We start from the raw sequence: 57,671 nt of genomic DNA, 5'->3' as shown, positions 1-57,671 counted from the left end.
CGGTCATGCCCGCCACCGGCTCGTCCACCAGCAGCAGCCGGGGCCGCTGCATCAGCAGCATGCCGATCTCCAGCCACTGTTTCTGGCCGTGGGAGAGGATGCCCGCCAGCTCGTGGGCGGCGGCCTTGAGGCCGATAAGCGCCACCACCTCGTGGATGCGATCCCGCTGCGCCGAACTCAGCCGGGCGGCCAGGGTCGGCAGCACCCGCTTGTCGGCGGCCATGGCCAGTTCCAGGTTTTCGATCACCGTCAGCTCTTCGAACACCGTCGGCTTCTGGAACTTGCGGCCGATGCCCAGGCTGGCGATCTCCGGCTCCGACAGCCGCAGCAGGTTGTGCCTGCTGCCGAACCACACCTGGCCCCGGTCGGGCCGGGTCTTGCCGGTGATGATGTCCATCATGGTGGTCTTGCCGGCGCCGTTGGGGCCGATGATGCAGCGCAGCTCGCCGTCGTCGATGGTGAGGTTGAGGTTGTTGATGGCCCTGAAGCCGTCGAAGCTCACGCTCACGTCCTCCAGGTAAAGGATGGGGCCGTGGCGCACGTCCACCGGCGACACCTCGGGTACCATAAAATCGAACACCTGATCCCGGCGGGCCAGGGATTTGAACATGTTCATGCGCTTGCCTCCTTGGGTGCAGCGGAAGAACGGCGGCGGGCCAGCAGGCCGGCGATGCCCCTGGGCAGCAGCACGGTGGCCACCACGAAGAGGCCGCCGAGGGCGAACAGCCAGGCGTCGGGCATGACCCCGGTGAACACCGTCTTGGCGTAGTTCACCAGCAGGGCCCCGATCACCGCGCCGTAAAGGGTGGCGCGGCCACCCAGGGCCACCCACACCACGATTTCGATGGAAAACAGCGGCGAGAACTCGCTGGGGTTGATAATGCCCACCTGGGGCACGTAGAGGGCCCCGGCCACCCCGGCCAGCATGGCGGACACCACGAACACGAACAGCTGCACCCGCTCCACCCGGTAACCGATAAAGCGGGTGCGGGCCTGGGCGTCACGCGAGGCCACACACACCCGACCCAGCTTGCTCAGCACTATGGCCCGGCACAACCAGTAGCCCAGCGCCAGGGCGATGCCGGAGGCGATAAAGAGCCCCACCCGGGTGGCGTCGGCACGCAGGTCGAAGCCCAGCAGCTCGCGGAAATCGGTGAGGCCGTTGTTGCCGCCAAAGCCCATCTCGTTGCGGAAAAACGCCAGCATCAGGGCGAAGGTCAGCGCCTGGGTGATGATCGACAGGTAGACTCCGGTCACCCGGGAGCGGAACGCCAGGAAGCCGAACACCAGCGCCAGCAGTCCCGGTGCCAGCAGCACCATCAGGAAGGCGAACCAGGCCATGTCGAAGCCGGCCCAGTACCAGGGCAGGCTGTCCCAGTTGAGGAACACCATAAAGTCCGGCAGCTGGGGGTGCCCGTACACGCCCCGGTCGCCGATCTGGCGCATCAGGTACATGCCCATGGCGTAGCCGCCCAGGGCGAAGAAGGCGCCATGGCCCAGGCTGAGGATGCCGAGGTAGCCCCACACCAGGTCCACCGCCACCGCCAGCAGGGCATAGCTCAGGTACTTGCCGAGCAGGGTGACGGTATAGGTGGAGACGTGCAGCGGGTGCCCCGCCGGCAGCAGCAGGTTGGCCAGGCTCACCAGCAGCAGGGCCGCCAGCAACACCGCCAGAAAAACCCGGGTCTGGCGTTCTTTAAGGGGTTGGGTCAACCACATGCGTTATGCCTCCGCCGCCCGGCCCTTCTGCGGGAAGAGCCCGCGCGGCCGTTTTTGAATAAACAGTATGATGAACACCAGCACCATGATCTTGGCCAGCACGGCCCCGGCCCAGGGCTCCAGGATCTGGTTGACGACCCCGAGCGAGAGCCCGGCCACCAGGGTGCCCCAGAGGTTGCCCACACCGCCGAACACCACCACCATAAAGGAATCGATGATGTAGTTCTGGCCCAGGTTGGGGCCCACGTTGGTCAGTTGAGACAGGGCCACCCCGGCCAGGCCCGCCACGCCGGAGCCCAGGCCGAAGGTGAGGATGTCCACCCGGGTGGCGCGGATACCCATGGCCCTGGCCATGGCGCGGTTCTGGGTCACGGCGCGCACCTCCAGCCCCAGCCGGGTGCCCTTCATCACCCATATCAGGCCGGCGAACACCAGCAGGGCGAAGCCCAGCACATAGAGCCGGTTGAGGGTGAGCGACAGGGCGTCGTTCACCACCAGGGAGCCGCTCATCCACTCGGGGGTGACCACGGTGCGGTTGAGCGGGGAGATCAGGGTGCGCACCAGCTGCTGCAGGATCAGGCTGACGCCGAAGGTGGCCAGCAGGGTTTCCAGCGGCCGTCCCTTGAGGAACCGGATGACGCCGCGCTCGATGGCGATGCCGGCCAGCGCCGCCACCAGGAAGCCGGCGGGAATGGACAGCAGCAGCGCCAGCCCCGGCTGGCCCGGCAGCAGCTGTTGCAGCATCCAGGTGGTGTAGGCGCCGAGCATGATCAACTCCCCGTGGGCCATGTTGATCACCCCCATGACCCCGAAGGTGATGGCCAGGCCGATGGCCGCCAGCACCAGCACCGAGCCCAGGCTGAGGCCGAAGTAGAGGGTCTCGGCGGCGCGGTTGAGCCTGAGGTTCTGCTCGATGCCGGCCAGCGCCTTGCGGGCCGCCTCGGCCAGCTCGTCGTCGCCCTGTGCCGCCCGATTGAGGGCGATGCGCGCCTGGTTGTGCAGGCTGCCGGCCAGCGCCTCGATGGCGCTGATGTCGCCCTGCTCCAGCCGGTGGATGGCCAGGGCCTGGGTCAATCGCCGCCGGGTCTGGCCGTCGGCCTCCTCCGGGATCAGCGCCGCCAGGGTGGGCGCCAGTTCGGCATCCACCTCGCCCAGCAGCCGCTCGGCCGAGGCCCGCCGCAGGGCCGGGTCGTCCGCGTGCAGATCCAGCACCGCCAGGGCGCTGCGCAACTGGTTGCGCAGGCTGTTGTTGATGCTGATCCGGCTCAGTTCCCGGCGGCCCAGGCTGCCCAGAGGCTCATGACTGAGCGCATCGACCACCGGCCACTGCCGGCCGCCGGTGCTCATCACCAGCACGAAGCGCCGGTCTTCCTTGCCGCGTTGCAGGCGGCCGTCGAGCAGCGCCGCCAGCCAGTCCCGCGCCCGCGGATCCCGGCTGGCGACAATGGCGTCGATGGCCTCGCTTTTGGCCGGGAAGGCGCGCGCATCCAGCGCCTCGAGCAAGGCCTGGCCGGCATCGACCTGGGCCGCCACCGGCAGCGCCGGGGCCAGCAGCCCCGCCACCAGCCACAGCCGGACCATCAGGCTCCTGAAAATATTCATGGTGCTGTCCTTTATTTCCCAAGGTTTCCGGGTCACAGAATGGAGCGCAGGCGGGCCGCCTGCATTCGCGCACGGCGCGAACCCTCGGATCAGCCCTCCACATCGCGGAGTTACAAGGGTTCGAGGCAGAACAGGCATCACGGGTTGCGCCGTGCCTTGCCCCACCCCGTGCCACCCTTATGCGGGCGGGCCGCCCGCGCCCCAAGGGGGCATGCCACCCCCAAGTCATGGCAGGGGTCCGCCTGAAAGCTTCCGGCTTCCCGCTCTCAGCTTCCGGCTTAATTCCCCAGCGCTGCCTGGGCTTCCGCCACGGCCTGGCTGCCGCCGCACTTGCCGGTGGTCACGTTGTAGTTGCCGCAACGCATGGGCGCGGTCCAGTCGGCCACCAGATCCCGGGAGCCGGGCAAGTAATCGGACCAGGCGTCGCCCATCACGGTACCCGCGGTCTGCCAGACCACCTCGAACTGGCCATCGTCCTGGATCTCTCCGATGAGGACCGGTTTGGTGATATGGTGGTTGGGCAACATGGTGGCGTAGCCGCCGCTCAGGTTGGGCACCGTCACCCCGATGATGGCGTCCTTTACCGCGTCCACCTCGGTGCTGCCGGCCTTGCGCACCGCCTCGGCCCACATGTTGAAACCGATAAAGTGGGCCTCCATGGGGTCGTTGGTCACGGCGTCGTCGTTCTTGGTAAAGGCGGTCCAGGCATCGATAAAGTCGCCGTTGGCGTCGCTATCCACGCTCATAAAGTAGTTCCAGGCCGCCAGGTGGCCGACCAGGGGTCCGGTGTCGATGCCGGACAGCTCCTGCTCGCCCACCGAGAAGGCCACCACCGGGATGTCGGCGGCGTCGATGCCCTGGTTGCCCAGCTCGCGGTAGAAGGGCACGTTGGCGTCGCCGTTGATGGTGGACACCACGGCAGTCTTCTTGCCGGCGCTGCCGAAGCGCTTGATCTCGGCCACGATGTTCTGCCAGTCGGAATGGCCGAAGGGGGTGTAGTTGATCATGATGTCGGCCTCGGCCACGCCATGATCCCTGAGGTAGGCCTCGAGGATGCGGTTGGTGGTGCGCGGGTACACATAGTCGGTGCCGGCCAGCACCCAGCGCTCCACGCCCAGTTCCTTCATCAGGTAGTCCACCGCCGGAATGGCCTGCTGGTTGGGCGCGGCACCGGTGTAGAACACGTTCTGGGAGGATTCCTCGCCCTCGTACTGCACCGGGTAGAACAGCAGGCCGTTCAGCTCTTCCACCACCGGCAGCACCGCCTTGCGCGACACCGAGGTCCAGTTGCCGAAGATCACGTCCACCTTCTCCTGGGCCAGCAGTTCCCGCGCCCGCTCGGCGAACAGCGGCCAGTTGGAGGCCGGATCCACCACCACCGGCTGCAGTTTCTTGCCCAGCAGGCCGCCGGCGGCGTTCTGCTGCTCGATCAGCATCAGTACGGTGTCTTTCAGGGTGGATTCGCTGATGGCCATGGTGCCGGACAGGGAGTGCAGCACCCCGACCTTGATCACGTCATCCTGGGCCTGAGCGGTAAAGGTGGCCAGGCCGGCGGCCAGCAGGGCGGTATAACAGAGGGATTTTTTCACGATAAGCTCCTTGTGCTGAAACACTTTTTTCGATTGCCTGCTTCGCTTGAAGCAAAGGCTGTGCCAGCACAGAAGCATCTACCAAAACAGTGATATACCCATTATTGGGTATCCTGTTTTCTCCCCTTCCCCTCCAAAAAGGTGCAATACCGGGAGGGCGAGGCAGGGCCCGCACCAAAGTTGGGCGCACCGGAAAAAATAAAAGCCCGGAATACCGGGCCTTTAGACGGGGTGGAGCGAACCGCTCGCTTACACCACGCCCTGCTCGATCATGGCGTCGGCCACCTTGCGGAAACCGGCGATATTGGCGCCCAGCACCAGGTTGTGGGGCTCGCCGAACTCGGCGGCGGTGGTGCTGGCGCTGAGGTAGATGTTCTTCATGATCACCTTCAGCTTCTCGTCCACCTCCTCGAAGCTCCAGCGCTGCATGCTGGCGTTCTGGGCCATTTCCAGCTGGCTGGTGGCCACGCCGCCGGCGTTGGCCGCCTTGCCCGGGCCGTAGCAGATTCTGGCGTCGAGGAAGACTTCCACCGCGTCCTGGGTGGAGGGCATGTTGGCGCCTTCGGACACGGCGATCACGCCGTTGGCCACCAGCGCCTGGGCGTCGGCCTCGGTCAGCTCATTCTGGGTGGCGCAGGGGAAGGCCAGCTGGGCCGGGATGCGCCATACCGCGTGGCCGTCGGCCGGGTAGTCGGTCACCGGGATGAACCTGGCGTCCGGATGGGCCACCAGGTACTCGCTCAGCCGCGCCTTGCGCACTTCCTTCAGCTCCTTCAGGGTGGCCAGGTCGATGCCGGCCTCATGGTAAAGGGTGCCGCTGGAGTCGGAGCAGGTCACCGGACGGGCGCCCAGCTCATACAGCTTCTCGATGGTGTAGATGGCCACGTTGCCGGCGCCGGACACCAGGCACTGCTTGCCCGCCAGGCTGTCGCCCTTGTCCGCCAGCATGTACTGGGCAAAGTAGACGCAGCCGTAGCCGGTGGCCTCCTTGCGCACCAGGGAGCCGCCCCACAGCAGGCTCTTGCCGGTGAAGACGCCGTCGTAGTTGCCGGTGAGGCGCTTGTACTGGCCGAACATATAGCCGATTTCCCGGGCACCCACGCCGATGTCGCCGGCGGGCACGTCGGTGGTGGGGCCGATGTGGCGGTACAGCTCGTTGATGAAGGACTGGCAGAAGCGCATGATCTCGCCGTCGGACTTGCCCTTGGGATCGAAGTTGGCGCCGCCCTTGCCGCCGCCGATGGGCAGGCCGGTGAGGGCGTTCTTGAAGATCTGCTCGAAGCCGAGGAACTTGATGATGCCGGCGTTCACGCTGGGGTGGAAACGCAGGCCGCCTTTATAGGGCCCCAGCGCCGAGTTGAACTCGATGCGGTAGCCCTTGTTGACCTGGACCTTGCCCTGGTCGTCCACCCAGGGCACCCGGAACATGATCTGGCGCTCGGGCTCGACCATGCGTTCGATAATGGAGTGCAGCTTGTACTTCTCGTTGGTTTCGAGGATGGGCTGGAGCGAATCCAGAACTTCCTCTACCGCCTGGTAGAACTCTGCTTGTGCCGGACTGGTTTTCTGGAGCTTGACGATGGTGTCGTGGATATACGTCACGATATCTTCCTTGTTGTTATCTTGTTGATCTTTTCATCTGGGATACATATTAAGACCCGCTGGTATTGATATATGGATACAGCCATCCGGTCAATGGTTGACGAGTAAATAATTATTGCTAAAAAAGCGAATATTTATTCCTTTTTGCGCGCCGCTTCCCCGCCCGCCCCACCAGCTCGTTGGTAAATCGGTCTATGCTTGATCCAGAAAACAGGGGAGCAAGTGTATGGATGCCAACGAAGTGATTTCGTCCCCCGACGACAGCCGCCTGGGCCAGGCCCTGATCGAGCAGGGCCACATCAGCGAAAGGGAATTGCAACGCCTGGAACGCATGCGCCAGGGCCAGGCCGACGGCGGCAGCCTCGCCACCCTGCTGCTCAACCTGGGCATGATCTCCGAGCGGGAACTGGCCCGCTGCCTGGCCGAGCTGACCCGGCTGCCGCTTACCACCGCCGAGGAATATCCCCTGTCCCCGCCACTGGACACGGCCCTGTCCTACCGTTTTTTGAAGGAACACCACCTGATGCCGCTGCGCCAGGAGCCGGACGCCCTGGTGCTGGCCATGGTCGATCCCCGGGACGACTTCGCCGCCCGGGCCATGGCCATGATGTGCCGCCAGCCGGTGCGGCTGCAGGTGGGGGTGAACTCGGAGCTCGCCGCCGCCATCGAGCGGCTCTACGGCGAGGGCCAGAGCAAGATGGGCGACATCCTCTCGGCGGTGCAGCAGGAAGAGGAAACGGAAGAAAGCATCGCCCAGCTCAAGGACATGGCCAGCGAGGCGCCGGTGATCCGCCTGGTCAACCTGATCATCCAGAAGGCGGTGGATCTGCGCGCCTCCGACATCCATGTGGAGCCTTTCGAGAACCGGCTCAAGATCCGCTACCGCATCGACGGCGTGCTGCAGGAAAGCGAGGCCCCGCCGGTGAACATGACCCCGGCCATCATCTCCCGCATCAAGATCATGGCCCGGCTCAACATCGCCGAACGCCGCCTGCCCCAGGACGGCCGCATCGAGCTGAAAATCCAGGGGATGGAGCTGGATATCCGGGTGTCCACCGTGCCCACCATGCACGGCGAAAGCCTGGTGATGCGGCTGCTCAACCGGGAAAGCGTGGTGCTGGACTTCGACGCCCTGGGCTTTGCCGAAGACACCAAGGCCCGGCTGCAACAGGTGCTGAGGATCCCCCACGGCATGCTGATGGTCACGGGCCCCACCGGCAGCGGCAAGACCACCACCCTCTACACCGCCCTCAACCAGCTCAACACCACGGAGCGCAAGCTGATCACGGTGGAAGACCCGGTGGAATACCAGCTGGAGGGGGTCAACCAGATCCACGTCAAGCCGAGTATCGGGCTCAGCTTCGCCAGCGCCCTGCGCTCCATCGTGCGCCAGGACCCGGACGTCATCATGGTGGGGGAAATGCGCGACCTGGAAACCGCCCGCATCTGCGTGCAGTCGGCCCTCACCGGCCACCTGGTGCTGTCCACCCTGCACACCAACGACGCCGCCAGCAGCGTGACCCGCTTGCTGGAAATGGGGGTGGAGGACTACCTGCTCACCTCCACCCTCAATGCGGTGATCGGACAGCGTTTGGTGCGGGTGCTCTGCCCCCACTGCAAGGAAAGCTACCAGCCGCTGCCGGAGCTGGTGCGGGAGCTGAAACTGGCGCCGCCGGCGGCGGGCGAGCCCCTCCGCCTGTTCCGGCCGGTGGGCTGCGCCCGCTGTGCCGGCACCGGCTACCACGGCCGGCTGGCGATCCAGGAACTGCTCACCATGAACGACGATATCCGCAAGCTGGTGCTGAGCCACGCCGACGCCGGCAAGATCCAGGAGGCCGCCATCCGCCACGGCATGAGGACCATGTACGGCGACGGCCTGCACAAGGCCCTGCAGGGGATCACCAACGTGGAAGAGGTGATCCGGGTTACCCAGGAGGCCTGAGATGGCGCTGTTCTACTTCAAGGCGGTCAGCCAGAGCGGCGAGGTACAGGAAGGCCGGCTCGAAGGCGCCGATCAGCAGGCCATAGTGCTGCAGCTGCAACAGCGGGGCCTGATCCCGCTCAGCGTGGAGCCGGCCGACGGCCGGAGCGCCGCCTCGTCCGGGCTGGGGCTGAGGCTGGGCCGCAAGCGGGTGGGCGAGCGCCAGATCCAGGCGCTCACCCAGGATCTGGCCGCCCTGCTCAAGGCCGGCGTTCCCCTGGAGCGGGCCTTCGGCATCATGATCCAGGTGCGCGACAAGGGTGACGACATCCGTCTGCTCGGCCAGATCCGCGAGGGCATACAGCGCGGCCAGACCCTGTCGGCGGTGCTGGCGGAGCAGGACGCGGCCTTCTCCCCCTTCTACCTGAACATGGTCAGGGCCGCCGAGGTCTCGGGCAACCTGGAGCAGGGCCTGTCCGACCTGGCGCTGTACCTGGAGCGCAGCCGCCTGCTCAGGGAGAAGGCGATGTCGGCACTGATCTACCCCATCATACTGCTGCTGGTATCGGCGGTGTCGCTGCTGATCATCCTCACCTACGTCATCCCCCAGTTCCAGCAGCTGTTCGCCGACATGGGCCAGGCCATGCCCCTGGCCACCCGGGTGGTGATTGGCGCCGCCGAGTTCCTGCGCGACATGGGGCCCTGGCTGCTGCTGCTGATCCTGCTGGGCCTGATCTACGGCCGGCGCCAGCTGGCCAAACCCGACCAGCGCCTGGCCTGGGACGGCCTGTTGCTGCGCCTGCCCCTGGCCGGGGAGCTGATCCGCCGGCTGGAGGTGGCCCGTTTCAGCCGCAGCCTGGGCACCCTGATGAAGGGCGGCGTGCCCCTGCTCAGCGCCCTGAACATCGCCCGCGACACCGTCGGCAACCAGTTGCTGGCCAATACCCTGATGGAAGCCGCCGGCAGCCTGAAGGAAGGTCGCCGCCTGGCCGAACCGTTGCAGGCTTCGGGCCAGTTCCCGCCCCTGGCGATACAGATGATCCGGGTGGGCGAGGAAACCGGCCAGCTGGAGGACATGCTGCTCAAGGTGGCCGACACCTACGACCGGGAAGTGGAAAACGCCATCCATCGTCTGTTGACCATACTGGAGCCGGTGCTGATCGTCGGCCTGGGCGTGGTCATCGCCGGCATCATCATCTCCATTCTGGTGGCCATTCTCGGCATCAGTGAACTGCCCATATAGGGAGGCAACAGTGCGTTACAACAAGACGAGAAAATCACGATTCGGCTTTACCCTGCTCGAACTGCTGGTAGTGCTGGTGATCCTGGGCCTGCTGGCCAGCCTGGTCGGGCCCCAGGTGCTGCGCCAGTTGGCCGGCTCCAAGACCAAGACGGCACAGTTGCAGATCAGGGAACTCGGCACGGCGCTGGATCTGTACCGGCTGGAGGTGGGCCGCTATCCCACCACCGCCGAGGGCCTGGACGCCCTGCTCAGCGCCCCCGCCAACGCCCGGGGCTGGAACGGCCCCTACCTGACCAAGAGGACCATTCCCAAGGATCCCTGGGGTTACGACTACCAGTACCGCTCGCCCGGCCAGCACGGGGAATTCGACCTGTTCAGCCTGGGCTCGGACAACCGGGAAGGAGGCACGGGTGAGGCGCAGGACGTGGTCAGTTGGGAATAGGGGCTTTACCCTGCTGGAGCTGCTGGTGGTGCTGACCATTTCCACCCTGGCGCTGGCGGTGGCCCTGCCCCGCTTCGCCGCCCTGCTGCCCGGGGCCGAACTGAAAAGCTACAGCCGGCAAACCGCCGCCCTGCTGCGGCTGGCCCGCAGCCAGGCCATCGCCACCGGCGAAGAGGTCGCCCTGGTGCTCGACCAGGAAGGCCGCCAGAGCCGGCTGTCCGGGCGGGAGGCGCCCTATCCCTGGCCGGAACAGGTTGAACTGCGGCTGGCGGAAACCACCGAGCCCGGGCAGCCGGGCATCGTCTTCTACCCGGACGGCACCAGCAGCGGCGGCACCCTGGTGGTGGCCGGATCCGGCCAGGATTACCGCATAGAGGTGCACTGGCTGACCGGCAAGGTGGCCTTCCATGACTAGGGGCAGGGCCCGCCCCGGCCAGGGGGGATTTTCCCTGCTGGAGGTGCTGGTCGCCTTTGCGGTGCTGACCGTCACCCTGGGGGTGCTGCTCAACATCTTTTCCCTGGCCATCCGCACCACCCAGAGTGCCCTGGAGCAGCAGAAGGCCATGCTGCTGGCGGAGTCGAAACTGACCGAACTGGACGCCGGCAGCCGCCTGCGGCCGGGCCGGGAGCAGGGCTGGTTTGACGACCACTACTGGTGGGAAACCCGGGTGGAGGAGTTCGACCTGCGGGGGCTGATGGAAAACGACTCCATGCTGATGCCCTACCGGATGGAAGTGGTGGTGGGCTGGGGCCGCGACCAGCAGTATCGGCTCAGCACCCTGCGGCTGGTGCGGCTGGAGGCCCGATGAAGCGACAAGGCGGCTTTACCCTGCTGGAGCTGGTGGTGGCGCTGACCCTGCTGACCCTGCTCTCGGGGCTGATGTTCGGCGGCTTCCGCCTCGCCGGCCGGGCCTGGGAGACGGTCGAGCGCCACAACGACCGGCTCGGCGAAGCGGTGCAGTTGCAGCTGTTCCTGCGCAACCTGCTGTCCCGGGCACAGCCCAGGGACATCTGGGACATACGCCAGACCCAGATGCTGTCGTTCCAGGGCGGCGAGGATTCGCTGCTGTTCCTGGCTCCCCTGCCCCACAAAGACGGCGGTCCGGCGCAGCCGGCCTGGTTCTACCTGGCGCTGGACCAAACCGATCCCGACCATCCCCTGCTGCTGCTGAAAACCCAGCCGTTCATTGCCGACGGCAACCCGGAGCAGCAACAGGAGCTCGAGCCCTTCGACTGGTACCGGCTGCTGGACGACTTCCGCCAGCCCGAGCTGCTGCCGCCCCTGCTGGCGCTGGAGGTGGGCGAACTGACGCTTCAGTACCTGCCCCGGGAAGAAGACAACCGCCTGCCCCACTGGCAAACGGACTGGCTGGAGCAGGCACAGCTGCCGGCCTTGATCCGGCTGCAGCTGGACTCGGACTGGCCCGCCCTGATCATCTCCCCCGGAGACCGCCGCTATGAGATCAAGGATGAATACTAGGCAACGGGGCATCGCCCTGGTCAGCGTGCTCTGGGTGCTGATCCTGCTGACCCTGATGGCGACCGGGCTTTCCCTCAACAGCCGCAGCCAGGCCCAGCAGAGCCGCTACCTCACCCATGCCGCCCAGGTTCGCCACGCCGCCGACGCCGGGGTGCAGCTGGTGCTGCTGGCGCTGGCCCAGCCCCAGGAGCACCAGCCCTGGCTGGCCGACGGCAGCCCCTACCTGATACGGCTGGACGACATCGATATCCGGGTGGCCCTGTTCAACGAAAGCGGGCGCATCGATCTCAACGCCGCCGGCCCCGAGCTGCTCGACGGCCTGCTGGCCACCGCGGATCTGGACGACGGCCTGCGCGCCCAACTGGTGGACGCCATCATGGACTGGCGCGACGGCGACGATCTGCGCCGGCTGCATGGGGCCGAATACGACGACTATCTCGCCGCCGGGCTGGACTACGGCCCCGCCAACGCCCCCTTCCCGTCGGTGGAGGAAGTGCTGCGGGTGCTGGGCATGACGCCGGAGATCTACCGCCGGATCCGGCACAGCCTGACCATCCGCAATCCGCGCAACGCCATCAATCCCCTCTATGCGCCGCGCCAGGTGCTGCTGGCCCTGCCCGGCGCCGACGAAACGACCGTCGATCAGTTTATCGAGGACAGGCGCCGGAGCCATGAGGACGGCCTGCCGCCCCCGGCGACCAACGTCTTCCCCCGCCAATTCCTCTCTGGCGGCGCCCCCGGGGTCAACTACACTATTCATACTGAAGCTCGTATGAATACGGTTTACCGCTACCACCTGACGGCCAGCCTGATCGACCGTCGCGGCCAGGCCATGGTGGAACAGGTCACCCAGGAATCCATCCCGCTGTTCACCGAGCCGGACGACTAACGGAGATTCCCTATGGACGGGGAGAACATAGTACAGAAGCTGAACCATTACGGCCGCCGGCTATGGCAATCCTGCTCCCTGTTCTGGCAATGGTGGAGCCGGCAGCTGCTTAGCCTGCTGCCTCCGCACCTGAGCCGGCGCCTGCTCGGCCAGAAACAGCGGCTCGCCATTTATCCCGGACAGGACGGCTACCGGCTGGCGCTGGAGCCCCAGGGCGAACAACTGACCCTGACCGGTGCGCCGGCCCAGGCCGACGCCCTGGACAGGCTGCTGAAGCAGGCGGACAGCACCCACCTCTGCCTGCCCGCCGGCGAGTTGCTATTCACCCGCATCTCCCTGCCGGCGGCCACCGCCGGCAACCTGGCCAATGTGCTGCGTTTCGAGATGGACAGGCACACCCCATTCAGTGCCGATCAGGTCTATTTTGGCTTCAAGGCCGCGCCCCGCGAGAAAGACAACCCCCAGCTCCAGGTCAGCCTGCTGCTGGCGCCCAAGTCCCAGGTGGACCCAATGCTGGCCGAGCTGGAAGAGTTGGGCCTGGCTCCCGCCACCCTCCATGACGCCGACCACCCGGAGGCGCCGGCCATACCGCTGCCGGTGACCCGAAGCGCGGCGGCACTCAAGGCCGGCCGGATGAAGAACCTGAACGGCGCCCTGGTGCTGGTGATGCTGTTCCTGCTGATAGCGGTTCCCCTCTATCAACGTCAGAATCGCATCGACTCGCTCGACGCCCAGTTGAATATTCCCAAACAACGAGCGGAGCAGGCTGCCGCCCTCAAGCAGCAGCTGGAAGAACTGCAGCAAAGCCGCCAGTTCCTGGCCCGGGAAAGGACGAGCCGGCCCGCCGTGCTGCCGCTGCTGGACGAACTGACCCGCCAGTTGCCCGACCACACCTGGCTCAGCCGCTTCGAACTGCTCGACGGCGCGGTGCAGATCCGCGGCGAGTCGGCCAATGCCTCCGAGCTTATCGGCCTGCTGGAAGCCTCCCCCCTGTTTTTTGATGTGCGCTTCAGCTCGCCGGTAACCAACAACCCGGCCACCAACAAGGACCGCTTCATGATCGACGCCCGCTTCGGCGAGGAGGCATCCTTATGAACCTGAACGCCCGCCAGCAGCAGGCGGCGGCCCTGGGGCTGCTGGTGCTGGTGCTGGTGCTGGCCTTCAGCCTGGTCATCAACCCCCTGCTCGGGCTCTTCCTGCAACAGGGCGCCACCATCGCCCAGCTGGAGGATCAGCTTAACCGCTACCAGCGGCTGTCCGCCGAGCTGGAGCAAACCGAGCAGGCGCTGCAGCAACTGCGGGCCGATACCCCAGACACCGGCCTCTACCTGCCGGAACGGCGCCCGGCGCTGGCCTCGGCCTGGCTGCAGCAACACCTGAACCGCCTGGTAAGCAACAGCGGCGGCCAGCTGGTGAGCGTGCAGAACGCGCCCCTCGGCAGCGAGGCCCCCCTGCCGGGGGTGATGCTGAGGGTACACCTGCGCGGCGAGCTGGACCAACTGGTGCCCCTGCTCCACGCCCTGGAGTCGGGCCGGCCCGCGCTCTTTATCCAGGGCCTGGTGATCACCGCCAATCCACGCCGCCCGGCCGTCCAGATCAACAGGAACATAGTGATACGCCGGCAGGATCCCCGATTGCGGCAGATCCCCTCGCTCGACGTTCGCTTCGATCTGATCGGCTACACCCAGAGGGAGGCGCTATGAAGCCCTGGTTGCTATTGCTGGCCCTGCCGGCGCTCTGGCTGCCGGCCAGCCGGGCCCAGGACGACGGCGCCCCGGCGCCGGGCTACCCCCCCCTGGAGCAGTTCGACGAGATCATCAACCGGCCGCTGTTCGACGAGAGCCGTCGGCCCCAGGCCGGTACCGACGACGAGGATCCCGTCAGCGAAAGCGCCGCCGCCATGCGGGAAAAGTGGCGCCTGACCGGGGTGGTGTGGGAAGGCGACCAGCAACTGGCGCTGTTCAGCGAACGCCAGGGAGAAGGGCGGGCCCGGCTCAAGGTGGGCATGTACCTGGATGGCGGCTGGCAGCTGGAGGAAATAGCGACGGACGCCGTGACCCTGAGCGATGGCGTCCAGAGCTTGCGCCTGGATTTGTGGGAGCCCCGGCTGCCCTCCAGCCGCCCCCTCGCCGACGAGCCGGCCGCCGAGGTTCCTGCCGGGCAGGAAGGCACCCCGGAAGCCGCGCCGGCCGAGCCCGGCGATGGCAATGGCGATACCGTCACCGAACCGGACAACAACAACGAACAGGGAAGTAGCGGGGAATCATCATGAGCAAGTTTCACCAGAGCAAATGGCTGTGCATCGGCTTCTCCTGCACCCTGCTGATCGCCTGCACCACCCCCACCGGGGACAGGGGCGCCCTCGACAAGCCCTGGGGCCAGGCCAGGGTGACCAGCAGCTATGACCCGGTGCGCCTCCCTCCCCGGGACGAAGAATTAATGCCCACCCCGGCAGACACCGCCACGGGGCCGGCCGCAAGCCCGGGTACCCGCAGCGAAATCTACCGCGGCTCGGGCAACTTCGTCCGGCTGGGGCAAACGGAAGAGGCCCCGCCTCCCGCGCCCGGCGACATCACCCTCAACTTCCAGGGCTCGGACATCGCCGAAGTGGTGAAGACCATACTGGGCGATATCCTGCAGCTCAACTACTCCCTCGACGAACGGGTGCGCGGCCAGGTGTACCTGCAGACCAACAGCCCCATCCGCGAAGAGGCCCTGCTGCCGACCCTGGAAAGCCTGCTGCAGACCCACGGCGCCGCCCTGGTGCACAGCCAGGGCCTGTTCAGCGTGGTGCCGGCCAGCGAGGTGCCGTCGTCCGCCCTCAACCCCCGGCTGGCGCCCACCGCCGAGCGGGGCTACCAGATGCTGATATTGCCGCTGCGCTACATCGGCGCGCGGGAAATGGAGAAGATACTGGAGCCGGTGAAGCCACGCCAGGGCGCCATGATGGTGGACGACAGGCGCAACATGATCACCCTGGTGGGCACCCGGGACGAGCTGCTCAACATCCGTGAAACGGTCAACCTGTTCGACGTGGACCAGCTGCGCGGCATGTCGGTGGGGCTGTTCCGGCTGCAGGCCAGCAGCGCCGACGTCATTGCCGGCGAGCTGCAGGCGATTTTCGGCGACGAGGCCGAAGGCCCGCTGGCCGGCATGGTGCGCTACCTGCCGATAGAACGGCTCAACGCCCTGCTGGTGATCACCCCCCAGGAGCGCTACCTGACCGATGCCCGGGTGTGGATAGAGCGGTTGGACAGGGCCGAGAACCCGCGCGGGCTGAACATGTACGTGTACCATGTGCAGAACGGCAAGGCCGATCACCTGGCCGAACTGCTCAACCAGCTGTTCGACAGCCAGCGCCGCAACCGGGGCGATTCCCCCCTGCCGCCGGCCAGCGCCCCCGGGGACGACGGCGCCCCGCTGCAAATCGCCACCGGCATCAACGCCGCCAACCTGGATGTGGGCGAGGTGAGCGTGATCGCCGACACCGAACGCAACGCCCTGGTGGTGATGGCCGCCGGCGCCGACTACGCCAAGGTGGAGCAGGCCATCAAGCGGCTGGATCAACTGCCGCTGCAGGTGCTGGTGGAAGCCACCATAGTGGAAGTAAGCCTGGAGGACGAACTGCGCTACGGCCTGCAGTGGTATTTCAAGAACAACCTGGGCGGCGGCCGCACCGGCGCCGGCGGCCTGGGCCCCATTCCCATCCCCACCGCCACCAGCCTGGCGGCCTCCAGCGCCAGCTACGAGGTGTTCAGCGCCAGCGGCACCCGCGCCCTGCTCACCGCCCTGGCCAGCGACTCCAAGGTGAACGTGATCTCCTCCCCCTCGCTGATGGTGCTGGACAACCAGAAGGCCCAGATCCGGGTGGGCGACCAGGTGCCGATCCGCACCTCGGAAACCACCAACCTCAACAGCGACGTGGGTAACGTCACCAGCACCATCCAGTACCGGGACACCGGCGTGCTGCTGGAGGTGACCCCGCGGGTGAACGCCGGCGGCATGGTGGTGCTGGAGCTTATCCAGGAGGTGAACGACGTGGCCGCCACCACCACTTCCAATATCCAGTCGCCCACCATCACCCAGCGCAAGATAGACACCCGGGTGGCGATACAGAGCGGCGAGACCCTGGTGCTGGGCGGCCTTATCCGCGAAAACAAGAACCAGGACAGCCAGGGCGTGCCCGGCATCCGCCACGTGCCGGTGCTGGGCTGGCTGTTCGGCAGCAGCGGCACCAACATCAAGCGCACCGAGCTGGTGGTGCTGATCACCCCCACCGCCGTGGCCAACCCGCAGGATGCCCGCGCCGTCACCCAGGAATACCGCCGCAAGCTGCAGGGGGTGGCGATGTAGCAAGGTGTGGAAGGCAGGCGGCCCGCCTGCCTTCCCACTCAGCGGGAAACAAAGGTAGCCGGCGCATTAGCCGCCGGCCGGGCGGCGCCAGGAGCACCAGATCCGGCTCGTGTCACACCATCGATACAGTGCCATTCTTTTCCTTTCCCTTAAAACTCAACCAGTTAGCCTTACCCCTCCGGCAGGCGTAACACCAGCCTAACACTTCCTTGCATTACCCCTCCTTGATAAACAGAAAAATCCTTACTTTTCAAAAACCTGAATAGCAGGCATGGAAAATGCTGTCTTGGGGTATCTCTCTTAAGCCGGAACATCCCCGGAGAGCCTCTGCCGTATGCAGGGTCCGGGCGGCCTTGTAGGGAGGGTACTAGAGAGCACGAAATAAGTGCCGACCCTTGCGGCAATCATGCCACAGAGCCGGAATGGTTATTTCAAGTCCTAGATCACTTCAGAGGAGAAAGGACATGAGCAGCTTACTATCCCGCTGCATAACGTCATTCAGGGGGCTGCTGCATCTGCTCGCCCTGCTGATGCTGACGTTGATCAGCTACCAGGCTTTTGCCATAGCGCCACAGCACGTCAACCTTACCTTCGAGGGTTGCAAAGGCAGCACCGCCAGCTATATCCCAACCCCGGGTGGCTTTATATGTAACGACAGCGAGTACACCACGGGTAACCTGGGCAAGGGCTGGAACGAACTGGATCTGGTGCCCCACCGGCTGACTACCTCATTGGGTAGCCAGACCGCGGCCACCACCACCTATGACCTGGCGGTTGCCGGCGATCATGAAAGGTCCGTCAGTGGCGGCACCGCCACCGGCTGGGATTTTATCTCGGTGCCGGTGGTCAACACCGCCCTGTCCCACGCCAGTTGCAGCATCGTCGTCGGAGCCATGCAGAAAACCGCCAGCGATGCCAGCATCTACCGCTCCATAAAGATCACCCAGAACAAGGGCACCACCTGCGTATTCGACTGGGTACAACGGCTGGCGCTGGGTTCCCACCTCTATCCGGGATCCTCGCTGCACTCCAACACCCTCAACGAGAACCTGGGTACCGCCGGTGTGGGTAACCGGGATATCTCCATTCCGGTAAAAGAGATACTGCCGCAGACCCTGGCTAAGAACATGTCCGCCACCAAGGACACCTTCTTTGCGTGGAACATCGTCAAGGACGCGAACCCGGCCAACCTGCACTTCTTCAATACCTGTGATGAAGCAAACGAGCTGAGCCAGGATACCTTTATTACCGTCACCTGGACCAAGATGGAAACCGAGGGCGGCAACGTCACCATTGTGACCAACATCACCGCCACCAACCCCTCGCACCGGGACATCATCATTCACCTGACCGATACCATCTACGGTACCCTCGGCGGTGTTGAACAGATCCTGGACACCAAGATCTTTGCCCCCACTACCATTCTGGCGGGCGAAAGCAAGACCCTGACTCATACCTTGGTACTGCCGGAGCATCAGGCCGGCGTCACCGGTTTGCGGGACAAGGCGGTCGCCACCTATGAGGATCCCATCTTCCCCGATGTGGTTATCTCCGGCGAGTTGACCGCGGAAGCCTCCACCGGCATCACTCCCAGCGGCAGCACCGTCAACGACAGCGCCGTTATTACCGATGTGGAAGCTATCACCGGTGCCGGCCTGAGCTTCTCCGTGGTGCAACACAGCGGCGCCTCCGGCAGCTTCAGTGGCCCGACCGCCAATGTGACCAGCTCGACCTGGATCTCGGATCCGCAATTCAATAGCGGCTTTGCCGTCTTCAGGAAAACGGTGCACCTGGATGAACCCAGGATCATCACCGACGGCGAGCTGTCCGATACCGCCACCCTGGTCGGCTCCGATGGTTTCGAAAAAGAGGCCAGCTTCAGCGTAGGCATCACCGCCGAGGCCGAAGTCGAGCTGACCATCGACAAGTCCATCGCCAACATACTGCAAGGAGCGGAAAGCGCCACCTTCTGGTTCGGTGTCTACAAGGTGGAAGGATTGACAGAAACCCTGGTCGACAGCGTCTCCATCACCTTCAACGCCGGCGAGACCAACAAGTCCGTCACCGTTTCCGGGCTGGAACCCGGCGACTACAAGGTGATCGAGCAGCCCGCCGCCGGTTTTGCCGTGCAGCAAAATAACCAGGAAGTGAGCATAGACCTGCCCGCCTGTTTCGGCATGGTCGAGTTCCTCAATAACGCCGTACCGGCCAAGGCGAAAGTGGTCAAGGTCACCCTTCCCGCCGGGTTCGAGGACGGCTGGGAGTTCACCCTGAGCGGTAACGGCGTGAATGAAACCAAAACAACAGCCGGAGGCATGATACTGTTCGACGCCCTGCTGGGCGAAGGCAACTACACCATAGTGGAAACCCCGCAGGATGGCTGGGATCTGACCAAGGTAACCAACCACGACGGCAGCCTGGGCAGTTGCAGCTTCAGCGTCAACCTGCCCGCCGATGCCGACAAGGTGTTTGCATGTACCTTTGAAAACACCGCCCGCAGCACCCTGATCGTGGAAAAAGTGGTGACAGGCAATCCGAACCTGGATCCTAACGGCACCTTCCACTTCACCGCCGACAGCGAAGCCCAGGAGCTGCTGCTGGACAGCCTGACCACCACCGCCTTCAATACCCCGGTATCGAAGAGCTACGAGGTCAAGCCCGGCTCCTATGATCTGAGCGAAGACGACCCCAGCGCCAACAACTTCAGCCTGGTGGCCATCGCCTGTAAGGACGAAAACGGTGTGGCCACCGGCCAGGTCAACGTTGGTCAACTCTCGGTATTCGATGTAGCGGTTGCACCGGGCGCCGTGGTCACCTGTACCTTCACCAACGAAAAACTGGCGGCCCCCGGCTTTATCGAGATCAGGAAAATCTCGATCGGCGGCGTCGATACCTTCGAGTATGCAGACAATGTCAACTCGGCCGACAGCACCGGCAGCTTCGACCTGACCACAGTGACCGAAGGCGTTTATGTGTCACGCTTCTTCGATAATGTGGAACCCGGCGTCTATGAGGTGACCGAACTGGATCCGACCCTGATCGGTTATGACCTGACCGACCTGGTGTGTGAGGATCCCAAGTCCGGCGTCAACAATGTCGGTACCTCGACCAACCTGACCAGCCGCACCGCCACCATCAGCGTGGACGACGGCGAAACCGTGGTCTGTACCTTTACCAACACCAAGCGGATCATGGTGGCTCTGTTGAAGCTGTTCAACGGCGTGGTCAACCCCGCCATGGACGTCAACTTCCGGCTGTATAAAGGCCCCGATGGCTTCGGCGGCACCCAGCTTGCCAGCGACAACACCCTGGGCAAACTGGATGGCCTGCTCACCTTCGGCGGCATCAAGCTGAAAGCCGACGGCACCTACACCCTGTGCGAACTGGGCATCCCCGCCGGCACCACCGCCAACTGGTACCTGGATACCGACGGCGACGGTGTGGGCGATATGGCGCTCAGCCCCTACAACCCGGATAATCCGGAAGACGAGGGCAACCGCTGCATCGACTTCGGCGCAGGCACCGATCTACTGGTGGAACCGGGCGACACCCTGCATCTGGTGGTGGACAACGTCAAACCGGAAGGCGATCGCCGAACCCCCGGCTACTGGAGCAACTGGAGCACCTGCACCAACGGCAACCAGGTGAAAACCGCCGAGAAAAACGGTGGCTCGGCCAATGGCTACTGGCTGCTGGACGATGTACTGCCGCTCAGCGCCGGCAATGTGGTGCTTAGCACCTGTGCCGATGCGGTGAATGTACTGCGCCACCGCAGCATCACTACCGGCAAGGTGATGGCCAGTTTCGCCGACTTCAAGCTGGCCCGCTCCCTGGTGGCCGCCAAGGCCAATATCGCGGCCGGCGCCAGCCAGTGCGCCAATACAGCCGCGACCATCGCCGCCGCCGACGCCCTGCTGAGCGCCGTGGGCTATGACGCCAAGTCCGGCAAGATCGGTAACAAGCATCCCCAACGCCAGGCAGCCACCAACCTGCATGGCATCCTGGATGCCTATAACAACAATATCTGCTTCTAAAGCGGCATAAGCAAAAACGGCGGGCCCTTGGGCCCGCCATTTTTTTTTGATGCCGCTATTTATTGCGACCGTTGCCCTTGCCAGTCGACCCGCTGCTTTCCTGGGCCTGCAGTTCTATATAAACGCTGGCGCTGGCACTGCCGCCCCGTCCATCGGAAATGGTATAGCCGAAGCTGTCCGTCGTCTTCAGGTTGTTCCTGGGGCTGTAGCTCAGGGTACCGTCGCCATTGAGGGTGACGGTACCACGGGCCCCCTGCGTCACCGATACCACCGCCAGCTTGTCTCCATCCGGATCATAATCGTTGGCCAGCACGGCTATCTTTACCGGCTCCAGGCTGGTCAGCACCTGGCTGTCGTCCACCGCCACCGGGGGGCTGTTTTTGACCTCCGGCTCCTGCACCGCATTGACTGTTACCGTCACGCTGGCGCTGGCGCTACCGCCCCGTCCATCGGAAATGCTGTAGTTGAAGCCGGCGGTGCCGCTGAAGCCACTGGCGGGAGTGAAGGTCACGGAGCCGTCGGCATTGAGCCTGGTGCTGCCATTCTTGACTCCGCTTATCGCACTCACGCCGATGGCATCGCCATCCGGATCGGAGTCGTTGGCCAGTACCTTGATGGTCACGGCGCTATCCTGCCGGGTACTGGCGCCGTCATTGACCGCGACCGGTGAGTTATTCACCGGCTCGGTGGGCCCAGGGGCTGGCTCGGTCATATCACCGTCCACCACGTAAGTGACGCGGGCCGACTGACCATGGGCACCGCTCTGTGCCGTCACCCGGATATCATAGAAGCCGGGGGCCGCACTGGTATCCGAAGTCACTCTCAGGCTGGTCGTCTGAGTTTCACCCGGCGCCAGGGTCAGGCTGCCACTCAGGGTGAAGGCGGACCAGCCATCGGGCCCCTGGGTGTGGAAGTTAAAGGTATTGTTGCCGCAACCACTGCTGTCGTTATTGGTCAGGCTGACGCTGTAGGTCACCCGGGTACCGGCTTCTACCCACTGGCTTTCTCCCGGGCTGATGCTCAGGGTAGGCGCAGAGGGCAGGCAAACACTGCCCTGGCCGCCGCCGTTCAGCCAGACGGAAACGCCGGCCCGGCTGCCGTCGACCCAATCGGTAGTGACACTGACCCCGGCCTTGTCGTCGGCAAACAGCAAACCCGCTTCCAGTGCCGGATCGCTAAAGTCGGAATTACCGCTGCGGCTGCCGGGCGTCATGTCCAGCAGGTAATTCGAGCCCCGCTGTCCCTGCACCCCTGTGCGTACCACCAGGCCGTTCTGGATATTGGCGTTGGAGGCCAGCACGGCGTCGAACCCGACGGGCTCGCGGAACTCCGCGTAATACCAGGACTGATTACCCTTGTCGTCCACACCGCGCGGTATCTTCAATACCCGGGGTCCAGGGCGATCGGAGGCATAGCCTTCCAGCGTGTACTGGCCGCTCTTGGTCACGGTGATCACCTCGCCGGCGTCGAACCAGTTCAGCCATTCTTTCTGGAAGGGGCTGTAGTGCCCCCTGCCGGCGCCCATGACGTCCACACCATCGCCGTACTCCACATGCTGGCAACTGCCACCGATTACCCCGGCGCCGCATTCCAGGCCATGGGCATGGCCCAGACCCAGGTTATGGCCAAACTCATGCGCCACCAGGTTCCAGTACATACGGCCGTTCAGCAACATGGACGAGGTGTAGCCCCCCACGGAGGCGGAGCCGGAAAACGCGCAGGCGGTCGTGTAGGGAAAAGCGTAAACAAAGCGATGGTAGGCGGTCAGATCCACACCGGCCGCCTCGGCCTGGTTCCGCGCCTCGCGAATGATATCGCCGGACACGCAGCTGCTCTTGCTTAGAGGCAGGGTGAACCAGCCTTTGACATCGCCGCTAAGCCAGGTCCGGCCATTGGAGTTTTCCTTAATGAAATTGTTAGTTTCATTAAACACCACCGAGCCGACCTGCTCCCGGGTCCAGGGCATGGCGGTGTCATCGGCAAAATTGACCAGCAGCACCAGGGTTTTTTGCTCTCCCATGGCCGCCGAGCTGGCAAGGGCATCACCTCCGTTGCTGCCTCCATCGGTTCCGCCACCCTGGGCCAGAAACAGCAGGTTCTGCCCGGCTTCGGTCACGAAGAGCTGATCCTCCGACTGCCCTTCACCACTGAGCAACAACCCGTTGGCCTGTACCCGCTTTCCCGTTTCCAGACCCGCTTGGGCAACATCCATATGCAGGCCTACCCGCTCACCCCGCTCGGTGATCAGGTGATATCGCAGTTGATGGCTACCGTCCTCAAAGTCCAGATAGCTCTGCTCTATGACCCCTTCGATAAGATGTTTCTGCTCGAGCTTCTCCCGTACCCGGGGAGGCATGCCCTTGACCTTGTCAGCCGGCAATAACACCGGAAACACCTCGGCCGGCGCCTGCTCGGCCAGTGCCAGCAACAGCTGCCGCCGTTCTTCAACCAGGGACAGCATCAGGTTGTCGTCCTGTCTTCCCGCCGCTTTCGCCATATTATTTAGCGACAGGGTGTACGCCATGGCCAAACGCTTGGGTTCACTCGAGGCTTCATTATGATGAGACGGATGTTGATGACCATGATGATCCGGCGCGGCGAGGGCGGGCAATGAGATGCTCAGCACAGCGGCAATACCGCCGGCCGCCAGAATACGGGCAATAGCAGGCCTGGAGAGGCGCATTGGTTTCTCCCAAAAATTAAGCACAAAAGTCCCTGCCCCTTAAATGGAGCCATTCAAATCTTTAGTAACGAATTGCTTACCAAGACGGCAGCCAAACTGCATTTGATTCAGGCCGGCAATAAGAAACTCAAATGGTTCTCTCTTGACCGGACGGCGGGCACTATAGCACGGGGATTTGGCGATTTTTTATTCCCTATTGGTATAAAAAAAGCCACTTTGACTAAATAAAACGCAAAAGGAGTCCATTGGAAATGATAACAAAATGTTAAGTTCCGGATATTAATGGCATTATTAAACTGTTTATTTTTTAATCACTTAGATTTCACCCACCACGGCTAACCTGGAGTTAAAGTCAGTTTTTGTCATACGCATTCTCAATTGAAACATATCCAGCCATAGCCTTTGGTGCCAACATGGACGACATGGCTGTTTGCCTCATTACCGGTTATCGACTAAAGAGGCCTCATTTAAAGCCATCACCGAGATCCCTTCTTTTATTTATGCCTTTCGGCAGTCTCTTATGGTTAACAGTTTTCAATATCCATAAATCCTTTATAAATCAATGGATATCGCCATCCCTTGCGGACAGGGTGTATCAAAATCGTAACAGTCAGTGTTTCCCCACACATCATAAAAACAATAAATACCTTAAAAATCAAAATCATATATTTATGGCACAGGTGTTGCTGAAAGTACCTTGTCTTGTCCGGTTAACGGTTTTTATACCGCGCTTTCCTTGGGAATCCCCCATGCCATTGGGAGCCTGCCTCGTCGGCAAGGTTGACACAGGGAGGTGTATTTTCTGGCTCCCCTCCCGATTCGGGTACCAGTAAAGCCGGACAGTGGTTTAGCTGTGCATAGCAACCTGGCCGTGGGCTTTTGGTAAATTTTCCGCTCTCCCCAGGCTGAATCCGACGCCGGGCCTTCGGAAGGATCGAATGTCCGGGACTCTTGTGCGCCGGGGCATAAGCCCCGGCTTGGAGGTGTAACATGCGAACACTTAGCCTGATAAGCAGGTTCCCGACCTGGATACTGGGGGCCTTGCTGTGTATGGGGTCGCTGCCGGCCTTGTCCAGCAATCATGTCGATCCCGTCGATCAACTCGGCTTATTTGAGCTGGATGGTAATGCCGTTCAGGACAATCTTGCCTCACCTTTCAACGGGGACGATTGGGAAACCCTTTACAACAACGGCCAAAATAATGGCGGCTCCCCCGGAGTCTTTACCGGTATCAATCCCGATCCGGCATCCCCCCATGTCATCTTCTCCGGGGGGGTGAAGGACATCCAGGATATCTCCACCGAACAAAAGGGGACAAAGGCCTGGTCCTGGACCACCGGCTCGGTGCCCGACAAAAACGACATCACCAACGCCTATGCGGCCTCCTATACCGATGGTGAAACCGGGGATCGCATCATCTACTTCGGTGCCGATCGCATCAGCAACAACGGCGACGCCTTTATGGGCTTCTGGTTCTTCCAGGACGAGGTCAAGCGGATCGACGGCGGCACGTTCAGCGGCAAACACCGCGACGACGACGTGCTGGTACTGGTCAACTTTCCCCAGGCCAGCAATGCCCAACCCCTGATCCAGGTGGTGAAATGGGACAGCAGCTGCGATGGCAAGGGCGCCAACAAAATCGTACAGAACAATCCGAAAAACGGCGACTGTGTGGCCAATAACCTCCGCCTGGTCGCCGGTACCTCCGGCGCCGGTGCCATCTGCGGCAACGGCGGCATCCCCGAGGCCTGCGCCATTACCAACCCCGGCACCATAGCATCCCCCTGGCCCTACACCTCCAAGGACGGCTTCGTCAATCAATTCCCCTACGAAACCTTCTTCGAGGGAGGCATCAACATTACCGCCTTGCTGCCGGAAAGCGACGGCTGCTTCGCCAGCTTTATGGCCGAAACCCGTTCCTCCAGCTCCTTTACCGCCGACCTGAAGGACTTTGTGCTGGATGAATTCCCGGTATGCGCTACCGATATCACCACCGAGATCCACTCGGGCAACAATCATGACATTGATATTCAGAACACCGCCATCGATGCCGGCACCGGTATCCACGACCTGGCCCTGATCACCTTCAGTGGCCCCAGTGGCCTGAACGTGCTGGGTACCGTCACCTTCGACACCTTTGCCGCCACCTGTAGCGAGCTGCTGGATGGCCAGGGTGAACCGAAAGTGCCCCTGCCGGACAGCCTGGCTTCCTACATCGTCAACGTGGATTACGACCTGGCAGGCAACAATACCCTGATGGTGGAAACCAACGGCTGGACCAACGGCAATACCGGCGGAGCCCTCCCCAGGGTCGATACCGATTTCCCGGCGCCGGGTCCCTTTGCCTATCTGGTTCGGTTCGAAAGTGCAACCAGTGGTATCCCCGACTCCGACTATCACTGCGAGCAGCTTAACGTGAACCAGCTGACGCCCACCGTGGTTACCCGTATCCACGAAGGTTCTGTCTCGGTTGTCAACCATCCGGACGTGGATATCCAGGGCGGCACCGTTCTGGTGGGCACCACCATCCACGACCTGGCCGAAGTCACCGGCGCCAGCGGCCTGCTGCCTACCGGCACCGTCAGCTTTGTCTTCTACGACAACCTGACCTGTAACGGCAACGTACTGGCCACCCACGGCAACAAAGCCCTCAGCGGGGCGGGAGTGGTGGCCACCGCCGAGTCCAACGACTTCAGCACCGTGGGCTATCTCTCCAACGCCGATACCCGGGGCCTGTCGATCAAGGCCAGTTATGGTGGAGACACCAACTATGCCCCGGCCCAGGCCGCCTGCGAACCGCTTACCGTCAGCAAGCGCAGCCCCAGCATCGAAACCCATGTAATACTGCTCGACCGGGCCAAGGTGGAAGGGGACGGCAATAGCATAGCGGGGGTAGGAGACCCTGGCGGTGTCGTCGACTTTGTTATCTATAACAGTAACAACTGCACCGGCACTCCGCTGAGAACCGTCAACAATGTGCCCCTGGCAGTGGTCAATGGCGATCTGATTGCCCGCCTGGCGGCAAACGACGAGGTGATCGTCAGCGCACCGGACACCACCAGCTACGTGTCCTACAAGGCAACCTATAAGGGAGACAATAACTACAAATCCGTGGAACACGCCTGCGAGGTGGTCGCGGTTACCCTGCCCGCTAAAACCACGGCCAATTGATAATACCTGGTGGCCAACAGCAAAGCGGTGGCAATATGCCACCGCTTTTATTTGGTTTACTTACCGCCCTTTCCCTTGCCGGCACCACCGCCACCGCTGTCGGTGGTGTTCAGGTTAATCCTGACCCTGGCCTGGGCCTGATGGCGCCCGTTGGAAATCTGGTAATCGAAGCTGTCACTGTTTTTGAAGCTGCGCGCCGGGGTGTAGCTCAGGCTGCCATCGTCATTGACCTGCACGCTGCCTTTGGCACCCTGGGTCACTCCCACCACCCGCAAGGGGGCATCGGCCGGATCCCAGTCGTTGTGCAATACAAAGATGGTGATGGGCGCCACCCTGTCCATGACCGCATCGTCATCCACCGCCACCGGCGGCAGCTCCCCGGCAACAACCTCATAAACCAGCCCAGCCTGGCGCTGGCCATCCTGATGCAAGGCGCTGAGCGTCAGCCCGTAAGCACCCGGATTGCTCCCTGTGGGGGAAGTTACCGCCAGGGTCGTTTCCATCACGTCACCCGGCGCCAGGGACATCAGGCTGTCGGCCAGTTGCAGCGACCAACCGGCCGGACCTTGTGCCTCAAGCGCAATATCCATGCTGCCACAGCTGGCATCATTGGGGTTGGTTACCCGCAACTGGTAGTTCAGGGTTGTTCCTGCCCCCCCTTGCTGACTGGCCGGAATGGGTTCCAGCACGGGCTCCTGCAAGGAGCAGGGCTGATCAAACAGCCGGATATCGACCATCGCCTCGTCGGCATCCACCCGCACCGGCGTGATTTCCAGCAAGCCTTCCGGATCGACAAAGGTTCTGCCCGCTTCCAGCGCCGGATCCCGGGTATAGAGATCGGCATTGGTTTCCGGCGTCATATCCAGCAGGTAAACCCCGTTGGAACCACCACCCTCGTAGTGCACCCGAACGTTGATGCCATTGACGATATTATGGGCATCCATCATGCCGCCCTTGATAAAACCATCGAAGCCGACAGGCTGGCGGTATTCCAGGTAGTACCAGGTCTTGCGACCATTCTCATTGATATTTTTCAGTACCCTAAGCGCCTTAACCCCGGCTCTGGAATCGGCCACCGGTATCAGACTGTACTGCCCGCTTCCGGTTACCGTTACCACTTCCTGCTCGTCCAGCCAGCCCAGCCGGCGCTTTTGCACCGCGTTGAAATGGCCGGAAGGGGCCCAGCCCATCACGTCCAGACCATCGCCGTATTCCAGGTTTTGGCAGTTTGGCCAGGGGGAGCTGCCCACGGACCCGCCACCAGGCCCCACACTGGTTCCGTCGGAACACACCAGTGAATGGGCGTGCACCGTGCCCAGGTTATGGCCAAACTCGTGGGCCATGGTAGTCAGGGTCAGGCTCTGGTTAATCCAGGCGTGGGAGCTGGTGCCTCCCACCGTGGCACTGCCGGAAAAACCGCAGGCATTACGAGGAAACACATAAACAAACCGCTGGTAGTTGGCCACCGCCACGCCGGCGGCGGACGCCTCGGCCTGGGCCTGGCTGGCGAGGGTGTTGACATCACACTGCTGGCTCGACAGCGCCAGGGTAAACCAGCCGGCTACATCCCCCTTCAGCCAGGCGCGGCCATAGGTATTTTCCAGGTAGTAGTCGTTGACCTGGCCGAATACCAGATCCCGGGCAAATTCCCTGCTGTAGGGTTGCTCGACCTTGTCGGAAAAATTCACCAGCAATACCAGGGTCTTCTGCTCACCCAGGCTGGGCCCGCTGGTTGTGGTTCCCGAGCCGGTAGAGCCGCCGTCGCCTCCGGTATGCAGGATTTCCAATTCGGCATCGACCACACCGGCATCAACCGTTGAGTCTTCCATTTTCGGCAATAACCAGCCCCTGGCCTTGACCCGGCTTCCGTGAGGCAGTTCGGACTGCGGTTCAGTCCCGAACAGCGTAACTGCATTACCTTGCTCCGTTACCAGCCGGTGCAGCAGGCGATGGCGGCCGTCGGCATAATCCTCGTAACGGGCATCCAGCTCACCCTCAACCTCGAAGCGCTGCTCCAGCCTGGACCTGACTTCGTCCGGCATGCCTTGTTGCTTTTCCGCGGGGATCACCGCCCGCAGCACCGCTTGCGGATGTGTTTCGGCCAATTCGGTCAGCAGCAGCCGTCTCGCTTCGGCCAGCTCAACCAGCCTTGCCAGGGCGCGGGGTTTCTCCGCGACAGTGGCGGCCAGCCAGCGCTGTTGCTGCGCCAGCAGGGCCCGGGTATGTTCCTCGGCCTGCTGCCTGGCCTTTTGCCTGTCCGCTATGGTGATGGCTGCGGCAGGCCGGTTTTGGTGTTCCGCTTCGGCCAGGGCCGGCAACGGCATACTCAGCGCGGCGGTGATACCACCGGCCACCAGGAAATAGGCAATAGCAGGCCTGGAGAGGCGCATCGGTTTCTCCCAACAATTAAGCACAAAAGTCCCTGCCCCTTAAACAGAGCCATTCAAATCTTTATTAATGGATTGCTTGCCCAGGCGGCAGCCAAACTGCATTTGATTCAGGCCGACAATAAGAAACTCAAATGGTTCTCTCTTGACCGGACGGCGGGCACTATAGCACGGGGGTTTGGCGATTTTTTATTCCCTATTGGTATAAAAAAAACCACTTTGACTAAATAAAACGCAAAAGGAGCCTATTGGAAATGATAGTAAAATGTTAAGTACAGGATATTAATGGTATTATTAAACTGTTTACTTTTTAATCACTTAGAATGTAGCCATTAATGACTCGTCCCGATTCGGGTCAATTTTTGTCATCTATATTCTCATATGGAACATGGCAGATGTGCGCCACGTAAACGGGCGCCTACTGGGAGATCGGGAATTGCGCACGCAAAGGGACGCCTACTGGGGGATCGGGACTTGCGCACGGAAAAGGGCGCCTACGGGGGGAGCGGGATTTGCGCACGCAAAGGGGCGCCTGCAGGAGCGGTGAGCAGGCCATTGACAGGAATGTTGAATTGGAAGGATCAGTGTTCATCCCACAGCTCTATTTTCCGAAGGCAATAGCAGCGGGGATAATAACGGCAAAAGGTATGGTCTCCGCAGTAATAACAGACTCGACAGAGCCTCTTGCTGTCACCATCGGCTTCCGGTGGTTTCTTCACTCTCGCGTGTCTCATGGTGTAACACCTTTGCCCAGTTACGGCTGCTTCGCGGGTTCGCCGCTATCAGGAAACAAAGCAATTTTTACACCATTTCAAGCAACAGCAATGGAATCAAATACTTTCATCAACCAGCCAAAACGCGCCCAGACAAAAGTGTTAAGCCCAAGAGACAGTCTCACTCCTTCTTCGAATCCAGCAGCTGGTGCTTCTCCATCAGCCGGTACAGGGTCATCCGCGATACCCCCAGCAGTCGGGCGGCGGAAGACACGTTGTTGTGGGCATGGAGCAGGCCGCGCTTGATGGCCTGCACCTCGGCCTGATCCCTCGCCTGCTCCAGGGTGGGCAACGTCCGGCTGGCCTCGGGGCTTTCCAGCCCCAGATCGGCGGCGGTGATCAGCCGGTTCTCGGTCATCACTATGGCCTTGCGCACCCGGTTGATCAGCTCCCGCACGTTACCGGGCCAGTCGTGCTGGTTCATGGCGGCAATGGCCTTGCGGCTGAAGCCCCGCACCTTGTGGTGCTGCCCCTCGGTAAACTTGCGGAAAAAGAAATTGGCCAGCAGTTCTATGTCGCCTTCCCGCTCCTTGAGATCCGGCACTTCTATGCTGAGCACGTTCAGCCGGTAATAAAGATCCTCCCGAAAGCCGCCATCCTTGACCTCTTCTTTCAGATCCCGGTGGGTGGCGGCAATGACCCTGGCGTCTATATACAGGGTTTCGGTGCCCCCCACCCGCTCTATGGTTTCTTCCTGCAAAAAACGCAGCAGGTTCACCTGCAACGGCAGCGGCAGATCGCCGATTTCGTCCAGGAACAGGGTGCCGCCCATGGCGGCCTCTATCCGGCCTATCTTGCGGCAGTGGGCGCCGGTAAAGGCGCCTTTTTCGTGGCCAAACAGCTCCGCCTGCACCAGGTTTTCGGGCAGGGCGCCGCAGTTGAGCGCCACAAAGGGCCCCATCTGCCGCCGGGAACGCTGGTGAATGGCGCGGGCGATCAGCTCCTTGCCGGTGCCGCTGCTGCCGGTGATCAACACGGTGGCGTCCACCCCCGCCACCTTGCGGATCTGGCTGAACACCAGCATGATGGCCGGGCTGGCCCCCACCATCTGGCATTCTTCCCGGTAGCGGCGCTGCTCGTATTCGAGATCCCGTAATTGCTCCAGCCCGTAGGCATGGCCCAGGGTGGCGGAAAGATAACGCCCCTTGTCCCCCAGTGGCAGGGTGTAATAGTCGAAGAAATAGTCATGGATCAACTGGCTGAGAGCGCCCTTGTCGACCTTCTCCGACTCTACCAGGGCTATCCAGTTGATCGGTGGCGCTTCCTCCACCAGTTGTTCAAAGGCCAGCCGCTGCTCCTGGTCAAGCTCATCGAAGCGGACAAGAGCCACCTGGAATTTACAGTCGTATACCGCCGCCCTGGCTTCCTGAACGGAGTTGACCCGCACCACCAGCCAGTCTTCCAGCAAGGCGGCGATGTCTTCTCCCTTGCCCGGGGAAAGATGAAGGTAGAGCACCTTTCTCGGCGCGGGTTTGTTATCGCTTGCCCTGCTTTGGTGTTCTGCTTTGGTTATCATCGATCTGTGGCCCGTCCTGGAACAGATACCCACTAGTTTAGTACAAGCCGATGCCCTCACCCGGAAAAACCCCGTCCTCGGCTGGCCGGAGCGGACATCCGCCTTCTATATTAATGAATACGTGAACCCAGGGATGGTCATCATGTACGGCAACTATTTCGGCCTTAACGATCTGCCTTTTTCCATCGCACCGGATCCCCGTTACCTCTATCTCAGCCAGCAGCACCGGGAGGCGCTGGCTCACCTGCAATACGGGCTCAGTTGCCCCGGCGGTTTCGTGCTGCTCACCGGCGAGGTCGGCACCGGCAAGACCACCGTCTGCCGCTGCCTGCTGGAGCAGGTGCCGGAACAGACCGACCTGGCCTTTATCCTCAACCCCAAGTGCACCGCCCAGGAGCTGCTGGCCGCCATCTGCCAGGAGCTGAACATCGCGGTGCCGGAGCAGGCCAACCTCAAGCAGCTGACCGATGCCATCAACCATCACCTGCTCGACACTCATGCCCAGGGGCGCCATGCGGTGCTGATCATCGACGAGGCCCAGAACCTCTCCACCGAGGTGCTGGAGCAGATCCGGCTGCTGACCAACCTGGAAACCAACACCCACAAGCTGCTGCAGATCATCCTGCTGGGCCAGCCGGAACTGGCGGACAAGCTGAAACTGCCGGAGCTGCGCCAGCTGTCCCAGCGGATCACCGCCCGCTATCACCTGAGCCCGCTGACCTTCGCCGAAATGCAGGCCTATATCGCCCACCGCCTGTCGGTGGCGGGCATAGAGGCCTCCCTGTTCCATCCCAACAGCCTGCGCCGGCTCTATCGCCTGACCCGGGGCATCCCCCGGCTGATCAACGTTATCTGCGACCGGGCCCTGCTCGGCGCCTATGTGCAGCGGCTGCCCCGGGTGGATCTGGCCACCATGAACCGGGCGGCCACCGAGGTACTGGGCAAGCCGGCAGCCCGGCCGAACAGGTGGCCCTGGGCCCTGGCCGCCTGCCTGCTGGCGCTGGTGATCGGCGCCGCCCTGTCGGGCTGGCAACGCTGGCTGCCGGCCCCCGGCATCGCCCAGCTGTCTCAGGCCGCACCGGTCGAAGAGGAACCACAGGCCCCGCCTGCCGAGATAGCGGCCGAGGCCGCACCGGCCGCGCTTGCCGCTGCTCCCCCGCCGGAAGCGCCGGCGGTACCCCCTCCGGCCGCCGAGCCGCCAGCCGCGTCTCCGGGCCCCCTGGTGCAGGAATTCTGGCACTGGCCGGCGGGGCTGGGCACCGATGTCAGCCAGGTCATGGCCTACCGGCACCTGTTCACCCTCTGGGGGCTGGATTACGATCCCAACGAGCACCCCGTGGTGTGCCGGTTCGCCCGCCTGCACCAGCTGGACTGCGCCTTTCAGGACGCCAGCCTGACGACCCTGCGCCGGCAAAACCACCCGGCGGTCTTTCGCCTGGAGCATCCCGAGGGGGGAGCCGTTTACGCCACCCTGACCCGGATCGAGGGCGAGCAGGCCGAGGTGATGCTGGGCGGGCAGGTCAGGAGCCTTCCCCTGGCCGAACTGGAAGCCCACTGGCCCGGCAGCTATGTGCTGCTCTGGCAACCGCCGCCCCAATACCAGGCCCCGCTTTATCCGGGGAGCCGGGGCGAGGCCGTCACCTGGCTGGAACGCCACCTGGCATCCTGGCAAGGCCGGGCGCCGCGCCGGCAACTGCTGCGGTACGACGAGCTCCTGGCCGGCGATATCCGGGCCTTTCAGCGCAGCAAGGGGCTGGCCGAAGACGGCATCTTCGGCCCGCAGACCGGTATCTATTTCAGTGCCAGCCTGCTGGAAGGCCTGCCCCGGCTCAGCGGACCCCAGGAGGAACCCCGTGTCCTACATCCTTGATGCCCTGAAACAATCGGAGCGCCAGCGCAGCCGCCACCCGGCCGAATCGGGCCAGCCCCTGCCGCCCGAGCCCGGCGGCCCGGCGCGGATGCCCTTTTATCGCCGCTGGTGGTGGTGGCTGCTGGTGATCCTGGTGCTGGCGCTGCTGGCGGGATACGGGCTGGGCAGGATCGGTTCGGGCTGGCTGGAACTGTCCCCGGCGCCGCCCCTCCCTGCTGCCGGCGAACAGCAGGCCCCCCAGGCAGAAGCAGAACCGGAGCCCGCGACCGCCGCCCCGCCGGCGCCAGTGGCGGAAAGAGGCCCCATCATTATCGACTCGCCGCCGGTACGCATACTGGTGGACGATCCCCCAGCGCTCAGCCTCACCGCGCCCGGGCCGGTCACCCCACCGGCGCCACCTCCGGCCTCCGCACCGGTGGTGGCGCCGGCACCGCCCGAACCGCCCTTCGATCCGGGCGTGCCGGACCTGCGCGAGCTGCCGGCCAATATCCGGGCCCGCCTGCCGGCCCTGACCCTGTCGGTGCACATCTATTCGGCCACGCCGGCCAGCCGCATGGCCAATATCAACGGCCAGATGCTGCGGGAGGGGCAGCAACTGGGGGCGCTGCAGCTCAGGAGCATCACCCCCAGGGGGGTCATCCTCAGCTTCGAAGGGCAGGAATTTCATCTTAATTCGGTAGGAGGGTGAGGGGCCTCCTGCGCTCCAGGAATGGCGGATATATGGGGCGCGGGCGGCCCGCCCGCATGAACCCGGCGCCGTGGTGGGGTGGTCCACTGAAGTGGACCCTACCGCCAGGTCGTTGTAGGGTCGAATTTATTCGACCAAAACACGGCACCGGTGGTGGAACGCTCCCTGGGGCGCGGGCGGCCCGCCCGCAGGGATGACCACATCCATCTTTCCCGCTGCGCGGGAAGGCAGGCGGGCCGCCTGCGCTCCAGGAGTTGCACCGGGTCAAGCAAGGCCTACAATGGCTCGTCTTTTTCTTAACCAAGGAAGTCTATGAGTCACTTCACCCTGCTGGTGGGATCCACCCTCGGCTATGCGGAAGATCTGGCCGAGGTACTGGCCGGGATCCTGGCAGGCCGGGGTCATCAAACGGTTATTCACACTTCTCCCCAAGTTGATCACATCTTGATCGGGCCCGATCATTACCTGCTGCTGGTGTGCTCCACCCACGGCGCCGGTGATCTGCCGGACAACATCCAGCCCCTCTCCCGGCAGCTGCAGGAACAGCAACCGGACCTGGGCGGCCTGCCGTTCCTGGCCGTCGGCCTCGGCGACTCCAGCTACGATACCTTCTGCCAGGCCATACGCAGCCTGGATCAACAACTGCGGGATCGCGGAGCCGTACGGATCGGCGATCGACTGGAAATCGACGTCAGCCAGCCGGATCTTCCCGAAATCCTGGCCTCGGCGTGGCTGGATCAACAGCTGCAGGCGGCGGGGATCCATCCCTGAGATCATCCGGCCGGGGCCGAACCCTGGCCGGATCCCGTCATGCCGGCCCACACTTTCCACCAAGTTATCAACAGATCGCACCGATCCCGCCATTCATCCGCTCTTTCCTCTGCGACCAGCAGATGTTGATAACTATGATCCAAACCGGTGTTAAACCTATAGTTATCCTATTAATCAAATAATATTCCCCCTGCATCTGTGCATAAAACACAGGGTTAACCACCGTCCATACCGCGTGTCCCGGAGGGTTTTCCACATCAAACGATCATCACTAACCGCATGATCTTGTAGATCAAAAAACGGTTATACACAGATCTGGACGGCACTAATAATAGATCCAACAGAAGATCGATCTAGAGATCTAAGATCTATTTAGGATCAGCCGGATCCCCTCGATCCGGTTTCCATCCGCCCGGCAAACCAGCTAAAATATCCGCCCTTTCGGGATCCTTACACCTGCACGTTTCAAGAGTATCTGTTATGCAATATGAAGAATGGTTTGACGTCATTGTAGTGGGAGGCGGCCACGCCGGCACCGAAGCCGCCGCCGCCGCCGCTCGCATGGGGGCAAACACCCTGTTATTGACCCATAACATCGATACCTTGGGACAGATGTCCTGCAATCCTGCCATCGGTGGCATCGGCAAGGGCCATTTGGTCAAGGAGATCGATGCCCTGGGCGGGATCATGGCCCAGGCCGCCGATCAGGCCGGGATCCAGTTCCGTACCCTCAACGCTTCCAAGGGACCGGCGGTGCGCGCCACCCGGGCCCAGGCGGATCGTCAGCTGTACCGCCAGGCGGTCAGGACCCGGCTGGAAAACCAGCCCAACCTGAAGATCTTCCAGCAGGCCTGCGACGATCTGCTGCTCGACGGCGATACCGTGGTGGGCGTGGTGACCCAGACCGGACTCAGGTTCCATGCCAAAACCGTGGTGCTGACCGTGGGCACCTTCCTCAACGGCCTGATCCATATCGGCATGGACAACTACCGGGGTGGCCGCGCCGGGGATCCTCCCTCGATCGCCCTCGCCCAACGGCTGCGCGAGCTACCCCTGCGGATCGACCGGCTCAAGACCGGCACCCCGCCACGGATCGACGCCCGCAGCGTCGACTTTTCGGTGATGCAGCCCCAGCCCGGCGACGATCCCACCCCGGTGTTCTCCTTTATCGGCAGCCGGGCGGATCATCCCCGGCAGGTGCCCTGCTACATCACCCACACCAACGAGCGTACCCACGAGGTGATCCGCAACAACCTGGATCGCAGCCCCATGTACGCCGGGGTGATCGAGGGGATCGGCCCCCGTTACTGCCCCTCGATCGAAGACAAGATCATGCGCTTCGCCGACAAGGCCTCGCACCAGATCTTCGTGGAGCCGGAGGGGCTGACCAGCACCGAGCTCTACCCCAACGGCATCTCCACCAGCCTGCCCTTCGACGTGCAGCTGGCGATCGTCCGTTCGATCCGCGGCTTCGAGCAGGCCCATATCGTCCGTCCCGGCTATGCCATCGAGTACGATTACTTCGATCCCCGGGATCTGAAGACCAACATGGAAAACAAGTGCCTGCACAACCTGTTCTTCGCCGGCCAGATCAACGGCACCACCGGTTACGAGGAAGCCGGCGCCCAGGGCCTGCTGGCGGGCCTTAACGCCGCCCTGCGCGCCTTCGGCAGGGAAGCCTGGTCGCCGCGCCGGGATCAGGCCTATCTGGGCGTGATGATGGACGACCTGTCCACCCTGGGCACCCGCGAGCCCTACCGCATGTTCACCAGCCGGGCCGAATACCGGCTGCTGCTGCGGGAGGACAACGCCGATCTGCGCCTCACCGAGGAAGGCCGCCGGCTGGGTCTGGTGGATGATCACCGCTGGGCCCTGTTCAGCGACAAGCTGGAGCGGATCGAGCAGGAAACCCAGCGCCTGCGGGAAACCTGGATCACCCCCAAACACGCGGCCGCGCCGGCCCTGAATGAAAAACTGAAAACCCCACTCAGCCGGGAGCACAACCTCGAGGAGCTGCTGCGCCGGCCCGAACTGGACTACGCCGGCCTGATGGCGGTGGAGGGCATTGGCCCGGGCATCGAGCATGAGCAGGCCGCCGAGCAGGTGGAGATCCAGATCAAGTACGCCGGTTACATCGAACGGCAGAAGGACGAGATCGAAAAGCAGCTGCGCAACGAGCACACCCGGCTGCCGCTGGATCTGGACTACAAGGAGGTCCCCGGCCTGTCCAACGAGGTGGTGGTCAAGCTCAACCAGGCCAAACCCGAAACCCTGGGGATGGCATCGCGCATTTCCGGGGTGACCCCGGCGGCTATCTCCATCCTGCTGGTGCACCTGAAAAAGCGCGGCCTGCTGCGCAAGTCGGCATGAGGAACATGATGCGGGAAAAACTGCAACAACTGCTGGCCCGGGCGGATCTTCCGGTCGGTGAGGACCAACAACGGCAACTGCTCGAACTGGTGGCCCTGCTGCACAAGTGGAACAAGGCCTACAACCTCACCTCGGTGCGCGACCCCGAGGCCATGCTGGTGCGCCATATCATGGACAGCCTGGTAGTGAGCCCTTACCTCGAGGGCGAGCGCTTTATCGACGTGGGCACCGGCCCGGGCCTGCCCGGCCTGCCGCTGGCCATCGTCAATCCCGACAAGCAGTTCGTGCTGCTCGACAGCCTGGGCAAGCGCATCCGCTTTATCCGCATGGTGGTGCATCACCTCGGCCTGACCAACGTGGAGGCGGTGCAGAGCCGGGTGGAAGCCTTCAACCCGGAGCAAAAGTTCGATGGGGTACTCAGCCGGGCCTTTGCTTCCCTGGATGACATGCTAAGCTGGTGTGCGCATCTGCCGGGACCGGACGGACGCTTTCTGGCGTTGAAAGGACAATATCCCGAGCAGGAGTTACAATCATTGCCTGCTCACCTGGTGCTGGAGAGGGTCTATCCCCTGGCCGTGCCCGAGCAGGAAGGCGACCGCCATCTGGTGGTCATCCGCAAGAGCAGCCAGTAGAGGTTTCCGGTGGGAAAAGTCATCGCCATTGCCAACCAGAAAGGGGGCGTGGGCAAGACCACGACCTGTGTCAACCTGGCGGCGTCCATGGCCGCCACCAAACGCAAGGTGCTGGTGATCGACCTGGATCCCCAGGGCAACGCCACCATGGCCAGCGGCGTCGACAAATACCAGGTGGCCAGCACCGCCTATGAACTGCTGGTGGACGAGCTGCCCGTCGAGCAGGTGGTGGAGCGGGAAACCAGCGGCGGTTATCACCTGATCGCCGGCAACGGCGACGTCACCGCCGCCGAGATCAAGCTGATGGAATTCTTCGCCCGGGAGGTGCGGCTGCGCAACGCCCTGGCGCCGGTGCGCGACTACTACGACTATGTGTTCATCGACTGCCCGCCCTCGCTCAACCTGCTTACCGTCAACGCCATGTCGGCGGCGGACTCGGTGCTGGTGCCCATGCAGTGCGAGTACTTCGCGCTGGAAGGCCTGACCGCCCTGGTCGATACCATCAGCAAGCTGGCGGCGGTGGTCAACCCCGAGCTGCACATCGAGGGCATACTGCGCACCATGTTCGACCACCGCAACCGGCTGGCCAATGAGGTGTCCGATCAGCTAAAGGCCCATTTCGGCGACAAGGTCTATCGCACCGTCATTCCCCGCAACGTCCGCCTGGCCGAAGCGCCCAGCTTCGGTACCCCGGCCATGTACTACGACAAATCCTCGGTGGGAGCCAAATCCTATCTGGCCCTGGCCGGCGAGATACTGCGCCGGGCCGAACTGGAGCAGGACTCCCCGGAAAATTCGGAACAAACAGCATGACCATGAAACGACGCGGCCTGGGCAAGGGCCTGGATGCCCTGCTCAGCACCAGTTCGGCGGCCAGCCTGCGCCAGCACCAGGCCGAGATCCACTCCCGGCCCGGGGCCAACGGCGAACTGCAGAGCCTGGCCCTGAACGAGTTGCAGCCGGGCCGGTACCAGCCCCGGCGGGACATGTCCCAGGTGGCACTGGAAGAGCTGGCGACCTCCATCCGCCAGCAAGGGATCATCCAGCCGATTGTGGTACGCCCGCTCGAGGCCGGCGGTTACGAGATCCTGGCCGGCGAACGACGCTGGCGGGCCGCGCGGCTGGCCGGGCTTGGCCAGGTGCCCTGCCTGATCAAGCCGGTGGCAGACCGGGAGGCCATGGCCATCGGCCTGATTGAAAACATCCAGCGGGAAGATCTCAACGTGATCGAGGAGGCCCGCGCCCTCACCCGGCTGATCGAGGAATTCGGCTTCACCCACCAGACGGTGGCCGAGGCGGTGGGCAAGAGCCGCAGCACCGTCAGCAACCTGCTGCGCCTCAACCAGCTCAACGACGAGGTCAAGCAACTGGTGGAGCACGGCTCCCTGGAAATGGGCCATGCCCGGGCCCTGCTGGCCCTGAGCGGCGAGCCGCAGACCGAGCTGGCCCGGCTGGTGGCCCAGAAGGGCCTGACGGTGCGCGAGACCGAAAAACTGGTGAAACAGACGATTACTCCGAAAAAAGAGAAAATCGACCAGCCCAGATCCTTGCTGATGAACCAGCTTGAACAGGAAATTGGTGAAAAGTTAGGAACAAAAGTAGAAATCAAATCGACCCACAAGGATAAGGGAAAATTGGTGATTTCTTACAACTCATTGAATGAACTGGATAAAATAAGCCAATTCTTCGGCCTGAACGAGATGCTGGAAGATTAGTTTGTAGTAAACATTCAATCAGTTTAAGCCGTTGTAAATGGTCGGAAAAATCGCGCAAAGCTGCCAAAAATAAGGATTTCCCGCAATTGCATTTGCGCCGTTCACGGGTATAATTTGACCTGCTTTTTTGGGGCCTGACTGACGACACTCCGCGTGTGGCCAGCAAGCCCCTAACTGTGTCAGGAGTGGTGGTGAAACAGAAAAAGTGGCTCCTAAGCGATAGGCAAGTGGCGCTGGTGATTCTGTTCTGCCAACTGCTCCTGGTGGTGGCTGTCGCCACCCTGTTTTTTTATCTGCAGGGTGAGGCTGCCGCCCGTTCCGCCCTCCTTGGGGGCGGAATCTACTGGGTTCCCCAATGTCTGTTCAGCGTTCGGGTATTGGTGCACAGCGCCGAACGTTCGACGCCGGGCAGTGTTGTGGCGGACTTCTACAGCGGGGCAGGGATTAAGCTGGGCAGTACTATCCTGTTGTTCGTGGTAGTGCTCAAGTACATGGAGGTGCTTCATGCTCCCCTGTACACGGCTTACGCCCTAGCATTGCTGATGCAGTGGATTCTTTCATTCACTCTCAACAACCGTTACTAGGAAAACACATGGCTGCAACAGGAGATGTCTTAACTTCCCAGGGTTATATCTCTCACCACCTGCAACACCTGCAGGTCGGTTCGGGGTTCTGGGCGTTAAATATCGATTCTTTGCTTGTTTCCGTTGTCCTGGGGATGCTGTTTTTGTGGGGCTTTCAAAAGGTTGCATCCCGTGCAACCAACGGAGTTCCGGGAAAACTGCAATGTGCCGTTGAGCTGTTGGTCGAGTTCGTGGATAAATCCGTCAAGGACGTCTTCCATGGCAAGAGTGCGTTGATCGCGCCCCTGGCGCTGACCATTTTTGTCTGGGTCTTCCTGATGAACCTGATGGACCTTATCCCGGTCGACTACCTGCCCTACGGCATGGAATTGCTAGGTGTTCCCTACCTGAGGGTTGTTCCTACCGCTGATGTTAACGTCACCATGTCCATGGCGTTCGGTGTCTTCTTCCTGATCATTTTCTACAGCATCAGGATGAAGGGCGTGTCCGGCTTTGTTAAAGAGCTGACCATGCAACCGCTGAACCACTGGTCCATGATCCCCGTTAACCTCGTGCTCGAGACCGTGTCCCTGATCGCCAAGCCCATCTCCCTGGGCCTGCGTCTGTTCGGCAACATGTATGCTGGTGAACTGGTGTTTATCCTGATCGCCGGTCTGCTGCCGTGGTGGTCTCAATGGACCCTTCATGTGCCTTGGGCGATTTTCCATATCCTGGTTATCAGCCTGCAGGCCTTTATCTTCATGATCCTGACCATCGTATACCTGGCGATGGCCTATGAAGAACATTAATCAAAAGATAACAAAACTTTAACAAGCTGTCGTTCTAACCACTAACAACTGGAGAAGAAAAAATGGAAATCATCTACATCGCTGCCGCCGTTATGCTGGGTCTGGCTGCCATCGCTGCTTCTATCGGTATTTCTATGCTGGGTGGCAAGTTCATGGAAAGCGCGGCTCGTCAGCCCGACATGCTGCCTGCCCTGCGTACTAACTTCTTCATCGTGGTCGGTCTGGTTGACGCCATCCCCATGATCACCGTTGGTATGGCTCTGTACCTGATCTTCGCCGTTGCCTAATGGCCCGGTCTGTCAATCAGTTAGCTAACCATTTTTAAAGGAGAGTTGCGATGAACATGAACGCAACAATCCTCGGTCAAACGATCGCGTTTATCATCTTCGTTTGGTTCTGCATGAAGTACGTATGGCCGCCCATCATGGCCGCCATCGAAAGCCGCCAGAAAGAGATCGCCGAGGGCCTGTCCTCCGCGGAGCGGGCCAAGAAAGACCTGGCCCTGGCGCAGAACAATGCAACCGAACAATTGAAGGAAGCCAAGCTGCAGTCCGCTCAAATCGTTGAGCTGGCCAACAAGCGCAAGGCCCAGATCATCGAAGATGCAACGCGTGAGGCCCAGGCCGAGCGTGAAAAAATTCTGGCACAAGCCCAGGCGGAAATTGAAGCCGAACGCAATCGTGTCAGAGAGGAACTGCGTAAGCAGGTTGCTGCTCTTGCCCTGGTGGGTGCAGAGAAGATCCTCGAGCGTCAGATTGATGCCGCTGCCAACAGCGACATCGTTGAGAAAGTAGTAGCTGAACTGTAAGGGACATAGAGCTATGGAAATGAAAACCATTGCTCGCCCCTATGCCAAAGCAGCTTTCGATTTTGCCGTTGAGAAAAACGCGGTTGAGCACTGGTTGTCCATGCTGACTTTCGCGGCCGAAGTGGCCCGGAACGATGCCATGACCCAGGTACTCAGCAGCGATCTGAACGCGGAAAAGATGGCCGAGGTGTTTTTGGCTGTCTGTGGCGAACAGCTCGATGAGCAAGGCCAGAACCTGATAAGGGTGATGGCCGCAAACGGACGCTTGAGTGTGTTGCCGGCAGTGGTGCAGGAGTTCGTCTTGATGAAGGCGGAGCTGGACCAGGAAGTGGAAGCCGATGTCGTTTCCGCAGCCAAACTGACCAAGCAACAAGTGGCCAAGATTCAGGCTTCCCTCGAGAAGCGCCTGGGGCGCAAGGTGAAGCTGAATTGCAGCGTCGACAATAGCCTGATGGCCGGCATCATCATCAGAGCCGGTGACATGGTGATCGACGGAAGTGTGCGGGGCCGTCTGTCCCGCTTGGCCGAAACGCTGCAATCTTGATTGGGGAATAGAGCATGCAACTGAATTCAACTGAAATTGCCGAGCTGATCAAACAGCGTATCGAGCAATTCAATGTTGTCAGTGAAGCACGAAACGAAGGTACCATCGTGTCCGTAAGCGATGGCATCATTCGTATTCACGGCCTTGCTGACATCATGCAAGGTGAAATGATCGAACTGCCGGGCAACCGTTACGCCCTGGCCCTGAACCTGGAGCGCGACTCCGTGGGTGCCGTGGTCATGGGTCCCTATGCGGATCTGGCCGAAGGCATGAAGGTCCAGTCCACCGGTCGTATCCTGGAAGTACCGGTCGGCCGCAGCCTGCTGGGCCGCGTGGTCAACACCCTGGGTGAGCCGATCGACGGCAAGGGCGCCATCGAAACCGACACCTTCTCTCCGGTGGAAGTGATCGCCCCGGGCGTTATCGACCGTCAGTCGGTGGATCAGCCGGTACAGACCGGTTACAAGGCCGTTGACGCCATGATCCCCATCGGCCGTGGCCAGCGGGAGTTGATCATCGGCGACCGCCAGGTGGGTAAAACCGCCCTGGCCGTCGACGCCATCATCAACCAGAAAGACTCCGGCATTAAGTGTGTGTACGTGGCCATCGGCCAGAAAGCGTCCACCATCGCCAACGTGGTGCGCAAGCTGGAAGAGCACGACGCTCTGAAGAACACCATTGTCGTGGTGGCTTCTGCGTCCGAGTCCGCTGCCCTGCAATACCTGGCGCCTTACGCCGGTTGCGCCATGGGTGAGTTCTTCCGTGACCGCGGCGAAGATGCCCTGATCGTGTACGACGACCTGTCCAAGCAGGCCGTGGCCTACCGTCAGATCTCCCTGCTGCTGCGCCGTCCGCCGGGCCGTGAAGCCTATCCGGGTGACGTTTTCTACCTGCACTCCCGTCTGCTGGAGCGCGCGTCCCGCGTGTCCGCCGACTACGTGGAGCGCTTCACCAAGGGTGAAGTGAAAGGCCAGACCGGCTCGCTGACCGCGCTGCCGATCATCGAAACCCAGGCCGGCGACGTGTCCGCCTTCGTTCCGACCAACGTGATCTCCATCACCGACGGTCAGATCTTCCTGACCACCGAACTGTTCAACTCCGGTATCCGTCCGGCGGTTGATCCGGGTATCTCCGTATCCCGGGTAGGTGGCGCGGCCCAGACCAAGATCGTGAAGAAACTGTCCGGTGGTATCCGTACCGCCCTGGCCCAGTACCGCGAACTGGCGGCCTTTGCCCAGTTCTCTTCCGACCTGGACGAAGCCACCCGTAAACAGCTGAGCCACGGCCAGAAAGTGACCGAGCTGATGAAGCAGCAGCAATACCGTCCCATGTCCGTGGCCGAGCAAGCCCTGGTGCTGTTCGCCGCCGAAAACGGCTACCTGGACGATGTTGAGCTCAAGCTTATCACCACCTTTGAAGCCGCCCTGCTCGCTTACGCCAATTCGGAACATGCCGCCCTGATGGCGGAGATCAACGAGAAAGCCGACTACAACAAAGACGTTGTAGCCAAGCTGACTGCGTTGCTGGATAGCTTCAAGGCTACCCAGTCCTGGTAACCATGTGGCAGCAGCCGCTGCCACCTGAATTGGAGAAGCGACATGGCCGGCGCAAAAGAAATACGTAGCAAGATCGGGAGTGTGAAAAACACTCAGAAGATCACCAGCGCTATGGAAATGGTGGCCGCCTCGAAAATGCGCAGGGCGCAGGATCGGATGGCCCACAGCCGCCCATACGCTGAAACCATACGCAAGGTGATCGGCCACATCGCGCAGGGGAACTTGGAATACAAGCACCCCTACCTGGAAGACCGCGAGGTCAAGCGCGTTGGGTTTATTATCGTCTCTACCGATCGGGGCCTCTGTGGTGGCTTGAACATCAACGTGTTCAAGGCCGCCATGAATGAAATGAAGGCATGGACCGACAAGGGCGTGGGTATCGACCTGGGCCTTATCGGCAACAAGGCGGTGGGCTTTTTCAACCGCTATGGCGGCAAGGTGATCGCCCAGGCCACGGGATTGGGTGACAACCCCTCCCTCGGCGAGCTGATCGGCTCCGTCAATGTCATGCTGGAGGCGTACGATAACGGTGAGATAGACCGCCTGTATCTGGTGTACAACAAGTTTGAAAACACCATGGTGCAGAAACCCCGGGTCGATCAACTGTTGCCTTTGCCTGCATCGGAAGAAGAAGTGGCCAGCCACAGCTGGGACTACATCTACGAGCCGGATCCCAAATCGCTGCTGGACAAGCTGCTGGTGCGCTTTGTGGAATCACAGGTGTACCAGGGTGTGGTGGAAAACCTGGCCAGTGAGCAGGCTGCCCGGATGGTGGCGATGAAGGCCGCTACCGACAACGCCGGCAACCTGATAAACGATCTGCAACTGGTGTACAACAAGGCCCGTCAGGCCGCCATTACCCAGGAACTGAGCGAGATCGTGGCCGGGGCCGGTGCCGTATAAGGCGAAGGTATTCAAAGGTTTAGAGGATTTGACATGAGTAAGGGTATCATAGTCCAAATCATCGGCGCGGTCGTGGACGTGGAATTCCCGCAAGATGCGGTTCCCCACGTTTACGATGCGCTGAAGATCACGACTGAAGGCCAGGGCCAGGGTCTGGTTCTGGAAGTTCAGCAGCAAATCGGCGGCGGCGTAGTACGCTGTATCGCCATGGGTTCCTCCGACGGCCTGCGCCGTGGTCTGGAAATCGAAAACACCAATGCACCCATCCAGGTGCCGGTGGGTGTGAAAACCCTGGGCCGGATCATGGACGTGCTGGGCAACCCCATCGACGAAAAAGGTCCGGTGGAATCAGAAGAGCGCTGGTCCATCCACCGCGAAGCCCCCAGCTACGAAGAGCAGTCCAGCTCTACCGAACTGCTGGAAACCGGCATCAAGGTAATCGACCTGGTTTGTCCCTTCGCCAAGGGTGGTAAGGTTGGCCTGTTCGGCGGCGCCGGCGTGGGCAAGACCGTTAACATGATGGAGCTGATCCGTAACATCGCCATCGAGCACAGCGGTTACTCCGTGTTCGCCGGTGTAGGTGAGCGGACCCGTGAAGGTAACGACTTCTACCACGAGATGACCGAGTCCAACGTACTGGACAAGGTATCCCTGGTATATGGCCAGATGAACGAGCCGCCCGGCAACCGTCTGCGCGTGGCGCTGACCGGCCTGACCATGGCCGAGAAGTTCCGTGACGAAGGTCGTGACGTACTGCTGTTCGTCGACAACATCTACCGTTACACCCTGGCCGGTACCGAAGTATCCGCACTGCTGGGCCGTATGCCCTCGGCGGTAGGTTACCAGCCGACCCTGGCGGAAGAGATGGGCGTGCTGCAGGAGCGTATTACCTCCACCAAGACCGGCTCCATCACCTCCGTACAGGCCGTTTACGTGCCCGCGGACGACCTGACCGACCCCTCTCCGGCCACCACCTTCGCCCACCTGGACGCGACCGTGGTACTGAGCCGTCAGATCGCCGCCCTGGGTATCTACCCGGCCGTTGACCCGCTGGATTCCACCAGCCGTCAGCTGGACCCGCTGGTGATCGGTCAGGAGCACTACGAGGTGGCTCGTGGCGTGCAGTCCGTACTGCAGCGCTACAAGGAGTTGAAGGACATCATCGCCATCCTGGGGATGGACGAACTGTCCGAAGACGACAAGCTGACCGTAGCCCGTGCCCGTAAGATCGAGCGTTTCCTGTCCCAGCCCTTCTTCGTGGCCGAGGTATTCACCGGTTCTCCCGGCAAGTACGTCTCCCTGAAGGACACCATCAGTGGCTTCAAAGGCATACTGAACGGCGACTACGATGCGCTGCCCGAGCAGGCGTTCTACATGGTTGGCTCCATCGACGAAGTGGTCGAAAAAGCCAAGAAACTGTAAGCCTCGAAGGAGGACCTGATGGCTGACTATAGCTTTCACCTGGACATTGTCAGTGCCGAGGAACGTCTGTACTCCGGCTCTGTCACCGCGGTGACTGTCTCCGGCTCTGAGGGTGAATTGGGGATCCGTTACGGACATGCCCCCTTGTTGACGTCCATTCGTCCCGGCCTGGTGCAGTACCTGACCAAGGCCGGCAAACAAGAAGTCCTGTACGTTTCCGGCGGCATGCTGGAAGTACTGGGCAGCAGTGTGATGGTTCTGGCCGACACTGCGATTCGCGCCGAAGATCTGGATAAAGCCAAGGCCGAAGAAGCCAAGAGGGCGGCGGAAGCCAAGCTGCATGGTTCGTCTCACGACACCGACTATGCGGAAGCGGCCGCCGAACTGGCCCGGGCTATGGCGAAACTGCGCGTGCTGCAGTTGCTCAAACAGAATGTGCGGTAATTCATACCGCCTCGAAAAGCGACCTCAGGGTCGCTTTTTTTTTATAAAAAAATCAGAATAACAGCCGGTTGAGCGACTCAAGCAAGCAACAGCAAAGATATGGTGCCAATGCCGTCTCTGTGTAGCCGCCGCTTTAGCCGGCGGACAAGTGTGCCTGGCCTTCAGGCTCCCCATCGTTGGCAGGCTTTCGCCACCTAAAGGGGCGGCTACAGGAAAAAGCATGACGCAGCTCAAATTGACGTTTTCACTTTCCATTATTACGGGATTATCAAGCTTATGAGCATTCAGGCGGTTATTCTGGCGGCGGGCAAGGGCACCCGCATGCGTTCCTCCCTGCCCAAGGTGTTGCACCCGGTGGCGGGACAACCCATGGTCGGCCATGTGCTGGCGGCGGCCAGGGCCTGCGGCGTGGACGGCATCCACCTGGTCTACGGCCACGGCGCCGACCAGCTCAAGGCCAGGATAGCAGCGCCCGGCATCACCTGGGTACACCAGGAGGAGCAACTGGGCACCGGCCATGCGGTGGCGGTGGCGCTGCCGGATCTCAACGACGACGACAGGGTGCTGGTGCTCTATGGCGACACCCCCCTGTTGCAGGCCGACACCCTGCGCCGGCTGCTGGCCGCCCATCCCGACAACGGTATCGCCCTGCTCACAGTCCGGCTGCCCGATCCTACCGGCTATGGCCGCATCGTGCGGGAAAACGGCAAGGTCACCGGCATCGTCGAGCAGAAGGACGCCAGCCCCGCACAGCTGGCCATCGACGAGGTCAACACCGGGGTGCTGGTGGCCAGGGCCGGACAGCTCAAGGCCTGGCTGGGCCGGCTCGACAACGACAACGCCCAGGGTGAGTACTACCTGACCGATATCTTCGCCATGGCCCATGCCGAGGGCTGCGAGATCAATACCGTGCACCCGGCCAGCACCGCTGAAGTGGAAGGTGCCAACGATCGGCTGCAGCTGGCCGGCCTGGAGCGGGCCTACCAGCGGGTGCAGGCCGAGCGGCTGATGCGCGAAGGGGTGACCCTGCTGGATCCGGCCCGCTTCGATCTGCGCGGCGAACTGAGCGTGGGCGAAGAGGTGGTGATCGACGTCAACGTCATCATCGAAGGCGAGGTACGGCTGGGCAACCGGGTGCGCATCGGCGCCGGCGCCATTCTTAAAAACTGCGTGATCGGGGACGACGCCGAAGTGAAGCCTTACTCCCTTATCGAGGGTGCCGAACTGGGCCAGGCCAGCAGCGCCGGCCCCTTCGCCCGGCTACGCCCCGGCGCCGTGCTGGCGGAAGATGCCCACGTGGGCAACTTCGTGGAGATGAAGAAGGCCCGGCTGGGCAAGGGCTCCAAGGCCGGCCACCTGAGTTACCTGGGCGATGCGGAGGTAGGCGACAAGGTGAACATCGGCGCCGGCACCATCACCTGCAACTACGACGGGGTGAACAAGTTCCAGACCGTGATCGAGGACGGCGTTTTCGTCGGCTCCGACACCCAACTGGTGGCGCCGGTGCGCATCGGCAAGAACGCCACCCTGGGCGCCGGCTCCACTATCACCAAGGACGTGGCCGAGGCCGAGTTGGTGATCACGCGGGTGCCCCAGCGCCATATCAAAAACTGGCCCAGACCGGTTAAAAAGAAGCCATAAGCCTGAGGCTGGAAGCTGGAAGAAAGACGGCGCGGCTGCGATTTCACAGCCGCGTTTTTTATTTTCAGATTTGCCTGTAGCTGCCACTTTAGTTGGCTGGGCCTGTGAAACAGGCCTGGAATAGATTTTTGCCTGTTGGTTTGCGCCGGCTAAAGCGGCACCTACAGCTAAACACCGCAACCTTTCAGACCACTCGGGCAGCTGATCGCTTCCAGCTTATGGCTGACCGCTTTCTTTTAGTTGATCGTTTATCTTTTGATCTGCTAGCATTCGGTTTCGATTCGAAACTTAGTGCGACCATGTCGAAACGCAATACCCAACAGCGCCGTCATATCATCGTCTCCCTGCTCAACGAGCGGGGCGAGCTGACGGTGGACGAGCTGGCCCGCCGCTTCGAGACCTCGGAAGTGACCATCCGCAAGGATCTGGCGGCCCTGGAGAAGAACGGCCTCTTGCTGCGCCGCTACGGCGGCGCCGTGCCGGTGCCCAGCGAAATGGTGGCTGAGCACGGCGGCGAGCCGGTTTCGAAACGAAAGCAGGCCATCGCCCGGGCGGCGGCGGCGCGCATCCGCGATCACAACCGCATCATCATCGACAGCGGCAGCACCACGGCGGCGCTGCTCGGCGAACTCGGCAGCAAGCACGGCCTGGTGGTGATGACCAATTCGCTCAATATCGCCAATGCCCTGCGCGAACTGGAGCCGGAGCCGACCCTGCTGATGACCGGCGGCACCTGGGATGCATCATCCGAGTCGTTCCAGGGCCAGGTGGCGGAGCAGGTACTGCGCTCCTATGACTTCGATCAGCTGTTTATCGGCGCCGACGGCATCGACATCCAGCGCGGCACCACCACCTTCAACGAACTGACCGGCCTGTCGCGGGTGATGGCGGAAGTGGCCCGGGAGGTGGTGGTGATGGTGGAGTCGGACAAGATAGGCCGCAAGATCCCCAACCTGGAGCTGCCCTGGACGGCCATTCACACCCTGATCACCGACGGCGGCCTGTCGGCCGCCGCCCGAGAACAACTTGAACAGAAGGGCATTAACCTGGTTATTGCCCCCGAACACTGAGGATTTGACTATGTGCGGAATTGTAGGGGCAGTTGCCCAGCGGGACGTGGCGGAAATACTGGTGGAGGGCCTGCGCCGCCTGGAATACCGGGGGTATGACTCGGCCGGGGTGGCGGTGATCGACGGCGAGGGCAAACTCGGCCGGGTGCGCCGGCTGGGCAAGGTGCAGGCCCTGGCCGAGGCCCTGGAACAGCAGCCGCTGGCCGGCGGCACCGGTATCGCCCATACCCGCTGGGCCACCCACGGCGAGCCCTCGGAGCGCAACGCCCATCCCCATGTGTCCGGTGACATCACAGTGGTGCACAACGGCATCATCGAAAACCACGAGGAGCTGCGCGTCGAGCTGCAGGCCAAGGGCTACGAGTTCGTGTCCGACACCGACACCGAAGTGATTGCTCACTTGGTGCACTGGCACCGCCAGCACTGCGACTCCCTGCTGGCCGCCCTGCAGACCGCGGTCAGGCAACTGCGCGGCGCCTACGGTACCGTATTGATGGACACCAAGGATCCCTCCCGGCTGGTGGTGGCCCGCTCCGGCTCGCCCCTGGTGCTCGGCCTGGGGCTGGGCGAGAACTTTATCGCCTCGGATCAGCTGGCGCTGCTGCCGGTAACCCGCCGCTTCCTGTTCCTGGAGGAAGGGGACGTGGCCGAGGTGACCCGCCGCGATATCCGCATCTTCGATGTGAACGGCGCGCCGGTGGTGCGCGACGAGCTGGAATCCGACGTGTCCCACGATGCGGGCGACAAGGGCGAGTATCGCCACTACATGCTGAAGGAAATCTTCGAGCAGCCCAAGGCCATCACCGACACCCTGGAAGGGCGCATTGCCGACAACCATGTGGTGGTGGAGTCCTTCGGCAACGGTGCCCGCGCCATTTTTGAGCGGGTGGAGCATATCCAGCTGATTGCCTGCGGCACCTCCTACCACTCCGGCATGGTCGCCAAATACTGGTTCGAGGCCCTGGCCGGGGTGTCCTGCGATATCGAGATCGCCTCCGAGTTCCGCTACCGCAAGTCGGTGGTGCGGCCCAACAGCCTGCTGATCACCCTGTCCCAGAGCGGTGAAACCGCCGATACCCTGGCGGCGCTGCGCCTGGCCAAGGCGTCCGGCTTCATGAGCAGCCTGGCCATCTGCAACGTGCCCGGTTCTTCCCTGGTGCGGGAGTCTGATCTGGCGTTCATGACCCGGGCGGGCGCCGAAATCGGCGTGGCCTCCACCAAGGCCTTCACCACCCAGCTGGCCGGCCTGCTGATGCTGGTGGCCGCCATCGGCCGCTGCCGCGGCAACATGGATGCCGACACCGAAGCCCGGCTGGTGCAGGCGCTGCGCAGCCTGCCGGCCCACATCGGCGAGACCCTGGCGCTGGCCAGGGACATTGAAGCCCTGGCGGAAGAGTTTGCCGACAAGCACCACAGCCTGTTCCTCGGCCGCGGCGATCAGTACCCCATCGCCATGGAAGGGGCGCTCAAGCTCAAGGAAATCTCCTATATCCATGCCGAAGCCTATGCCGCCGGTGAGCTCAAGCACGGCCCACTGGCGCTGATCGACGCCGACATGCCGATCATCGTGGTGGCGCCCAACAACGATCTGCTGGAAAAGCTCAAGTCCAACGTGGAAGAAGTCCGCGCCCGGGGCGGCATCCTCTATGTGTTCGCCGACAAGGAAGCGGGCTTCAAGGGCGACGCCACCATGAGGGTGATGCCGCTCAACCACGTGGACGAGCTGATCGCGCCCATCGTCTACACGGTGCCGCTGCAGCTGCTGTCCTACCATGTGGCCCTGATCAAGGGCACCGACGTCGACCAGCCGCGCAACCTGGCAAAATCGGTCACGGTTGAATAAGAAAGACAGTAGAGTAGATAAAAACATGCCGGGGCAAGCCCGGCATGTTGCTGTCGGCAGGGGCTCTTACTTCAGATCGAAACGATCCGCGTTCATCACCTTGGTCCAGGCGCTGACAAAGTCCTTGACGAATTTCTCCTTGGCATCGTCCTGGGCATAGACCTCGGCGTAGGAACGCAGCACCGAGTTGGAGCCGAACACCAGATCGACCCGGGTGGCGGTCCATTTCACCTTGCCGGACTTGCGTTCGACGATTTCGTACAGGTTGTTGCCGGCCGGCTTCCAGCTGTAGGCCATGTCGGTCAGGTTGACGAAGAAGTCGTTGCTCAGCACGCCGACGCGATCGGTGAAGACGCCCTCCTTGCCGCCGCCGTGGTTGGTGCCCAGCACCCGCATGCCGCCCACCAGCACCGTCATTTCCGCCGCCGTCAGCCCCATCAGTTGGGTGCGGTCCAGCATCAGCTCTTCGGGGGTGACCACATAGTCCTTTTTCAGCCAGTTGCGGTAGCCGTCATGCAGGGGCTCGAGCACGGCGAAGGATTCCTGGTCGGTCATTTCCTCGCTGGCGTCGCCACGTCCCGGGGCGAAGGGCACGGTAATGGCCACGCCGGCGTCCCGCGCCGCCTTTTCCACCGCGGCAGAGCCGCCCAGCACGATCAGGTCGGCCAGGCTCACCTTTTTGCTCAGCCCGGACCGGATGTTTTCCAGCGCGGCCAGCACCTTTTGCAGCCTGGCCGGCTCGTTGCCCTCCCAGTCCTTCAGCGGTGCCAGGCGGATGCGGGCACCGTTGGCGCCGCCCCGATAGTCGGAGCCGCGGAAGGTGCGGGCGCTGTCCCAGGCGGTGGCGACCAGCTCTGAGATGCCGAGGCCGCTGGCCAGGATCTTCGCCTTGAGATCGGCGATGTCGGCGTCACTCAGGGTATAGTCCACGGTGGGGACGGGATCCTGCCAGATCAGGTCCTCTTGCGGCACATCCGGGCCCAGGTAACGGCTCTTGGGCCCCATGTCCCGGTGGGTGAGCTTGAACCAGGCGCGGGCGAACACCTCGGACAAATAGGCGGGATCCTGATGGAAGCGCTCGGCAATCTTGCGGTATTCCGGGTCCATCTTCATCGCCATGTCGGCGTCGGTCATGATGGGCTTGCGGCGGATGGACGGATCCTCCACGTCCACGGGCATGTCCTCTTCCTTGATGTCGACCGGCTCCCATTGCCAGGCCCCGGCCGGGCTCTTCTTCAGCTCCCACTCGTGCTCGAGCAGCATCTTGAAGTAACCGTTGTCCCACCGGGTCGGGTGGGTGGTCCAGGCGCCTTCCAGGCCGCTGGTCACGGCGTCGCGGCCGACGCCCCGGGTCTGGTGGTTCATCCAGCCCAGGCCCTGTTCTTCCAGGCCGGCCGCTTCGGGCTCGGGCCCCAGGTTGGCGGCATCGCCGTTGCCGTGAGCCTTGCCCACGGTGTGGCCGCCGGCGGTCAGGGCCACGGTTTCTTCATCGTTCATCGCCATGCGGGCGAAGGTTTCGCGTACGTCCTTTGCTGTGCGCAAGGGATCCGGATTGCCGTCAACCCCTTGCGGGTTGACGTAGATCAGCCCCATCATCACCGCCGCCAGCGGGTTTTCCAGGTCGCGCTCACCGGAGTAGCGGCTGTTGGGACCGCCGCTGGGCTGAAGCCATTCCTTCTCGGAGCCCCAGTAAATGTCTTTTTCCGGGTGCCAGATATCGGCACGGCCGCCGCCGAAGCCGAAGGTTTTCAGGCCCATGGACTCATAGGCCATGTTGCCGGCCAGGATGATCAGGTCGGCCCAGGAGAGCCGGTTGCCGTATTTCTTTTTGATCGGCCACAGCAGGCGGCGGGCCTTGTCGAGGTTGCCGTTGTCCGGCCAGCTGTTCAGCGGGGCGAAGCGCTGGTTGCCGGTGCCGGCGCCACCCCGGCCATCGGCAATACGGTATGAGCCGGCGGCGTGCCAGGCCATGCGGATCATCAGGCCGCCATAGTGGCCCCAGTCGGCCGGCCACCAGTCCTGGCTGTCGGTCATCAGGGCGCGCAGGTCCTGCTTGACCGCGCCCAGATCCAGCTTCTTGAATTCTTCCGCATAATCGAAGTCTTCTCCCAGCGGGTTGGTCTTGGTGTCATGCTGGTGAAGAATGTCCAGGTTCAGTGCCTTGGGCCACCAATCCATATTGGAAGCCCCGGCTGCGGTATGGGCACCGTGCATGACGGGGCACTTCCCGGAAGCACTGTTGCTGTGCTGACTCATGTTCAATCTCCCTTTCGCGTTGTGCTTGGCTTACTGTCAAAGGCATTCCCGTGGCCTGAGGTGAAGCACCGTGAATCGGCCGTGCTCATAAGAGAATAGACCATCCGGTAACTTCATCACTCGCTAAATTAGCCAGCTTTTAAAGCCCCGATTTTGCACCGGGCTTGACCTCGGGTGACGGACTTCAGCTCCCTAAGGCGGGATGGTGAAAGTCCTGGCGCAACAGCTGTTCTATCTCCGCGACAGGCATGGGCCTGGCCAGCAGATAGCCCTGGCCCTCGTCGCAGGCCTGCCGGCTCAGTTGCTGCAGCTGGTATTCGTCCTCTATGCCCTCGGCGATGACGGCAATCTTCATGCTGTGGGCCAGGGTGATGATGGAGCCGACGATGGCCCTGTCTTCCGCCTGCCGGGCCAGATCCTTGATAAAGGACTTGTCTATCTTCAGGCGGTGGATGGGAAAGCGCTTGAGGTAGGCGAGGGACGAATAGCCGGTACCAAAGTCGTCTATCGCCAGCTTGACGCCCAGGCGGTTCAGGGAGGTCATGGTGGCCACCGCCATTTCCATCTCTTCCATCAGCATGCTTTCGGTGATCTCCAGTTCTATCGACCGGGGATCCAGTTTCAGCTCGCCGAGCAGCCGGGCGATGTCCTGTGCCAGCCCGGGCTGGCGGAACTGGCGGGCCGAGAGGTTGATGGCCATGCGCAGCGGGCCCAGGCCGTCCGCAAGCCAGCGCTGCAGCTGGCGACAGGCGGTAGTCAGTATCCACTGACCCAGGGGCAGTATCATGCCGGTCTGCTCCGCCAGGGGGATGAAGTCGCCGGGGTAGATGAGGCCGGCGCCCGGCTTGTTCCAGCGCACCAGGGCCTCTACCCCGATAAGCTTGCCGTCGCTCAGGCGGAACTGGGGCTGGTAATGCAGCTCCATCTGGTTTTTCTCCAGCGCCTGGTGCAGCTCGCCGCTGATCTTCATCAGGTTCACGGCGCGGATATTCATGCCGCTTTCGAACAGCTGAACCTGGTTGCGCCCCTTTTCCTTGGCCTGGTAGAGGGCGGTATCGGCGTGCTGCATCAGGGTTTCCATGCTGGTACCGTGCTGAGGGTAAAAGGCCACTCCTATGCTGATGCTGATATAGAGGCTTTGCCCGCGGATCAGCACCGGCTTGGCGAAGGCGTCGACGATGCGCTGGGCGGTGGCCCTGGCCTGCTGCAGCGACAGGGTATTGGTGATCAGCAGGATGAACTCGTCCCCGCCGAACCGGCACAGGATGTCCTCCTTGCGGCTGTGGCGCTGCAGCCGCCTGGCGGCCATTTGCAGGAACTCGTCACCAACCTGGTGCCCCAGGCTGTCGTTGATTTGCTTGAAGCGATCCAGATCGATGAACATCATGGCCAGGCTGGCGCCGTGGCGTTCGGCCCGGGAGTGGGCCTGCCTGAACAGCTCGGCGAACAGGCTGCGGTTGGCCAGCCCGGTCAGGGGATCGTAGTGGGCCATCTTCTGCAACTGATACTGGGTCTCCTTGAGCGTGGAGATGTCGGAGAACACCGCCACATAGTGCGGTTTGTCCGCCCCCGTGTTCAGCCTGGTGACCGACAGCCAGAGCGGATAGGAAGCTCCGTTCCTGCGCAGGCCCGAGGCCTCGCCGCGCCAGTAGCCGACCGATCTCAGGGTTTGCCATATGGCCATCAGCTGCTGGTTGCTGCCTTGCAGCTGGAGGGCGGCGGCGGGCTTGCTGCCGAGCATCTCGGCTATCTGGTGACCGCTGATGGTGGTAAAGGCATGGTTGGCATAAACCAGCCGCAGGCGGTGGTCGAAGATCAGCACCGCCTCCATGATGTTCTTCAGCACCAGATCGTTCAGTTGCAGGGAGGCCTCGGCCTGTTTCAGCGGGGTGATGTCCTGGCCCTGGGCCAGCACCGCGACCAGGCTTTCCTGTTCGTAAACCGGGGCCAGGGTCCAGATCTGATGGCGTTGCTCCTTGCCGCCCTGGGTCAGGCTGGCTTCCACCCCGCCCAGGCTGTGGCCCTGCCTGACCCTGCTGATGGCGTTCTCCAGGGGGGCCAGTTGCCAGGGGCTGAAATGCTCCGCCAGCGGGGTTCCTGCCAGGTTGGCGGCCGGCTGCTTGAACAGGCGGGTGGCGGCCGGGTTGATGGCCTGGATACGGTTGTGGCTGTCCAGCATGATGGTAAGGGAATTGCCCGAGTTGAACAGGTTGGCCAGCTCCCGCTCCCGGCGGTGCAATGCCGCGACCATTTTCTCCAGGCTCTGGCCAAGAAAGTTGAATTCTTCGATGCGTCCGGTCCGGAACCGGGCCGGCAGGCCCTGGCCGACACGTTCGGCAAAATCGGTCAGCCGGCCCAGGGGCGTGGCGATCAGCCGCAGGGTGTAGAGGGCGAGCAGCACGGCGGCGGCCAGGACCAGTATCAGGGCGAGCAGCCCGTGGTACCAGTAGGAAAGGCGCAGTTGCCGGTTGGCCTGGTTGTCGGTCATCATCAGGGCCTGCAGGGTGCCGGCCTGCTCGTTCAGCCGCAGCGGCCGGGTATCGAAGTGGTAGCCCTGCAACTGGCCGGGGAGGCGCTGCCTGGACAGCATGCTGTCCAGCACCTCCGGCGCCGGTGACGGGCCGGCAGGGGCGGGGCCGAGCAAACGGTCTTGGTGGAGCAGCCGGAAACTGAACTGTTCCAGTCCCTGGCCGAGCTGGTTGAGCAGGCTCAGGTTGTCGTCCAGCACCATACCACCCAGCAGGTGGCCTTCGACCCGGCCGGTGTCGTCATCGATGAGGGGATAGGAGTGCAGCAACAGGCTGAGGGAGGGTTCCAGTTGAAGCAGGCTCCACTCTCTATCCTGGCCGGCGGCCATCAGCAGTTGGAGCCGGTGGCGAGCCAGATCGTAATAGGGGGAATTCAGGTCGAGCCAGGGCTGCCCTTGATGTACCAGCATCAGGATATCCAGGTGCTCACCATCAGGTTTTTCCAACACTGCCTGCAGCACGGCCTCGGCGCCGGCCTGATCGGACCCTTCCAGCATATCGGCCAGCCCGGCGTGTTCGGCGGTGGCCGACAGCAGGGTGTAGATCCTGTTGAGGTAGGCGTCCAGGTTGGTTTGCAGCCGGCTCTCGGCCTGCCGAAACTGGCCATGCAGACTCTGCTCCATGATCCGGGATGAACTGTAATAAGTGAGGGCCAGCAACGCCAGGGCCAGCAGCGCGAAGGCGGGCAACAGTGCCATCAGGATCAGGCGCAGCAGGCGGCGCCCCGGCGGAGGATCAGCGGGAGTAGCGGAATGCATAGGCTTTCAATCGCTCCAGTTCGGCCAGGGGAGTGTCTTGGGTCACGACCGCGAAATCGCCGGAGTATACGCCGGGAATGGCGTCGGTCTTGCCTTCCCGGTCGAGGCGGATCGCTTCCGCGATGGCGACGCCGCTGTCATCGTTCATGCGCATCACGGTCAGATCGAGCCGCCCCTGGCGCAGGGCGTCCAGCTCGTCCTGGCCGCCTCCCCAGCCGTTGACGATGACGTCGGCCTTCCTGCCCGCCAGCTCCAGGGCCTGGATGCTGGCCAGGGCGATATCGGTGGTACTGGCGTAGATGAGATTGAGTTCGGGTATGTCGGACAGGGCCTGCAGGACTGCCGCCCGGGTCTTTTCCGGCTCCAGGTCGGTATAGACCTGCTGGCGCAGGTGGAAGTCGGGGTTGCCCGACATCAGCCGGATGAACTCGTCGCCCCGGGCCAGGCTGACATGCCCCCGGGTGCCGTACAACATCAGGTAGTGCACCGGCGCCCCGGCCAGAGCTGGCAGGCTGGCCGCCAGTTGGCGGGTTCCCAAGGCGTGATCGAAGCCGACATAGAGCAGCGGCTGGCGCTGTTGCCAGGCTTTCAGGGGAGTGGTGATGTTCTGCAGGATCAGCTTGGGCCGGTCGCGGACCAGCAGTTTTTCGATCAACACCCGGTGGCGCCGGCTGTCCAGGGTGAGAACAAGGTAGTCGGGATCCTGGGCCAGTATGTCGGCCAGCAGGCGCTCCTGCTCCCGGATCGGACTGTGCTGGGCGACAAAATGGGAGTCCAGCCGATAGGGGATGGCAATTTCATCCAGGCGGGCCGCCAGGCTCCGGTGGTTGCGCCGCCAGTAGTCCGAGAGCTGGCCGCCGGGGGAGAGCATGGCGATGCGTACCGGTCTGTTGTCGATGCCCTGCCAGGGCTCGGCGGGGGCTCGTATCCGCTGGGAAAATGCCTCGCTTCTGGCTTGTTTTTCCGGAAAACGGGCCAGATAGTCCTGCAGCGACCAATGCTCCGCCTCTCCGGCAAGGGCCGGCCAGGAGAACAGCAGTGCGAGCGTCAGCCTGCGGGCCAACCTGATTGATATA

The 57,671-nt window shown here is 62.5% G+C and carries 43 protein-coding genes (2 of these 43 running past the window's edge); 32 read left to right on the top strand and 11 right to left on the bottom strand.

Annotated features, from left to right (window positions below):
- From urtD to gdhA, 5 genes are all read right to left on the bottom strand, one after another.
- A protein-coding gene (gene urtD / locus AN401_RS19415) for an urea ABC transporter ATP-binding protein UrtD (RefSeq protein ID WP_096780241.1) crosses the window boundary here: on the bottom strand, positions 1-616 show its 5' portion. 230 nt of this gene lie to the left of the window's left edge; 616 of the gene's 846 nt are visible here — the first part of the coding sequence; it begins with the start codon at positions 614-616; its stop codon lies off the left edge, out of view.
- Positions 613-1,719 (bottom strand): urea ABC transporter permease subunit UrtC, encoded by a 1,107-nt coding sequence (gene urtC / locus AN401_RS19410; protein ID WP_096780240.1) that lies wholly within the window; start codon positions 1,717-1,719, stop codon positions 613-615. The genes urtD and urtC overlap by 4 nt, the downstream gene beginning before the upstream one ends.
- A 3-nt stretch (positions 1,720-1,722) precedes the next feature.
- Entirely contained in the window at positions 1,723-3,321 is a 1,599-nt protein-coding gene (gene urtB, locus AN401_RS19405) for an urea ABC transporter permease subunit UrtB (protein WP_096780239.1), read from the bottom strand.
- Positions 3,322-3,599: 278 nt separating this feature from the next.
- The gene (urtA, locus tag AN401_RS19400) at positions 3,600-4,910 is read right to left on the bottom strand and encodes an urea ABC transporter substrate-binding protein (RefSeq protein WP_232513354.1); all 1,311 of its coding nucleotides are present in this window, start codon (positions 4,908-4,910) and stop codon (positions 3,600-3,602) included.
- A 249-nt stretch (positions 4,911-5,159) separates the two neighbouring features.
- A complete protein-coding gene (gene gdhA / locus AN401_RS19395) occupies positions 5,160-6,512 on the bottom strand; it encodes an NADP-specific glutamate dehydrogenase (protein ID WP_096780237.1) in 1,353 nt (450 codons plus the stop codon).
- Between the two features lie 226 nt (positions 6,513-6,738).
- On the opposite strand from gdhA, the gene gspE reads away from it, so the two are divergent.
- The 12 genes from gspE (at position 6,739) to AN401_RS19335 (ending at position 20,874) form a co-directional block, all read left to right on the top strand.
- A complete protein-coding gene (gene gspE, locus AN401_RS19390) occupies positions 6,739-8,454 on the top strand; it encodes a type II secretion system ATPase GspE (RefSeq protein WP_094039029.1) in 1,716 nt (571 codons plus the stop codon).
- Position 8,455: 1 nt separating this feature from the next.
- Positions 8,456-9,676 (top strand): type II secretion system F family protein, encoded by a 1,221-nt coding sequence (locus tag AN401_RS19385; RefSeq protein WP_094039028.1) that lies wholly within the window; start codon positions 8,456-8,458, stop codon positions 9,674-9,676.
- 10 nt (positions 9,677-9,686) lie between these two features.
- A complete protein-coding gene (gene gspG, locus AN401_RS19380) occupies positions 9,687-10,118 on the top strand; it encodes a type II secretion system major pseudopilin GspG (RefSeq protein ID WP_094039027.1) in 432 nt (143 codons plus the stop codon).
- Positions 10,087-10,533 carry a GspH/FimT family pseudopilin gene (locus AN401_RS19375; RefSeq protein ID WP_094039026.1) on the top strand — a complete coding sequence of 149 codons (447 nt, stop codon included), beginning with the start codon at positions 10,087-10,089 and terminating at the stop codon, positions 10,531-10,533. The genes gspG and AN401_RS19375 overlap by 32 nt, the downstream gene beginning before the upstream one ends.
- A complete protein-coding gene (locus AN401_RS19370; protein ID WP_094039025.1) occupies positions 10,526-10,927 on the top strand; it encodes a type IV pilus modification PilV family protein in 402 nt (133 codons plus the stop codon). The genes AN401_RS19375 and AN401_RS19370 overlap by 8 nt, the downstream gene beginning before the upstream one ends.
- Positions 10,924-11,598 (top strand): prepilin-type N-terminal cleavage/methylation domain-containing protein, encoded by a 675-nt coding sequence (locus tag AN401_RS19365; protein ID WP_096780236.1) that lies wholly within the window; start codon positions 10,924-10,926, stop codon positions 11,596-11,598. The genes AN401_RS19370 and AN401_RS19365 overlap by 4 nt, the downstream gene beginning before the upstream one ends.
- Positions 11,588-12,487: a type II secretion system minor pseudopilin gene (locus tag AN401_RS19360; protein ID WP_232513353.1), complete on the top strand. Its 900-nt coding sequence runs from the start codon at positions 11,588-11,590 to the stop codon at positions 12,485-12,487. The genes AN401_RS19365 and AN401_RS19360 overlap by 11 nt, the downstream gene beginning before the upstream one ends.
- 12 nt (positions 12,488-12,499) lie before the next feature.
- Positions 12,500-13,582 (top strand): type II secretion system protein GspL, encoded by a 1,083-nt coding sequence (locus AN401_RS19355; RefSeq protein ID WP_096780235.1) that lies wholly within the window; start codon positions 12,500-12,502, stop codon positions 13,580-13,582.
- Positions 13,579-14,190 (top strand): type II secretion system protein GspM, encoded by a 612-nt coding sequence (gene gspM, locus AN401_RS19350; RefSeq protein ID WP_094039021.1) that lies wholly within the window; start codon positions 13,579-13,581, stop codon positions 14,188-14,190. Before AN401_RS19355 ends, gspM begins: the two co-directional genes overlap by 4 nt.
- Entirely contained in the window at positions 14,187-14,759 is a 573-nt protein-coding gene (locus AN401_RS19345; protein ID WP_176442013.1) for a hypothetical protein, read from the top strand. The genes gspM and AN401_RS19345 overlap by 4 nt, the downstream gene beginning before the upstream one ends.
- A complete protein-coding gene (gene gspD / locus AN401_RS19340) occupies positions 14,756-16,840 on the top strand; it encodes a type II secretion system secretin GspD (RefSeq protein WP_096780234.1) in 2,085 nt (694 codons plus the stop codon). The genes AN401_RS19345 and gspD overlap by 4 nt, the downstream gene beginning before the upstream one ends.
- Before the next feature lie 464 nt (positions 16,841-17,304).
- The gene (locus tag AN401_RS19335; RefSeq protein ID WP_096780233.1) at positions 17,305-20,874 is read left to right on the top strand and encodes an MSCRAMM family protein; all 3,570 of its coding nucleotides are present in this window, start codon (positions 17,305-17,307) and stop codon (positions 20,872-20,874) included.
- Between the two features lie 55 nt (positions 20,875-20,929).
- Here AN401_RS19335 and AN401_RS19330 read toward each other — a convergent pair whose 3' ends face one another.
- Entirely contained in the window at positions 20,930-23,398 is a 2,469-nt protein-coding gene (locus AN401_RS19330; RefSeq protein WP_198401777.1) for an Ig-like domain-containing protein, read from the bottom strand.
- Positions 23,399-24,625: 1,227 nt separating this feature from the next.
- Here AN401_RS19330 and AN401_RS19325 point away from each other — a divergent pair.
- On the top strand, positions 24,626-26,728 hold the full coding sequence (locus AN401_RS19325) for an Ig-like domain-containing protein (RefSeq protein WP_157772339.1): 2,103 nt from the start codon (positions 24,626-24,628) through the stop codon (positions 26,726-26,728).
- A gap of 56 nt (positions 26,729-26,784) precedes the next feature.
- Here AN401_RS19325 and AN401_RS19320 read toward each other — a convergent pair whose 3' ends face one another.
- Together AN401_RS19320 and AN401_RS19315 are read right to left on the bottom strand one after the other, a co-directional pair.
- Entirely contained in the window at positions 26,785-29,118 is a 2,334-nt protein-coding gene (locus tag AN401_RS19320) for an Ig-like domain-containing protein (protein WP_096780230.1), read from the bottom strand.
- An 891-nt stretch (positions 29,119-30,009) separates the two neighbouring features.
- On the bottom strand, positions 30,010-31,404 hold the full coding sequence (locus AN401_RS19315; RefSeq protein WP_096780229.1) for a sigma-54 dependent transcriptional regulator: 1,395 nt from the start codon (positions 31,402-31,404) through the stop codon (positions 30,010-30,012).
- A gap of 142 nt (positions 31,405-31,546) precedes the next feature.
- Here AN401_RS19315 and AN401_RS19310 point away from each other — a divergent pair, with 142 nt between their 5' ends.
- The 19 genes from AN401_RS19310 to glmS all read left to right on the top strand — a co-directional run bounded on the left by AN401_RS19310 (position 31,547) and on the right by glmS (position 51,053).
- Positions 31,547-33,274: an ExeA family protein gene (locus AN401_RS19310; RefSeq protein WP_096780414.1), complete on the top strand. Its 1,728-nt coding sequence runs from the start codon at positions 31,547-31,549 to the stop codon at positions 33,272-33,274.
- Complete coding sequence (locus tag AN401_RS19305; RefSeq protein WP_096780228.1) at positions 33,258-33,962, top strand: general secretion pathway protein GspB; 705 nt, start codon at positions 33,258-33,260, stop codon at positions 33,960-33,962. The genes AN401_RS19310 and AN401_RS19305 overlap by 17 nt, the downstream gene beginning before the upstream one ends.
- Positions 33,963-34,274: 312 nt before the next feature.
- Entirely contained in the window at positions 34,275-34,733 is a 459-nt protein-coding gene (locus AN401_RS19300; protein ID WP_096780227.1) for a flavodoxin domain-containing protein, read from the top strand.
- Between the two features lie 480 nt (positions 34,734-35,213).
- The gene (gene mnmG / locus AN401_RS19295; RefSeq protein WP_094038966.1) at positions 35,214-37,103 is read left to right on the top strand and encodes a tRNA uridine-5-carboxymethylaminomethyl(34) synthesis enzyme MnmG; all 1,890 of its coding nucleotides are present in this window, start codon (positions 35,214-35,216) and stop codon (positions 37,101-37,103) included.
- 8 nt (positions 37,104-37,111) lie between these two features.
- On the top strand, positions 37,112-37,735 hold the full coding sequence (rsmG, locus tag AN401_RS19290; protein WP_094038965.1) for a 16S rRNA (guanine(527)-N(7))-methyltransferase RsmG: 624 nt from the start codon (positions 37,112-37,114) through the stop codon (positions 37,733-37,735).
- 9 nt (positions 37,736-37,744) lie between these two features.
- Entirely contained in the window at positions 37,745-38,548 is an 804-nt protein-coding gene (locus AN401_RS19285) for a ParA family protein (protein WP_094038964.1), read from the top strand.
- Entirely contained in the window at positions 38,545-39,450 is a 906-nt protein-coding gene (locus tag AN401_RS19280) for a ParB/RepB/Spo0J family partition protein (RefSeq protein ID WP_094038963.1), read from the top strand. Before AN401_RS19285 ends, AN401_RS19280 begins: the two co-directional genes overlap by 4 nt.
- Positions 39,451-39,641: 191 nt before the next feature.
- On the top strand, positions 39,642-40,034 hold the full coding sequence (locus AN401_RS19275) for an ATP synthase subunit I (protein WP_094038962.1): 393 nt from the start codon (positions 39,642-39,644) through the stop codon (positions 40,032-40,034).
- 8 nt (positions 40,035-40,042) lie between these two features.
- Positions 40,043-40,822 (top strand): F0F1 ATP synthase subunit A, encoded by a 780-nt coding sequence (atpB, locus tag AN401_RS19270; protein WP_094038961.1) that lies wholly within the window; start codon positions 40,043-40,045, stop codon positions 40,820-40,822.
- 62 nt (positions 40,823-40,884) lie between these two features.
- On the top strand, positions 40,885-41,109 hold the full coding sequence (atpE, locus tag AN401_RS19265) for a F0F1 ATP synthase subunit C (protein ID WP_094038960.1): 225 nt from the start codon (positions 40,885-40,887) through the stop codon (positions 41,107-41,109).
- A gap of 50 nt (positions 41,110-41,159) precedes the next feature.
- Positions 41,160-41,630 (top strand): F0F1 ATP synthase subunit B, encoded by a 471-nt coding sequence (gene atpF / locus AN401_RS19260; protein WP_094038959.1) that lies wholly within the window; start codon positions 41,160-41,162, stop codon positions 41,628-41,630.
- Between the two features lie 13 nt (positions 41,631-41,643).
- A complete protein-coding gene (atpH, locus tag AN401_RS19255; protein WP_094038958.1) occupies positions 41,644-42,174 on the top strand; it encodes a F0F1 ATP synthase subunit delta in 531 nt (176 codons plus the stop codon).
- A 14-nt stretch (positions 42,175-42,188) separates the two neighbouring features.
- Positions 42,189-43,730, top strand: coding sequence for a F0F1 ATP synthase subunit alpha (gene atpA / locus AN401_RS19250; protein ID WP_096780226.1), 1,542 nt, complete (start codon positions 42,189-42,191; stop codon positions 43,728-43,730).
- Positions 43,731-43,772: 42 nt separating this feature from the next.
- Positions 43,773-44,633: a F0F1 ATP synthase subunit gamma gene (gene atpG, locus AN401_RS19245; protein ID WP_094038956.1), complete on the top strand. Its 861-nt coding sequence runs from the start codon at positions 43,773-43,775 to the stop codon at positions 44,631-44,633.
- 33 nt (positions 44,634-44,666) lie between these two features.
- Positions 44,667-46,055, top strand: a complete 1,389-nt coding sequence (atpD, locus tag AN401_RS19240; RefSeq protein ID WP_096780225.1) for a F0F1 ATP synthase subunit beta — start codon at positions 44,667-44,669, stop codon at positions 46,053-46,055.
- Between the two features lie 18 nt (positions 46,056-46,073).
- Positions 46,074-46,499: a F0F1 ATP synthase subunit epsilon gene (locus tag AN401_RS19235; protein ID WP_094038954.1), complete on the top strand. Its 426-nt coding sequence runs from the start codon at positions 46,074-46,076 to the stop codon at positions 46,497-46,499.
- Between the two features lie 276 nt (positions 46,500-46,775).
- Positions 46,776-48,140, top strand: a complete 1,365-nt coding sequence (gene glmU / locus AN401_RS19230; protein WP_096780224.1) for a bifunctional UDP-N-acetylglucosamine diphosphorylase/glucosamine-1-phosphate N-acetyltransferase GlmU — start codon at positions 46,776-46,778, stop codon at positions 48,138-48,140.
- Between the two features lie 299 nt (positions 48,141-48,439).
- Positions 48,440-49,210, top strand: a complete 771-nt coding sequence (locus AN401_RS19225; protein ID WP_094038952.1) for a DeoR/GlpR family DNA-binding transcription regulator — start codon at positions 48,440-48,442, stop codon at positions 49,208-49,210.
- A 10-nt stretch (positions 49,211-49,220) separates the two neighbouring features.
- Complete coding sequence (gene glmS, locus AN401_RS19220; RefSeq protein ID WP_096780223.1) at positions 49,221-51,053, top strand: glutamine--fructose-6-phosphate transaminase (isomerizing); 1,833 nt, start codon at positions 49,221-49,223, stop codon at positions 51,051-51,053.
- Positions 51,054-51,119: 66 nt separating this feature from the next.
- Here glmS and katG read toward each other — a convergent pair whose 3' ends face one another.
- From katG to AN401_RS19205, 3 genes are all read right to left on the bottom strand, one after another.
- Positions 51,120-53,309: a catalase/peroxidase HPI gene (gene katG / locus AN401_RS19215; RefSeq protein WP_096780222.1), complete on the bottom strand. Its 2,190-nt coding sequence runs from the start codon at positions 53,307-53,309 to the stop codon at positions 51,120-51,122.
- 184 nt (positions 53,310-53,493) lie between these two features.
- Positions 53,494-56,595: an EAL domain-containing protein gene (locus AN401_RS19210; RefSeq protein WP_096780221.1), complete on the bottom strand. Its 3,102-nt coding sequence runs from the start codon at positions 56,593-56,595 to the stop codon at positions 53,494-53,496.
- A protein-coding gene (locus tag AN401_RS19205; RefSeq protein ID WP_096780220.1) for a substrate-binding domain-containing protein crosses the window boundary here: on the bottom strand, positions 56,573-57,671 show its 3' portion. 5 nt of this gene lie beyond the right edge of the window; only the last 1,099 of its 1,104 coding nucleotides appear in the window; its start codon lies off the right edge, out of view; it ends in the stop codon at positions 56,573-56,575. Before AN401_RS19205 ends, AN401_RS19210 begins: the two co-directional genes overlap by 23 nt.

Source organism: Zobellella denitrificans (genome assembly GCF_002407485.1).
GTDB classification, from domain to species: domain Bacteria; phylum Pseudomonadota; class Gammaproteobacteria; order Enterobacterales; family Aeromonadaceae; genus Oceanimonas; species Oceanimonas denitrificans.
Note: the sequence above shows the minus strand (reverse complement) of the source record. Positions and strands in the feature narration are given on the sequence as shown.

Excerpts from the sequence above, each read along its gene's own strand:
- atpG (WP_094038956.1), top strand. The coding sequence starts at position 43,773 with ATGGCCGGCGCAAAAGAAATACGTAGCAAGATCGGGAGTGTGAAAAAC.
- urtC (WP_096780240.1), bottom strand. The coding sequence starts at position 1,719 with ATGTGGTTGACCCAACCCCTTAAAGAACGCCAGACCCGGGTTTTTCTG.
- glmU (WP_096780224.1), top strand. The coding sequence starts at position 46,776 with ATGAGCATTCAGGCGGTTATTCTGGCGGCGGGCAAGGGCACCCGCATG.
- atpE (WP_094038960.1), top strand. The coding sequence starts at position 40,885 with ATGGAAATCATCTACATCGCTGCCGCCGTTATGCTGGGTCTGGCTGCC.
- AN401_RS19210 (WP_096780221.1), bottom strand. The coding sequence starts at position 56,595 with ATGCATTCCGCTACTCCCGCTGATCCTCCGCCGGGGCGCCGCCTGCTG.
- atpD (WP_096780225.1), top strand. The coding sequence starts at position 44,667 with ATGAGTAAGGGTATCATAGTCCAAATCATCGGCGCGGTCGTGGACGTG.
- mnmG (WP_094038966.1), top strand. The coding sequence starts at position 35,214 with ATGCAATATGAAGAATGGTTTGACGTCATTGTAGTGGGAGGCGGCCAC.
- AN401_RS19320 (WP_096780230.1), bottom strand. The coding sequence starts at position 29,118 with ATGCGCCTCTCCAGGCCTGCTATTGCCTATTTCCTGGTGGCCGGTGGT.
- AN401_RS19280 (WP_094038963.1), top strand. The coding sequence starts at position 38,545 with ATGACCATGAAACGACGCGGCCTGGGCAAGGGCCTGGATGCCCTGCTC.
- AN401_RS19310 (WP_096780414.1), top strand. The coding sequence starts at position 31,547 with ATGTACGGCAACTATTTCGGCCTTAACGATCTGCCTTTTTCCATCGCA.
- AN401_RS19225 (WP_094038952.1), top strand. The coding sequence starts at position 48,440 with ATGTCGAAACGCAATACCCAACAGCGCCGTCATATCATCGTCTCCCTG.
- gspM (WP_094039021.1), top strand. The coding sequence starts at position 13,579 with ATGAACCTGAACGCCCGCCAGCAGCAGGCGGCGGCCCTGGGGCTGCTG.
- AN401_RS19330 (WP_198401777.1), bottom strand. The coding sequence starts at position 23,398 with ATGGCGTACACCCTGTCGCTAAATAATATGGCGAAAGCGGCGGGAAGA.
- AN401_RS19235 (WP_094038954.1), top strand. The coding sequence starts at position 46,074 with ATGGCTGACTATAGCTTTCACCTGGACATTGTCAGTGCCGAGGAACGT.
- atpF (WP_094038959.1), top strand. The coding sequence starts at position 41,160 with ATGAACATGAACGCAACAATCCTCGGTCAAACGATCGCGTTTATCATC.
- AN401_RS19365 (WP_096780236.1), top strand. The coding sequence starts at position 10,924 with ATGAAGCGACAAGGCGGCTTTACCCTGCTGGAGCTGGTGGTGGCGCTG.
- AN401_RS19360 (WP_232513353.1), top strand. The coding sequence starts at position 11,588 with ATGAATACTAGGCAACGGGGCATCGCCCTGGTCAGCGTGCTCTGGGTG.
- atpH (WP_094038958.1), top strand. The coding sequence starts at position 41,644 with ATGGAAATGAAAACCATTGCTCGCCCCTATGCCAAAGCAGCTTTCGAT.
- AN401_RS19355 (WP_096780235.1), top strand. The coding sequence starts at position 12,500 with ATGGACGGGGAGAACATAGTACAGAAGCTGAACCATTACGGCCGCCGG.
- AN401_RS19335 (WP_096780233.1), top strand. The coding sequence starts at position 17,305 with ATGAGCAGCTTACTATCCCGCTGCATAACGTCATTCAGGGGGCTGCTG.
- AN401_RS19385 (WP_094039028.1), top strand. The coding sequence starts at position 8,456 with ATGGCGCTGTTCTACTTCAAGGCGGTCAGCCAGAGCGGCGAGGTACAG.
- atpB (WP_094038961.1), top strand. The coding sequence starts at position 40,043 with ATGGCTGCAACAGGAGATGTCTTAACTTCCCAGGGTTATATCTCTCAC.
- rsmG (WP_094038965.1), top strand. The coding sequence starts at position 37,112 with ATGCGGGAAAAACTGCAACAACTGCTGGCCCGGGCGGATCTTCCGGTC.
- AN401_RS19370 (WP_094039025.1), top strand. The coding sequence starts at position 10,526 with ATGACTAGGGGCAGGGCCCGCCCCGGCCAGGGGGGATTTTCCCTGCTG.
- atpA (WP_096780226.1), top strand. The coding sequence starts at position 42,189 with ATGCAACTGAATTCAACTGAAATTGCCGAGCTGATCAAACAGCGTATC.
- katG (WP_096780222.1), bottom strand. The coding sequence starts at position 53,309 with ATGAGTCAGCACAGCAACAGTGCTTCCGGGAAGTGCCCCGTCATGCAC.
- glmS (WP_096780223.1), top strand. The coding sequence starts at position 49,221 with ATGTGCGGAATTGTAGGGGCAGTTGCCCAGCGGGACGTGGCGGAAATA.
- AN401_RS19300 (WP_096780227.1), top strand. The coding sequence starts at position 34,275 with ATGAGTCACTTCACCCTGCTGGTGGGATCCACCCTCGGCTATGCGGAA.
- AN401_RS19345 (WP_176442013.1), top strand. The coding sequence starts at position 14,187 with ATGAAGCCCTGGTTGCTATTGCTGGCCCTGCCGGCGCTCTGGCTGCCG.
- gspE (WP_094039029.1), top strand. The coding sequence starts at position 6,739 with ATGGATGCCAACGAAGTGATTTCGTCCCCCGACGACAGCCGCCTGGGC.
- urtB (WP_096780239.1), bottom strand. The coding sequence starts at position 3,321 with ATGAATATTTTCAGGAGCCTGATGGTCCGGCTGTGGCTGGTGGCGGGG.
- AN401_RS19315 (WP_096780229.1), bottom strand. The coding sequence starts at position 31,404 with ATGATAACCAAAGCAGAACACCAAAGCAGGGCAAGCGATAACAAACCC.
- gspD (WP_096780234.1), top strand. The coding sequence starts at position 14,756 with ATGAGCAAGTTTCACCAGAGCAAATGGCTGTGCATCGGCTTCTCCTGC.